The organism is Stenotrophomonas sp. YIM B13575, from assembly GCF_042787595.1.
Classification (GTDB): domain Bacteria; phylum Pseudomonadota; class Gammaproteobacteria; order Xanthomonadales; family Xanthomonadaceae; genus Stenotrophomonas; species Stenotrophomonas lactitubi_B.
Window position 1 is genome coordinate 1 of sequence record NZ_JBHZOP010000022.1, and the last position, 54240, is coordinate 54240.

Consider the following 54240-nt stretch of genomic DNA (forward strand, 5'->3'; position numbering starts at 1 on the left):
GCATGGCCCGGCGCTACCGTGGGGCCGCACTGTGACGGGTAGCGCCGGGCCATGCCCGGCGAGCCCAGCAGCGGCGTTCCGCCTCGATTGTTCAGCCACCCCGGGGGCGGCTTCACATCGGCACCATCCCCATTTAACAACCTCTATGACACCGTGCCAGCCATGTAGTCATACAGACGGGAGTGTGTGGATGAGTACCGAGAAGAAAGCCGATTTCTCCGGCGTCAGTGGCAGCGTCGACAGTACCGCCCAGCAGGTCCCCAAGGCGGACTTTTCCGGCGTCAGTGCCTCGGTGGACAGTACCGCCGAGGTGGCCAGCGGTGGCACCTACACCGTGCAGAAGGGGGATTCGCTGTCGAAGATCGCCAAGCAGCACCTGGGCGATGCCAACGCCTGGAAGAAGATCTTCGAAGCCAACCGCGACGTGCTCGACGACCCGGACAAGATCTTCCCGGGCCAGACCCTGAAACTGCCGCCGAAGTAATACCGGCGATCCAATCGCCGTCCGACAATCCCTGGGAGGAACCCCGAATGATCAAGACGACCCCGCTTCAGAATGCCCTGCTGGCCGCGCTGCTGGGCAGTGTCGCCCTGGTGGGCTGCAAGAAGAAGGAAGAAACCGCAGACAACAACGCGGCTCCGGCGGCAACCACGCCGGCCGAAGCGCCCGCTCCGATGACCGGCGCGCCGCCGCCGATGGCTGCATCGGCCGTTGCTGTGTCCGCCGTCACTGTCGGCAAGTCTGCCGCTGCTGACAAGTCGGTGGCCACTGCCGCCCTGTTCGCGCCGAAGGACGATGTCATCGTCTCGGTGAAGACCGATGGCGCGGCCAACAATGTCACCGTTGGCGCCAAGCTGACCTTCCAGGATGGCCAGGTGGCCGGTGAGCAGAACGCGACCCTGAACACCAGCGGTGCAGAGACCACCAACATCACCTTCAAGAATGCCAATGGCTGGCCGGCCGGCAAGTACCGCGCCGAAGTCATGGTCGATGGTAAGGCGGCCGGAACGCCGCAGGAGTTCGAGGTCAAGTAAGTCCCGCCGACTCTCTCCCGGTTGGACTCACGATGGACGCAGCCGCGAGGCTGCGTCCTTTTTTGTTTGTGGCTTTTGCGCGAAGGCTCCATCCACGCATGGCGTGGATCTACCGGAGACCGGCACGCGGCATCTCCATCCACGCATGGCGTGGATCTACTGACGCCCGGCACGTGGTGCATCCGTCCACGCCATGCGTGGATGGATCACAGCGTTGCCTGGGCGCAGTACCGCCGCGTATGGCGCGGCTTTGCCCCGCGCGGCTGAAAACGCGACAATGCAGGGGTTTCTCCGGCGCGCGCCCACCCTGACGGCGGCGGAGGAAAGCGACACGGTTGCACGTGGCCCGGCGCTGGCGCCGGCCTTCCCCTGAGCACTGCTACAGAGTCCAAGTCCCCCATGTCCAAGATCCTCTACACGCTGACCGACGAAGCACCGTTCCTGGCCACCCAGTCGCTGCTGCCGATCGTCGACGCCTATACCTCCACCGCCGGCATCGCCGTGGAAACCCGTGACATCTCGCTGTCCGGCCGCATCCTGTCGCTGTTCCCGGAACTGCTGAGCGATGCGCAGAAGGTCAACGATGACCTGGCCGAGCTGGGCCAGCTGGCGACCACCCCCGACGCCAACATCATCAAGCTGCCGAACATCTCCGCCTCGGTGCCGCAGCTGAAGGCAGCCATCAAGGAACTGCAGGACCAGGGTTATCCGCTGCCGGATTATCCGGAAACCCCGGCTGACGACCAGCAGCGCGACTACAAGGCGCGCTACGACAAGGTCAAGGGCAGCGCGGTGAACCCGGTACTGCGCGAAGGCAACTCCGACCGGCGCGCGCCGCTGTCGGTGAAGAACTACGCCCGCAAGCATCCGCACCGCATGGGCGCCTGGGCGTCCGATTCGAAGTCGCACGTCGCGCACATGGCCGCTGGTGATTTCTACGGCAGCGAGAAGTCGGCCACGCTGGCCAACGCCGGTTCGCTGAAGATCACCTTCCACGGCAAGGACGGCAGCACCGTCGTGCTGAAGGAAAAGACCGCGGTCAAGGCCGGCGAGATCGTCGACGCCGCGGTGATGAGCCGCAAGGCACTGGCTGCTTTCATCGGCGAGCAGATTGCCGATGCCAAGGCCCAGGGCGTGCTGTTCTCGCTGCACCTGAAGGCGACCATGATGAAGGTCTCCGACCCGATCATGTTCGGCGTGGCGGTCAACGAGTTCTACAAGGACGTGCTGGCCAAGCACGCCGACGTGCTCAAGCAGGCCGGTTTCGATGCCAACAACGGCATCGGTGACCTGGCCGCGCGCCTGCCGTCGCTGCCCGAAGCCACCCGCACCGCCATCGAAGCCGACCTGGCTGCCGAGTACGCACAGCGCCCGGGCGTGGCCATGGTCAACTCGGACAAGGGCATCACCAACCTGCACGTGCCGAGCGACGTGATCGTCGACGCCTCGATGCCGGCGATGATCCGCGACTCCGGCAAGATGTGGAACGCCGAAGGCAAGCTGCAGGACACCAAGGCGGTCATTCCGGACCGCTGCTACGCCGGCGTGTACCAGGCCGTCATCGACGACTGCAAGGCCAACGGTGCCTTCAATCCGGCCACCATGGGCTCGGTGCCCAACGTCGGCCTGATGGCGCAGAAGGCTGAAGAGTACGGTTCGCACGACAAGACCTTCCAGATCGCTGCCGACGGCGTGGTCAAGGTCACCGACGACGCCGGCACCGTGGTGTTCGAACACGCCGTGGAAGCGGGCGACATCTGGCGCATGTGCCAGACCAAGGACGCGCCGATCCAGGACTGGGTCAAGCTGGCCGTCGAACGCGCCCGCCTGAGCAGCACCCCGGCCGTGTTCTGGCTGGACGCCGCCCGTGCCCACGACGCGCAGGTCATCGCCAAGGTCGAGACGTACCTGAAGGACCACGACACCAACGGCCTGGACATCCGCATCCTGCCGCCGGTGGAAGCGACCGCGTTCTCGCTGGCCCGCATCCGCAAGGGCGAGGACACCATTTCGGTGACCGGCAACGTGCTGCGCGATTACCTCACCGACCTGTTCCCGATCATGGAGCTGGGCACCAGCGCCAAGATGCTGTCGATCGTGCCGCTGATGGCCGGTGGTGGCCTGTTCGAGACCGGCGCAGGTGGTTCGGCCCCGAAGCACGTGCAGCAGTTCGTCGAAGAGGACTACCTGCGCTGGGATTCGCTGGGTGAATTCCTGGCCCTGGCCGCGTCGCTGGAGCACCTCGGCAATCGTTACGACAACGCCGCTGCGCGCGTGCTGGCCAAGGCACTGGACGAGGCCAACGGCCAGTTCCTGGACAACGACAAGTCGCCGTCGCGCAAGCTGGGTGGCATCGACAACCGCGGCAGCCACTTCTACATCGCGCTGTACTGGGCACAGGCGCTGGCTGCGCAGAACGAAGACGCTGCACTGCAGGCACGCTTCGCTCCGCTGGCCAAGGCACTGGCCGACAACGAGCAGAAGATCGTTGACGAGCTGATCGCGGTGCAGGGCAAGGCCGTGGACATCGGTGGCTACTACCGTCCGGACGTGGCCAAGGCCGCTGCCGCGATGCGTCCGAGTGCGACCTTCAATGCTGCGCTGGAGCAGCTGCGCGGCTGATCCATCGCTGTCCGGTCGTGACCTTGAAACCCGCGCTTCGGCGCGGGTTTCTTTTTTGCGGGCCGGGGTCAGATCCCTGTGCACCGCAGAGGGATCTGACCCCGCCCGTGGCGTAGGTCCACTCGGGCCCGGAACCGTGAAATCCGTCGTCTGTCGGAATGCCGTCAACACGGCATGAAACTTGCCCGCGATGGCCGTCGCAGAACGGATGCGTGCGTGTTTGCCACTGCCACCAATATGAGCAGTCGATCACGACGATGGCGGCAAGCCATGGCCTAGCCTTTGCGATGCGAGACCGCCGGGGAGGTGGTCGCACGGGGAACACGGATGGCACGCGTGCTCGTAGTGGGAACCGATATCCAGGGCGAACAGGCCCTGCTGCAACGACTGCGGTTGGCCTCGGCGCTGCCCGACGGGCAGATCCGCCGCAGCCAGGACCTGGACGACTGCGACCTGCTGGTGATCCGCGATACGCCGGCGCTGCGCAACGCGGCACTGCGCATGCGCCAGCAGCGCCCGCGGCTGCACTGCTGGATCGAAGACCTCGGTGGGCAGTTGCGCGAGGGCGATGGCGGCCAGCACGTGCTGGATGATGGCGCGATAGGACGGGCACTGCGCGGCATGCAGGCTGGTACCGAAGCGACACCGATTCGTCTCGCTGACGGCGCGCATGCGATCACTCGTCTGCTGCGCGAGCGGCTGCCCTTGCGGCAGGGCCAGGCGCTGTTGGGCGAGGGCGCAGAGCCGTTGCTGCTGCTGGATCTGGAACAGGACCAGGCGGTGCTGCTGCACGAGCCGGCCACGGTGCTGGTGGAGCGGCTGGCACAGGGCTTCGAGCAGCTGTATCTGGATGCGCTGCAGCCGGCGCAGTTGCAGGCGCTGGCCGGGGATCGCACGCGACTGCCGCTGCGTCCGCTGCTGTGGCAATGGGCGCAGCGCAGCCGCCACTGGCAGGCGTTGGATGAGCGCCTGCGCGGCGCCTCGGTGAAGCTGCTGCGCTGGCCGGATTTCCGCGTGCTCGGCCACGATCACGATGGCTTCCGTCTGTGTTCGCTGCTGCTCAAGCGTGCCTGCACGGTGGACGAATGCGCGATGCTGCTGGATCTTCCCGCCGCCGCCGTACGCGATTTCATCCACGCCGCCTACCTGTGCGGTTATGCACAGCTGCAGGTTGCGCCTGCCGCACCGCTGGCGGGCGCACGTGCCAGCACTGCCGACACCGGCCTGCTCGCACGCCTGTGGCGCACGCTGCGCGGGAGTGACCGCGATGCGTGAGCACAAGGTGGTGGTGCTCGGTGGCATGGGCAGCGGCAAATCGACCTTGGTACGCAGCATCGCCGCTGGGGCGGTGGTCGATACCGATGTAGCCAACAGCGACCGCGCGGGGGCGGACAAGGCGTCGACCACGGTGGCGCTGGACTACGCCGATATCGACCTGCCCAACGGTGAGAGGCTGCGCCTGTATGGCACGCCCGGCCAGCAGCGCTTTGATTTCCTGTGGCCGATCCTGCTGCAGGGCGCACGCGGTGCCGTGCTGCTGCTGGATGCGCGCCGGGCCGGGGTGGCCGCTGAACTGGACGCCTACCTGCAGGTGCTGCGCCCGTTCGGTCCGGCTTTGGCCCTGGTGGTGGCGGTGACCCATCTTGACCAAGTGCCGGCAGCGGCACTGGATGACTGGGCCGAGCGCGCCCGTCTCGATGGCCAGCCGCTGCCGTTGCTGGCGGTGGACGCCCGTGATCGCGAACAAGGACTGCTGCTGATGGACGTACTGATGAGCGAAATGGAAGCGCATGCACTGGTGGCCGCACATGGCTGATGGACAAGGCGCGCCGTTGCCCGACGCCCACCAGCGTGAGCGCCTGCAGCCGTTGCTGCAGGACCTGCAGCAGCGGGTGGAAGGGGTTCGGACCGTGGTGCTGGCCAGCGTTGATGGCTTTGCCCTGGTCAGCGCCGGTGCGGAAGGGCGCGGCGAGCGACTGGCGGCGATGACCAGCGCGATGCTGGCCCTGGCCGCGGCGGTGGGGCGCGAGCTGGCACTGGGCGATCTGCAGACGCTGATGCTGGAGGCCGCCGGCGGCAAGGTGCTGATGCTGGCCATCCAGGCCGAAGGGCGGGCACCGCTGCTGCTGATGGCGGCCTGCGACCAGCGCAGCGTGATCGGCCAGGTGCTGTGGCAGAGCAGGGAATGTGGCCAGGCGATCCTGGCCGAACTCAGCGGATCGTGAGCCCGGCCGCAGGGGAACGAGGGGCTCGAACCAACATTGAGAGGGGTGCAACGTGGCTGGATTGAATGATTCGTTGACTGCACTGATGGGTATCGATGGCGCGCAGGCCGTGGCGCTGGTCGACTACGAGAGCGGCATGCTGCTGGGCGAAGCCGGTTCGGGCATGGACATGGAAGTGGCTGCGGCCGGCAATACCGAAGTGATCCGCGCGAAGATGAAAACCGCCGCCTCGCTGAACCTCAACGATGGCATCGAGGACATCCTGATCTCGCTCGGCAAGGCGTACCACATCATGCGCCCGGTGGCGAAGAAGAAGGGCCTGTTCTTCTACATCGTGCTGGACCGGGCCAAGTCCAACCTCGCCCTGGCGCGGCGCAAGGTGCAGGACGTGGAGGCCGAACTGGCGATCTGAGCCGGGCGCATGGCGGTGGGGCCGAAGGCTGCCGCAGGAGCAGCGGCCTTCGGCTCTACACAAGCCACCCCACGCCAGCGTATGGTGGCATCGGTTCTCCGTCGTGAGCCGTACATGCCGCCCGCTGTCATTTCCGCCGAACTTGCACCGCGCATCGCTGATGCCATCCGTGATGGCTTCGAGGACTACCATGCGCGATTCGCCGCGATCTCGGCGCGTGCCCGCGTGCGTTTCCAGCAGCGTGACTGGGCGGCGGCACGTCATGATGCGGTAGAGCGCATTGCCCTGTACGACCAGTGCATCGCCGAGCAGATGGATGCGCTGCGTCGGCTGGCCGGTGACGCCATCAGCGAACGCGCGCTGTGGCTGCAGGTGCACGCGCGCTACAGCACCCTGCTGCAGGGCCTGATCGATGCCGAGCTGTACAAGACCTTCTACAACACCCTGTCGCGACGCCTGTTCGCCATCCGCGGCGTGGACCCGGACGTGGAGTTCATCGCCTTCGATGTCGAGCCCTCCGATGCAATCACTCATCCGGTGGCGCGGCATACCTATGCCGTTTCGCCGACGCGGCCGGTGGAGGCGCTGCAGCGGGTGCTGGGCGACTACCGCTTCGACGTTCCGTATGCGCACCAGCTGCGCTGTGCTGCCGCCATCGCCGTGCGCCTGCAGGACGATCTGGCGCACTGGGGTGACACGCCGGTGCGCAGCATCGAACTGCTCGATACCGTGTTCTACCGCGAGCGTCGCGCCTATCTGGTCGGACGCGTGTTCGGCGAACACCGTTTCTCGCCGTGCGTGATCGCGCTGGTCAACGACGATCAGGGTCTGCGCGCCGATGCCGTGCTGACCCGGCGCCGCGATGTCGCCCATCTGTTCGGTGTGTCGCGCAGCTATTTCCAGGCCGACTTGGCCACCGTTGGCGATGCGGTGGTGTTCCTGCGCAGCCTGTTGCCGGGCAAGCCGATCGACGAAATCTACACCGTGCTCGGACGTGCCAAGCAGGGCAAGACCGAGCGCTACCGGACGTTCTTCCGCCACTTCAATGAACACCCGAACGAGCGCCTGGCGCATGCCGAAGGCACGCCGGGCATGGTGATGGCGGTATTCACCCTGCCCAGCTACCCGCTGGTGTTCAAGCTGATCCGCGACCGCTTCGCCTGGCCCAAGGCGATGTCGCGGCAGCAGGTGGAGGAAAAGTACGCCCTGGTGTTCAACCTTGATCGCGTCGGCCGCCTGCTCGACGCACAACCCTACCGTCATCTGCGTTTCCCGCGCGGACGCTTTGCCCCTGCGTTGCTGGACGAACTGTTGCAGCAGTGCGCGCAGAGCGTGCGCGTGGATGGAGACGAGGTGGAGATCGCGTTGTGCTACGTGCAGCGCCGCTTCCGGCCACTGAACCTCTACCTGCGCGAGCAGGCCGGCGAGGCCGTGCGCGCAGCCGTACTCGACTACGCGCAGGCGATCACCGACATGGCGCGCAACAACATCTTCCCCGGTGACATGCTGCCGAAGAACTTCGGCGTGTCGCGCCACGGCCGCGCCGTGTTCTATGACTACGACGAGTTGTGCCTGGTCAGCGACTGCGTATTCCGCGCCTGGCCCACGCCAGGCTCACCGGAAGAAGCGATGGCCGATGAGCCCTGGTTTCATGTCGGTCCACGCGATGTGTTCCCTGAGCGGTTCGGGCCGTTCATGGGCTTGCCGGCGCAGGAGCTGGCAGCGGTGCGCGAGCACTACCGGCACCTGTTCGATCCCGCCTGGTGGCAGGGGCTGCAGGCGCGCTTTGCGGACGGTGATTATCCGGACACGCCACCCTATTCGGCTGCGCAGCGGTTGGCGTGATCGGCTGTGCCGATGGCGCGGAACTCCGGTAATCTCGGCACTTTCATCACCAAGGATCGGGCCATGATGCGTTCTCCCCTGTTTCTCGCCTTCGCGCTTGCGATCGGCACGGCGGGCTCCCTGCTCAGCACCGATGCCGCAGCGCAGAGCACGCGCGCGGTGCGTGCCACCGCCGAAGCCAGCATGGTCTTGACCGGCAACATCGATGTCGCCGCAGATGGCGCGGTCTCCGGCCTGGTGCTCGACCAGCGGGCATCGATCACGCCTGCCATCGCTGCGTTCGTGGACGGCACGATCCGCAAGTGGCAGTTCGAACCCACCCTGGTGGACGGCAGGCCCGTGGCAAAACATGCGCCGTTGCGCGTGCGTCTGCTGGGCCGGCCCGGGGCCGACGGCAACACGGAAGTGCGCATGACCAGCGTGGACTTCAGCGAATATGACGACAAGGCCACCGACGCGGTGACTGCCGAGCAGATGCGGCCTCCGCGCTATCCGGAAGCGGCTTTCCGCGTCGGCGCACAGGGCGAGGTGATGCTGCTGGTCAAGGTCGAGCGCGGCGGTGCGGTTGCCGATGTCGTCGCCGAACAGGTGAACATGGGCGTGGTCGCACCCGAACACGTAATGAAGAAGATGCGCGACATGCTGGCCAAGGCCAGCATCAGCGAGGCCCGCAAGTGGACGTTCACGCCGCCGACCTCCGGTGAGGACAAAGGCCTGGCGTTCTGGACCGTGCGCGTGCCGGTCACCTTCGCGCTGAGCGAGACGGGCAGCAGGCAACCGCCCAGCCCCTACGGGCGCTGGCAGGCCTACATCCCCGGCCCGCGCCAGCAGGCCCCGTGGCGCACCACCGGGGATGCCGCGCAGGTCGGCAGTGACCTGTTGCCGGCCGGCGGCGTGTACATGGTCGACGGCGCCACCCGCGGGCTGCGTCTGTTGACCCCGCTTGCCGAGCAGTGATGTCGGCCAACCGACCCCAGGTTGCATAGGCCCGGGCGTCAGACTTCATCGTTTTCATGCACAAGGAGTGGCTGTGATGCGTTCTTCTCTTTTCCTGGCGTTGGCCCTTGCCGTGGGTGGCGGTGCCGCCCTGGTCGATACCGCCGCTGCGCAGACCGCGCGCGAGGTACGCAAGCAGGCCGAGGCCAGCATGACCCTCAGCGGCGTCATCGACATCGGCCGCGAAGGCCAGGTTGAAATGTTCCAGCTCGACCGTCGCGAAAAAGTCGATGCGGGTATTGCCGGCTTCGTGGACAACGCCGTGCAGGGCTGGCGTTTCGAACCGGTGCTGGTCGATGGCAAGCCCGTACAGGCACGCACTGCGGTGCGCCTGCGGCTGATCGCCGACAACCCGGACGAAGGCAGCATGCGTGTGCGCCTGGTCGATGCCAATTTCAGCAAAGCAGGTGGCGAGCGTGAGGTCAGCACCGACAAGGTGACCAGCAACGGACTGCGCGCGCCGGAGTACCCACCGATGGCGGTGACGATGCAGGGCGAGGGCACGGTCATGCTGCTGGTCAAGGTCGGCCGTGATGGCAGGGTGGCTGATGTGATCGCCGAGCAGACCAATCTGACCGTGATTGGCACCGCGCGCGCGATGAACCAGCTACGCGATATCCTGGCCAAGGCCAGCGTCAGGAATGCGAAACGTTGGACGTTCACCCCACCCACCACTGGCGAGGCGAAGGATCGCGACTTCTGGACCGTGCGCGTACCGGTGCGCTACGCCTTCGAGGATTCGCGCGAGCGCTACGGCCGCTGGGCCGCCTACATCCCCGGCCCGCGCCAGCGCGCACCGTGGAAGACCGGCGAGGACGCCCTGGTCGCCGGAACCGATCTGCTGCCCGAAGGCGGTGTGTACATGGTCGGACGCGCGCAGGAAGGCCCGCGCCTGCTCACCCCGCTGGGCTGATGCGTCATTGCGGGATGCCCCGGACCGGTCCCGGCGCATCCCGCTTCAATCGATGTGCTCAATCGGCGTGCGGGTACACCACGACCCGGTTGCGGCCCTGCTCCTTGGCCAGGTACAGGGCCTTGTCGGCCAGGCGCAGTGCCTGTTCCGGATCGGTGTGGAAACTGGGGAAGTGGGCCACGCCCAGCGACACGGTGATGGTGCCCACCGGGGCGAAGGGCTCGTCGGCGATGGCCTGGCGCAGGCGCTCGCCGGTCTGCCGGGCCGCTTCGATGCCAACGCCCGGCAGCAGTACCAGGAACTCCTCGCCACCGGCGCGGCACAGCACGTCGGTCTCGCGCGAATGGCGGCGCATCTGTTCGGCGATATGCACGATGGCCGCATCACCGATGTCGTGACCGTGGCTGTCGTTGATCGACTTGAAGCGGTCGATATCCAGCGTCAGGATCGCAAACGGCAGGCCCTGCGCCTGCAGCGCGTCGAGCGCCTGCTGCAGCCCGCGTCGGTTGAGCAGGCCGGTCAGCGGATCGGTGCGGCTGGCGCGGTTGAGCGTGCCGATCCGGTCCTGCAGCGCATTGAAGCTGTACAGCACGGCCTGTTTCAGCTGCGCCACTTCGAAGTACCACGCGCGGATGCCATTGACATGGCTGATCGCGTTGCCGGTGTCTTCGCCATCCTGCACGTTGCGCGCCAGCTGCCACAGCGGCAGCGAAATGCGGCGGGCGAACCACCAGGTGATCAGCAGCGACAGCACGCCCAGCGGAATGGCATTCCAGATCACCGCCGACATCAGGCGTGACAGCGGCTGCAGCGTCGCCTCGGTCGGGCGCTGCGCGACGATGCCCCAGCCGGTCGCCGCGACGGGCGCGTAACCGGCCAGCATCGCCACCTGGTGGTTGTTGCGCACCTGCTGCGCACCGCGCTGGCCGCGCATCACCTCTTTCACCGCCGGGTTGTTTAACGCGTAGGTACCCACTTCCTTGGGATTGATGTGGTAGATCAGGCGGCCATGGCGATCCACCACGTACAGGTAGGAACCATCGCGGTAGTAGTGCGTACCCAGCAGGGTGTTGAGGGCGCTGCGCTGGCGCAGGTACAGGGTGCCGCTGACATAACCGCGGTACTGGCCGCTGCGGTCGAACACCGGGTGCGAGATCGAGATCAGCAGCTTGCCGGTGGCCGACTGGTAGGGGTCGCTGATCATCGGCTCGCGCCGCTCGAGCGCCGCCTTGCTGCCGGCGCTGCGCAGGATCTCGCCCTGCAGCTGCAGGCTCTGCGGCGAGGTCGCGATCACCCGCCCGTCGCTGGCCACCACCAGCGAAGAATTGAAGCTGCTGGACTGCAGCTGCAGGCGACTGGCCTCATCCTGGGCCTGCGCAGGATCCATGTCGCTGTTGCCAAGCCGGGTGGCGGCATAGGCCAGCTGCTGCTGCGCCGCCAGCAGGAAATTCTGCGTGGTCTCGGCCAGCTTGGTGGCATACACACGGTTGGCTTCCAGGGTGTTTCCCACCAGCTGGTCGCGCTGCACGCGATAGCTGGCAAGCAGCGTATTGGCCAGGGCGATGACGGCGCTGAGCAGGGCCAGGGCAAGGATCAGCTTGCCCAGGTTGAGCCGGGGGGACAGTGTGCGCATGCGGTTGAAGGATCGGGCAGGGCTGGACCCGCCGGATCCTCCGGATGGGGCAACAGCGGGAATCGGCGGCCCGGCCAGCACGGTCGGGGCGGAGAGTCAGGCATTTGTGGCGCAGATTATCGCCAAAACACCGGGCTGCGAAGTGAAGCCGGCTGTCCTGCCGCCGCCCAACAAAAAAGCCCCGCATCGCGGGGCTTTTCCGTATTCCATCAATGCCGCGCGATCAGCGCTTCATCGAACCGAAGAACTCGTCGTTGGACTTGGTGTTCTTCATCTTGTCCAGCAGGAATTCCATCGCCGTCATTTCATCCATCGGATGCAGCAGCTTGCGCAGGATCCAGATCTTCTGCAGCAGCTCCGGTTCGATCAGCAGGTCTTCGCGACGGGTGCCGGAACGGTTGATGTCGATGGCCGGGAACACGCGCTTTTCAGCGATACGACGGCTCAGGTGCACTTCGCTGTTGCCGGTGCCCTTGAACTCCTCGTAGATCACCTCGTCCATCTTCGAGCCGGTATCGACCAGCGCGGTGGCGATGATGGTCAGGCTGCCGCCTTCTTCCACGTTGCGCGCGGCACCGAAGAAGCGCTTGGGGCGATGCAGGGCGTTGGCGTCCACACCACCGGTCAGCACCTTGCCCGAGCTCGGCACGACGTTGTTGTAGGCACGCGCCAGGCGGGTGATCGAGTCGAGCAGGATCACCACGTCCTTCTTGTGCTCGACCAAGCGCTTGGCGCGCTCGATGACCATTTCGGCCACCTGCACGTGGCGCGCGGCCGGCTCGTCGAAGGTCGAGCTGATGACCTCGCCGCGCACGGTGCGCTGCATTTCGGTCACTTCTTCCGGGCGCTCGTCGATCAGCAGCACGATCAGGTGCACGTCCGGATGGTTGGTGGTGATGGCCGTGGCGACCTGCTGCATCATCATCGTCTTGCCGGCCTTCGGCTGGGAAACGATGAGCGAACGCTGGCCCTTGCCCTGCGGTGCCATCAGGTCGAGGATGCGACCGGTGATGTCTTCCGAGGAACCGTTGCCGCGCTCCAGGGTGAAGCGGCGACGCGGGAACAGGGGAGTCAGGTTCTCGAACAGCACCTTGTTCTTCGACGCTTCCAGCGGCTCACCGTTGATGGTGTCCACGATCGACAGCGCGAAGTAGCGCTCGCCGTCCTTCGGGAAGCGGATGCGGCCGGACAGGTGGTCGCCGGTACGCAGGTTGAAGCGGCGGATCTGGCTGGGCGAAATGTAGGTGTCGTCCGGGCCGGCCAGGTAGCTGGCCTCGGCCGCGCGCAGGAAGCCGAAACCGTCCGGCAGGATTTCCAGCACGCCGTCGGCGGCAACGCCGTCGCCGTGGCGGGTCAGCACCTTCAGCAGCGCGAAGATCACGTCCTGCTTGCGGGCACGGGCCACACCTTCGGAAATCTGCAGCTGCTCGGCGATCTCCAGCAGCTTCTGGGCCGGCATGCGCTTGAGGTCGCTCAGCGAATAGACCGGGAAGCCTTCAGGCACGTTGGCGTGCGGACGCGGCACGAACGGCTGCTGTTCGCCGTTGTCGTTGGGCATGCCGTCGTCGCGGAAGCGACCGCCGTTGCCGCCACCGCCGCCGCCGCCATTGCGATCACGGTCGCGGCGGTTGCGGAAACGGTCACGGCGATTGCCCTGGCCCTGCTGGCCCTGCTGGCCGCCCTGGTTGTAGGGGTTCTGGTTCTGGCCGCCGCCCTGGTTGTTCTGCTGCGACTGCCGCGGCTGGCCGGATTCGCGGCCCTCGCCACCTTCGCCGCCGCCACTGCTGGCAGGGGCCTCGGCGGCGGGTGCGCTCGGCGCGGAAGGCGCTGCGGCCGGTGCCGGCGCTTCGGGCGCGGCTGCCAGCGGCAGGGCAGGCTGCGCCGGAGCGGCGCTGGTTTCGGCGGCGGCCGGAGCGGCAGCCTTGGTTACGCGGGCTTTGCGCACGCGCTTTTCGGCGGGCGCATCTGCGCTACCGGTTTCGGGAGTGTTATCGGACAAGAGCGTTATTCCTCGCTTGAAGGTGCGAGCGCCCGGCTGGGGCGGCGAACATTGGGAATGGGTCTGGAAGAAACTGCGTCCAGAAGATGCGGCACGCGAACGCGGCCGGATGTGCCGACACTATCATCGGCCCGCGGCGCCACGCAAGGGTCGCCGGATACGGTATTCAGTCAGGCGCCGGGGCGCCCGCCCGGCAGCCGTGGAAAACGGCTGCCGGTAACGCGCAGGATCAGGCCAGGGCCTTGTCCAGCAGGCCGGCCAGCTGGGCCTTGCCAACGGCACCAATCTGCTCGCCGACCTTCTCGCCGTCCTTGAAGACGACCAGGTAGGGAATCGAACGCACGTGGTACTTGGCGGCCAGCGCGCGGTTGTTGTCCACGTTGACCTTGGCGATCTTGGCGCGGCCCTGGTAGGCATCGGCCAGTTCGTCCAGCGCCGGCGCGATCATCTTGCAGGGGCCACACCATTCGGCCCAGAAATCGACCAGCACCGGTTCCTTGGAATTCAGTACGGCGCTATCAAAGTCGGCATCGCCGACGTGTACAACCTTGTCGCTCATCTTGGTTTCTCGTCTTGGATTGCACCCGGCCAGGCCGGAGGTGGGTGAACTGGGCCATGCCCGGTGGCGTGACCCTCGTCGTTGCCTCGCGGCGGACTGCCACGGTGCGTTCGGCGGGATGCCTGGACGCTCACGGCCGGCAGTGTACCCCTATCGCAGGGCGGGGACAGGTGCTGGCTGGAACCCAGCGTATCGTGACCGGGATGCAACCCGGTATGTGTCCGATTTCACTATCCATGGCTGAAATGGGGGTGCTGGCGCGATAGGCCATGGGGGCCGGCGCCGCTGTTCAAGCGCGGTACTGCGGGGTGAAGAGGCCCGTCTCCGTAAGCTCTGAGACGCCTGGTTCCGGTTTGCCGGCCCGAGTGCGGTAAACTGGGGCATTGTGCGGCGCGCGGACCCGAGGGGTCCCGGCCAGCCCGACCCGCCGCAGGGGCCGCAGTTTGCGACGGAGCCCCAGACAGATTTCAGTGCCGCCGCCCGCAGGCGCGTGGCCATACCAAGACGGACACATGAGCGACAAACCGCTGACCGATTTGACTTTTTCCTCCTTCGATCTGCATCCGGCCCTGCAGGCCGGTCTTGAAGGAGCCGGATTCACCCGCTGCACGCCCATCCAGGCGCTGACCCTGCCGGTCGCGCTGCCCGGTGGCGACGTCGCCGGCCAGGCCCAGACCGGCACCGGCAAGACGCTGGCCTTCCTGGTCGCTGTCGTGAACCGCCTGCTGACGCGTCCGGCGCTGGCCGATCGCAAGCCCGAAGATCCGCGCGCGCTGATCCTGGCCCCGACCCGCGAACTGGCCATCCAGATCCACAAGGATGCGGTCAAGTTCGGCTCCGACCTCGGCCTGCGCTTCGCGCTGGTCTACGGTGGCGTGGATTACGACAAGCAGCGCGAGATCCTGCAGCAGGGCGTGGACGTGATCATCGCCACCCCCGGCCGCCTGATCGACTACGTCAAGCAGCACAAGGTGGTCTCGCTGCATGCCTGCGAGATCTGCGTGCTGGACGAAGCCGACCGCATGTTCGACCTGGGCTTCATCAAGGACATCCGCTTCCTGCTGCGCCGCATGCCGGAGCGTTCCACCCGCCAGACCCTGCTGTTCAGCGCCACCTTGAGCCACCGCGTGCTCGAGCTGGCCTATGAGCACATGAACGAGCCGCAGAAGCTGGTGGTCGAAGCCGAGACCATCACCGCCGCGCGCGTGCGCCAGCGCATCTACTTCCCCGCCGACGAAGAGAAGATCCCGCTGCTGCTGGGCCTGCTGTCGCGCAGCGAAGGCGCGCGCACCATGGTCTTCGTCAACACCAAGGTGTTCGTCGAGCGCGTGGCCCGTTCGCTGGAGCGTTCCGGCTACCGCGTCGGCGTACTGTCCGGCGACGTGCCGCAGAAGAAGCGTGAGAGCCTGCTCAACCGCTTCCAGAAGGGCCAGCTGGAAATCCTGGTGGCGACCGACGTGGCCGCCCGCGGCCTGCACATCGACGGCATCAAGTACGTCTACAACTACGACCTGCCGTTCGATGCGGAAGACTACGTGCACCGCATCGGCCGTACCGCCCGCCTGGGCGAGGAAGGCGATGCGATCAGCTTCGCCTGCGAGCGCTACGCGATGGGCCTGCCGGACATCGAGGCCTACATCGAACAGAAGATCCCGGTTGAAGCGGTCACCAGCGAGATCCTGACCTCGCTGCCGCGCCCGGAGCGTGCCGCCCCGGCACCGGGTGAGGAAGGCGACGAGAACGAAAGCGTCGGCCAGATCTTCCGCGAAGCACGCGAAGCGCGTGCCGCCGAGGAAGAGCGTCGTGGCGGCGGCCGCAGTGGCGGTCGTTCCGGCAGCGGTGCTGGCGCCGGGCGTGGTGGCCGTGATGGCGAGCGCAGCGGCGAACGCCGTCCGCGTGGCCCGCGCAAGCCGCGTGTGGAAGGCGAGCAGGTTGCCGCCGCAGCCGTCGAGGGTGCGGTGACGGCTGAAGCCGCTGCCGTGCAGGCCCCGCGTCCGCCGCGCGCTGACGCGGCGCCGGAAGCGGCGGTGGACGGCGAGCGCAAGCCGCGCAAGCGTCGTCGTCGTCGCCACGGCCGTCCGGTCGAGGGTGCCGAGGGCGTGGCAAGCAACGCCGGCAACGGCAGCAGCCCGGTCACCCCGGTGCAGGTCGTGGCCAAGCCGGTGCGCACCAGCGCCGATGCCGGCGACTCGTTCCTGACCCGTATCGGTCGCAAGATCCGCCGGATGCTGTCGGGCAACTGATCCGGTAGCACCCGACCGTCGGTCGGGCGACCAAGCCGGTAGCACCCGACCGTTGGTCGGGTGGCCAAGCCGGTAGCACCCGACCGTTGGTCGGGTGGCCAAGCCGGTAGCACCCGACCGTTGGTCGGGTGGCCTTGAAAGGTGTGCCGACCAACGGTCGGCACCCACCACCAACGGCCGGCACCCACGATGCGGCCCGGCGCTACCGATCTGTCGCGCCGGTCCTGCATAATCGGGGCATGAGTGTCCTGCGCTTCGACAATGTCAGCAAACAGTACGCCGGTGGCCACGAAGCCCTGACCGATGTCAGCTTCGAGGTCGCGCCGGGCGAAATGCTGTTCGTCACCGGTCACTCCGGGGCGGGCAAGAGCACCCTGCTCAAGTTGATCCACCTCGACGAGCGGCCCAGCCGCGGGGCGGTGATGTTCGACGAGCGCAACCTGCTGAAGGTGCGCGGCGGCGATGTGCCGCGGCATCGACGCGCGGTCGGCGCGGTCTACCAGGACCACCGCCTGCTGATGGACCGCTCCATCGCCGAGAACGTGGCCCTGCCTCTGATCCTGCGCGGCACCCGCCGTGGCGACATCAACAAGCGCGTGCGTTCGGTGCTCGAGCGCATGGGCCTGGGCCACCGCGAGAAGGCGCTGCCCTCGCAGCTGTCGGCCGGTGAGCAGCAGCGCGTCGGCATCGCCCGTGCGATCGTCGGCGAGCCCAAGCTGCTGGTGGCCGACGAACCGACCGGCAACCTCGACCCGACCCTGGCGGCGGAAATCATGTCCCTGTTCGCCGAGCTGCCCGCGCGCGGCACCAGCGTGCTGGTGGTCAGTCACGACCTGCCGCTGCTGCGCCACATGCGCAAGCGCGTGCTGATCCTCGACCACGGCCGGCTGGTGGACGACATCTCGCCGCAGGATCTGGCGGAGTAACCATGGCCAAGAACGAAAACACCGAAGCCGCTGCGCCGTCGCGCCTGGGCGTGTGGTTCCAGCATCACGTGCACAGCGTGGTGTTCAGCCTCGGTCGTGCCTGCCGCAAACCGTGGGCGACGCTGCTGACTGTGATGGTCATGGCGCTGGCCCTCGCGTTGCCGCTGGGCCTGTCGATCGCGCTGGACAACCTCAAGCAGTTCGCCGGCAGCGTGCAGCAGTCGCGCGACATCAACGTGTTCCTGAAGGCCGACGTCGACGGCCCCGGTGCGCTGCGCCTGGCCGGTGAGCTGCGCGATCGCCCGGACGTGGCCAGCGTCACCGTGCGCACGCCGGAACAGGGCCTGGAGGAACTGCGCCAGGCCGGTCTCGGCGAAGCCATCGACGCACTCAATGACAACCCGTTGCCCTCGCTGCTGGTGATCACTCCCGGCCAGGGCCAGGACGATGCGCGGCTGGCGCGCGCGCTGGAAAGCCTGCCCGGGGCGGACCTGGTCCAGCATGACGCGTTGTGGCGCCAGCGCCTGGACGCGTGGCTCGCGTTCGGCGCGCGGCTGGTGCAGGTGTTGTCGGTGCTGCTCGGCGCCGGTGCGGCGCTGGTGGTCGGCAACACCGTGCGCCTGGACATCCAGGCCCGCCGCGAGGAAATCGGCGTGCTGCAGCTGCTCGGCGCCAGCGATGGCTTCATCCGCCGCCCGTTCCTGTACCTGGGCGCCTGGTATGGCCTGGGCGCCGGCGCGGTCGCGCTGGGCCTGATCGGTATTGCCGGTGCCGCCCTGCGCGCGCCGCTGGCCGAACTGTCGCGCAGCTATGGCAGCCCGTTCGTGCTGCATGGGCTGGACCTGCTGCATGGCAGCCTGGTACTGCTCGGCACCTTGTTGCTGGGCTGGCTGGGTGCATGGCTGGTGACCGGCCACTTCCTCCGCCAGACCCGCCCGACCGACACCTGAGACCGGCATGCAACCGCAAGCGCTGAAGCACCTTGAAGGGCCCGCGACGCGGGTGATGGTGGTTGACGGTTCCAAGCTGGTGCGCAAGCTGATCGCCGACGTCCTGCAGCGTGATCTGCCGGGCGTGGAGGTGATCGGCTGCGACAGCATCGAAGACGCACAGCATGCGCTGGCGCAGGGCCCGGTCGATCTGGTCACCACTTCGTTGACCCTGCGCGATGGCGACGGCCTGGCGCTGGCACGGATGGTGCGCGAAGCCGCCGGGCAGGCCTATGTGCCGGTGATCGTGGTCTCCGGCGACGCCCAGCAGCACCTGGAGCAGCGCCGCTTCACCGAGTACGTCACCGATTACTTCGACAAATCGCTGGGCCACGAGGCCCTGGCGACGTTCGTGCGCGGCTACGTGCAGCCGCAGACCATTCCCGGCGCGACCATCCTCTACATCGAGGACAGCCGGGTGGTGGCCGAGGCGACCAAGCGCATGCTCGAGCGCCAGCAGCTCAACGTGATGCATGTGGTCAGCGCCGAGGAGGCGTTCACCCTGCTCACCGCCGAATCGCTGGGGCGCAGCCGCCATCGCATCGATCTGGTGCTGACCGATGTGACCCTGAAGGGGGAGCTGAGCGGCCGCGACGTGGTGCAGCGCGTGCGCGTGGACTTCGGCTACGGCAAGCGCCGCCTGCCGGTGCTGGTGATGACCGGCGATGGCAATCCGCACAACCAGACCGGTCTGCTGCAGGCTGGCGCCAACGACCTGGTGCTGAAGCCGATCGAAGAGCGCCTGCTGATCACCAAGGTGCTGTTCCAGCTGCGGCTGGCCCGGTTGAATGATGGACCCCTGTTGCGATGACGTGTTGCGATGATCGATGAAGTAGTGGACACCCCGGCGATCCAGCTGGAACCGAGCTGGAAACAGCGTGTGGGCGATTACCTGCTGCAGCCGCAGATGCGCGAGCTGTCCAGCTTCCTGCGGCAGCGCAAGGCCAGCGGTGCGGCGGTGTTCCCGCCCGGCCCGCAGATCTTCGCCGCGTTCGATGCCACCCCGTTCGACCAGGTGAAAGTGGTCATCCTCGGCCAGGACCCGTACCACGGCCGCGGTCAGGCCCATGGCTTGAGTTTCTCGGTGCAGCCGGGCGTGCCGGTGCCGCCGTCGCTGTTGAACATCTACAAGGAGATCGAGGGTGACCTCGCCATCCCGCGCCCCGATCATGGCTGCCTGATTCCCTGGGCACAGCGCGGCGTGCTGCTGCTCAACGCCGTGCTTACGGTGGAAGAGGGCAAGGCCGGTGCCCACCAGGGGCGCGGCTGGGAAGGCTTCACCGACCACGTGGTGGACGTGCTCAACCGCGAGCGCGAGGGCCTGGTGTTCATGCTCTGGGGCGCCTATGCGCAGCAGAAGGGCAAGGTGATCGATACGGGTCGCCATCGCGTGCTGAAATCGCCGCATCCGTCGCCGCTGTCGGCGCACCGTGGCTTCCTTGGCTGCCGTCATTTTTCGATGGCCAACGAGTACCTGCAGCGCCGTGGGCAGGACTCGATCGACTGGTCGCTGCCGCCGCGGGCGTCGCTGGCGCCATCGGGCTGAACGCTGGGCAACGCTGCCCGGTGATTGAGGGCGAAACCGCCGCCTGTTCAGCTCCCTTTGACCCGGATTGGCCGTGCTTTCCGGGCCAGGGGATTGAATTGCAAGGGATTATGTATCCCGAAAAGCGCGCTCGCCACTGTCATCAAATCGCGTTACGGTAGGGCTCTGTTTGGGACCAGTGTTTCATCAGTGGAATGCTGGAACTTTTTCCTCCTTTAGCAGTCCAAATCCCAGACTGCTAAGATGGGTGCCTATGAGCCAGAACACCTCTACTGCCCTTGTGGCAAACAATCTGCCGATTCCCAGTGCGCTCGGTTCGCTGGACGCCTACATCGGTGCCGTGCACCAGATCCCGGTGCTGTCGGTCGATAACGAACAGGACCTGGCCCGTCGCTTCCGCGACGGCAATGATCTGGACGCTGCCCGCGAGCTGGTGCATTCGCACCTGCGCTTCGTGGTGCACGTGGCCCGCGGTTACAACGGCTACGGCCTTGCGCTGGGCGACCTGATCCAGGAAGGCAACATCGGCCTGATGAAGGCGGTCAAGCGCTTCGACCCCGACATGGGCGTGCGCCTGGTGTCCTTCGCCGTGCATTGGATCCGTGCCGAGATGCACGAGTTCATCCTGAAGAACTGGCGCATCGTCAAGGTCGCCACGACCAAGGCGCAGCGCAAGCTGTTCTTCAACCTGCGCAAGTCGAAGAAGCGCCTGGGCTGGATGAACGCTGCCGAAGTCAGCGCGGTGGCCAAGGACCTGAACGTGTCCGAGCGCGAAGTGCTGGAAATGGAATCGCGCCTGTCCGGCCGCGATATCGGTTTCGATGCGCCGACCGATGAAGACAACGACCACGCGCCGCCGTCGCCGGCTGCGTATCTGGTGGCCAATGACGAGGACCCGTCGATGGCCTACGAGCGCGAGGACAGCGAAGACAACCAGATGCAGCTGCTGCGCGAAGGCCTGGCGGAACTGGATGCGCGTTCGCGCGACATCATCCGCCGCCGCTGGCTGGATGCGGACAGCAAGGTGACGCTGCAGGAACTGGCGGACGAGTACGGCGTGTCGGCCGAGCGTATCCGCCAGGTCGAAGCGAACGCGCTGAAGAAGATGAAGGCGCTGTTCACCGCGTAAGGCGCGGGTGGCGTTGAAGAAAAGAGAAGGCCCGGCATTGCCGGGCCTTTTCTTTTCCCGCCCGTGGCGATTCACGCACGGCGCGCACTGTGGCTACATTTCGACACTGACCATTCCTACGTCGGCACACACCAGGTCCTGATTTTCACGCCGTACCACTAAGTGGCACGGTATGATCATGCCACGTGTATTCCGCACCCGTAGTTTCGAACGCAGCATGCGCCGCTCTACACTGACTGATGAGGCGTTGTGTCGGGCAGTGGATGAAATGCGCCGGGGACTGATCGACGCGAGCCTCGGCGGCGGTGTCTTCAAGAAGCGGGTCGCCTTGCCGGGTCGTGGCAAGCGCGGCAGTGTTCGAACCCTGATTGCAACGCAGCGAGGGAGTCACTGGTTCTTTCTCTTTGGCTATGAGAAGAACCAGCGTGCGACGATCAGCAGTACCGAACGTGACCTGCTCCTAGGACTTGCAACTGACCTGTTCGGTATGAGTGGTGCACAGATTGCGTCTGCCCTGATGTCCGGAGAACTGTATGAAATCTGTCGTGACCAAGACCTCTGAACGCACGCGCGCCAAGAGCGCCCTTCTGGAGGCGATCTACGACACGGCGACCGGACTCCATGCGCATGGCGTCATCGACAAACGTCGGATGAATACCTACGCGGCGCTTTGCCTTGAAACGGTGCCCGAGTACAGCAGTGCCCAGATTCGGGCGCTCCGCACCTCGCTTCAACTCAGTCAGCCGGTTTTCGCGGGGGTGCTCAATACCAGTGTGTCCACGGTCCGTAGCTGGGAGCAGGGTGACAAGAAGCCGAGTGGACCATCGCTGAAGCTACTCAATCTTATTGACCGCAAAGGCTTGGAAGCGGTTCTGTGAGTGAATGTGAAAGGCCCGGCAATGCCGGGCCTTTTCTGTTTCGGAAGGCGAAAGGCAGCATCACAGCATACGGAGTTGGACCGCCTCGATCATCGGGTTGATCGACAGGGACGTGCGTTTCGGGAAGTCTACGGACGTAAACACCGCAAGGTCCGCCGCTACCTGTAGCGTTTCAGTGAGTACGGAGTGCTGGATGGCTACTGTAGGTGTGGCAAAGCGTGTGTACTGGTTACGGCTCCAGTCGTAGACGTACAGACCGCGCGAGGCCATGGCCAGATAGTCATCCGCTCGGGGGAGGTCCATGTGCATCACGGCTTCCCCCACGACAGGGAGGTCCAGCAGCATCGCTTCAATCTGGAGGATGTCCACGACGGCGCCTGTCAGAAGCGCCGTCGGAATTTCGCCCTCACCTGCAGTGACGAAGGCCGCAACCGCGCCAGCCTGGTCCACGCCCAGCCAGACGCAATCAATGCCTTCGGGATAGTTCTGCTGATTGGGCATTCCGTGCTCCTGATACTGGGAACTGGGCAAGGCCGGGCCTTCATCCAGGCACGGCGTGGATCTACCCGGCCGGTGCAGCACCAGTAGATCCACGCCATGCGTGGATGTCCCGATGCCGCGTGGACCTCAACCCTCGCGCGCGATCGCGCGCCAGCCGATGTCGGTGCGGTGGAACTCGTTGGCCCAGCCCACCTTGGCCACGCCGGCATACGCGTTCGCCTGCGCGTCGCGCACGCTGTCACCCAGTGCAGCCACGCACAGCACGCGGCCGCCGGCGCTGAGCACCTGGCCCTGCGCATCCAGCGTCGTGCCGGCATGGAACACCTTGGCCGTTGCCGGCACCTCGTCCAGACCGGAGATCACCTCACCGGTGATCGGCGCTTCCGGATAGGGCTTCGCGGCCAGGACCACGCCCAGTGACGGCCGCGGATCCCACTGCGCGTCCACCTGGTCCAGGCGACCATCGATCGCCGCTTCCACCAGCTCCACCAGGTCCGACTGCAGGCGCAGCATCACCGGCTGCGTTTCCGGGTCGCCGAAACGCACATTGAACTCGATCACCTTCGGCGCGCCGCTGGCATCGATCATCAGGCCCGCGTAGAGGAAGCCGGTGAACGGAATGCCATCGGCGATCATGCCCTGCACGGTCGGGTTGACCACCTCGCGCATCACCCGTGCATGCACCTCGGGCGTGACCACCGGCGCCGGCGAATACGCACCCATGCCGCCGGTGTTCGGGCCGGTGTCGTCGTCGCCGACGCGCTTGTGATCCTGCGAGGTGGCCATCGGCAATGCATGCACGCCGTCGACCATCGAAATGAAGCTGGCCTCCTCGCCGTCAAGGAATTCCTCGATCACCACGCGCGCGCCGGCATCGCCGAAGGCGTTGCCTGAGAGCATGTCACGCACGGCGTCTTCGGCTTCGGCCAGCGTCATCGCCACGATCACGCCCTTGCCGGCGGCCAGGCCGTCGGCCTTGACCACGATCGGCGCGCCCTTCTCGCGCAGGTAGGCCAGTGCCGCGTCCACTTCGGTGTGCACCGAATAGAACGCGGTGGGGATGTTGTGGCGGGCCAGGAAGTCCTTGGCGTAGGCCTTGCTGCCTTCCAGCTGCGCGGCGGCAGCCGTCGGTCCGAAGATGCGCAGGCCGGCGGCGCGGAAGCGGTCGACCACGCCGGCCACCAGCGGCACTTCCGGGCCGACCACGGTCAGCGCCACGCCTTCGGCCTGGGCCAGGGCGAGCAGGCCATCGATGTCGGTGACCTTCACCGCCACGTTGCGGCACTTGTCTTCGTTGGCGGTGCCGGCATTGCCGGGCGCCACGAGCACTTCAGTGACACGGGAGGACTGGGCCAGCTTCCATGCCAGGGCGTGTTCGCGGCCGCCAGAGCCGATGACAAGTACGTTCATCACGAGATTCCAGATTGCGTGGGAAGGAAAGTTCCAGGTCCCCGGCGGCGCGTGTGCGTCATTCGCAGCCTTCGCGTTGCAGCGATTCGGGGAAGGAGTAGGTCCAGGACTTTGGGTCGAGGGTGAAGCGATGTTCCTGCCGTACCGTTTTGCCACCGCAGCTGCTGCCGACCTCTTCCACCGTCAGCGGCCAGATGCGCGCGCTGGGGTCGCTGCTGTCGAAGCGCAGCGCGAAGTCGAGGTTGAACACCCCGGTCCGGCACTCTTCGGCAAATTCGGCATCGTCGCAGTCATAGGCCGCGGCATTGTCGATATGGCTGCGCAGGCTGCCAGCGTCGACCAAGCCGTTCGGGCCCGGCAGCACCAGGTTCTGCGAGATCAGCGAATAGCCTTGGCCGAACCAGCCGTGCTCGATGCGGAAGCCATAGAAGTCGCTGCCGGCGCGGATGATGCTGACCGTGCCGGGCTGGCCCTGGCTGCCGAAATTCTGTCCGGTGAGCTCGGCGGCGATGCTGAAACGATCGCCGCTGGGCCGCAGTACGAAGAAGTCGATCGCGCCCGGATCCGGGTGGGCACCGTCGAGCGGCGAGCCACACACGGCCAGCAGCTGCTGCCAGCTGTCGCCGGTTACCACCGGCTGCTCGGCGCAGACCTGCCAGTCGGTCGCGCGCACATCGCCGTCCTGGGTCCAGGTACCGCGCCACTCACCTGACAGCTTGGCCTCCTTGCCGTAGCGCTCGGTCAGGAACGCCTGCAGCCGCGCGGTGCGGCTGACATGGGCGGTGGGCTCGGCGGCGGCTGCCTTTGCAGGCTCCGCCTGCGGGCCAGAGGCGGGTTCAGCGGCCGGCTTGCAAGCGGCCAGCAGGGCCGTGCCGGCGAAGGCGAGCACGGCGATGGGTTTCAAAGAGACTGCAGACATCCGTGTCGCTCCAGTAATCAGTGGCGGAAGTGGCGAACGCCGGTGAACACCATGGCCAGGCCATGTTCGTCGGCGGCGGCGATGACTTCCGCGTCGCGCATCGAACCGCCCGGCTGGATCACCGCCTTGATGCCGGCCGCGGCGGCAGCGTCGATGCCATCGCGGAACGGGAAGAACGCATCGGAGGCCATCACCGAACCCTCGACCACCAGGTTCGCATCGGCCGCCTTGATGCCGGCGATGCGCGCCGAGTACACGCGGCTCATCTGGCCGGCGCCGACACCGATGGTGCGGTTGTCCTTGGCGTAGACGATCGCGTTGGACTTCACGAACTTGGCGACCTTCCAGGCGAACAGCAGGTCGGTGAACTGCTTGTCGGTCGGCGCCAGCTTGCTGACCACCTTCAGTTCGTCGCGGGTCATGCCGCGGTTGTCCGACGACTGCAGCAGCAGGCCGGAGCCCACGCGCTTGTTGTCGAAGTTGTTCAGGCCATCGCCGTGCGGGATGCGCAGCACGCGCACGTTGGCCTTCTTCTGCGCGTATTCCAGCGCGGCCGGCTCGTAGTCCGGGGCGATCAGCACTTCCACGAACTGGCGGTCGAGAATCACCTGCGCGGTGGCAGCGTCGAGCGGCTTGTTGAAGGCGATGATGCCGCCGAACGCGCTGGTCGGGTCGGTGGCGTAGGCCAGCTCGTAGGCGTCGCCGTTGCCGGCACCAACGGCCACGCCACACGGGTTGGCATGCTTGACGATGACACAGGCCGGTGCATCGAACTGACGCACGCATTCCCATGCCGCATCGGCATCAGCCAGGTTGTTGTAGCTCAGTTCCTTGCCCTGCAGCTGCTGGAACGTCGCCAGCGTGCCCGGCACCGGATGCAGGTCGCGGTAGAACGCGCCGCTCTGGTGCGGGTTTTCGCCGTAGCGCAGGTCCATCACCTTCACGAAGGTGGAATTCATCTGCGCCGGGTACTCGGCCCGTGCCGGCACGGCAGCGTCGGTGCCGGTGACGGCAGACAGGTAGTTGCTGATCGCCGCGTCGTACTGGGCGACACGATTGAACGCGGCTACCGAGAACGCGAAACGGGTGCCGGCCGACAGCTGGCCGTTGTTGGCGTCGAGCGAGGCCAGCAGTTCGGCGTACTGCGACGGATCGGTGGCCACCGCCACGCGGGCGAAGTTCTTGGCCGCCGAGCGCAGCATGGCCGGGCCGCCGATGTCGATGTTCTCGACCGCGTCGGCCAGGGTGCAGTCGGCCTTGGCGGTGACCGCTTCGAACGGATACAGGTTCAGCACCAGCAGGTCGATGGCGCCGATGCCGTGCTCGGCCATCACGGCGTCGTCCAGGCCGGAGCGGCCCAGCAGGCCGCCATGCACCATCGGATGCAGGGTCTTGACCCGGCCATCCATCATTTCCGGGAAGCCGGTGACCTCGGCCACGTCCTTCACGGCCAGGCCCGCGTCGCGGATCGCCTTGGCGGTACCGCCGGTGGACAGCAGTTCCACGCCGCGTGCAGCCAGCGCGGTGGCCAGCTCGACCAGGCCGGTCTTGTCGGAAACGGAAAGGAGGGCCCGGCGGACGGGCAACAGATCAGCGGTCATGGGGACAGGGCAATCGGCAGCGGAGCGGGGCCGATATTGTAGGCGGTGGGGGCCGGTGGCGGGCGCTGGTGGGGGAAATTGGCCGCTGCAGACCCCCGTCGCGGCCCGCTCGGCAGCGCCTGCATGGACTGGGATTGGGAGCGATTCGATATGTGGCGCTGTCGCAATCAGGTAGGCTGTGCCCGCACTGCCAAGGATTAGCGGGTTCAGATCGTGTCGATCTATGCATTGAAAGGACGTTTCCAGGACCTGCTGCGTCCGGCCGTACGCGGCCTGTACCGCATGGGTGTCACCGCCAACACGGTGACCGTGGCCGCCGCCGTGGTCTCGCTGCTGGTGGCTGCCGCAGTGTGGTGCTGTGCACCCGCGCAGCCGCTGCTGTATCTGGCCCTGCCGCTGTGGATGCTGCTGCGCATGGCCCTCAACGCGGTCGACGGCATGCTGGCCCGCGAGTTCGGCCAGCAATCGCGGCTGGGCGCCTATCTGAACGAGTTGTGCGACGTGATCGCCGACGCGGCGCTGTACCTGAGCCTGCTCAGCGTGCCGGGCGTGCGTGCGGAGGCACTGTGGCTGCTGGCCTGGGCCGCCGCGCTGAGCGAGTACGCCGGCGTACTGGGCCTGATGGTCGGCGCCAGCCGCCGCTATGACGGCCCGATGGGCAAGAGCGACCGCGCGTTCGTGATCGGCGTGCTGGGCCTGTTGCTGGCGTTCGGCTGGGGCGGTGCGATGACGGTCAGCGGCGTGGCCGCTGCGATGGCGGTGCTGTGCGGGGTGACGATGGTCAACCGCGTACGCCGGGGATTGAAGGAATCGGCGGTTTCGCCGCAGTAAACACAACACGACCACACGCCATTCCAATACGGAGATTGCATGCGTCAGGCGCAGGAACGGGAATTCCACAGCTTCGACCAGGTACCGCTGTTCTACCGGTACTGGCCGAGCACTACGGCAAGCACGTCGGCCAAGGCCATCGTGCTGCTGCATCGCGGCCATGAACACTCTGGCCGGGTCACCCATCTGGTCGACGAACTGGACCTGCCCGACACGGCCTTCTTTGCGTGGGACGCGCGCGGCAATGGCCGCTCGCCCGGCACGCGCGGCGACGCACCGGGCTTCCCGGCGCTGGTACGCGACCTGGACAGTTTCATCGCCCATATCGGCGCCGAGCACGGCATCGCGATCGAGGACATCGTGGTCATCGCGCAGAGCGTGGGTGCCGTGGTTGCCGCCACCTGGGTGCACGATTACGCGCCGCGCCTGCGCGCACTGGTGATGGCCTCGCCTGCGTTCAAGGTGAAGCTGTACGTGCCGTTCGCACGCGCAGGGCTGGCGCTGATGCAGAAACTACGCGGCAACTTCTTCGTCAACAGCTACGTCAAGCCGCAGTGGCTGACCCACGACCCGGCGCGGGTGGAAAGCTACCGCACCGATCCGCTGATCACCCGGCCGATCTCGGTGCGCGTGCTGCTGGGCCTGTACGAAGCGGCCGACCGCATCGTGGCCGACGCACAGGCGATCAGCGTGCCGGTGCAGTTGCTGGTGTCCGGTTCGGACTTCGTGGTGCATCGCGGCCCGCAGGACCGTTTCTACGAACGCCTGTCCAGCCCGATCAAGGAGCGCGTGCACCTGCCGGGCTTCTTCCACGACACCCTGGGCGAGCGCGACCGTGCACCGGCGCTGGCTCGCGTCCGCAGCTTCATCCAGGCACGCTTTGCCGAGCCGCTGCAGGAACTGTCGCGGCGCGATGCGCATCGGCATGGCCCGACCTTCGAAGAATCGGAGATCCTGTCGTGGCCGCCGGAGCGCAACAGCCTGGCCGACCTGCGCTGGCGCGTGGTGCGCGGTGGCCTGCGTTTCGGCGGCACGCTGTCCGAAGGCATCGCGCTGGGCCTGCAGACCGGTTTCGACTCGGGCAGCACGCTGGACTACATCTACCGGGATGAAGCACGGGGCAAGGGCCCGCTGGGCCGGATGGTCGACCGCAACTATCTGGATGCGATCGGTTGGCGCGGCATCCGCGTGCGCGGCAAGCACCTGCAGGAGCTGTTGCGCGATGCCGCCCAGCGACTGCGCGGGCAGGGCGCGCCGGTGCGCGTGCTGGACGTGGCTGCCGGCCATGGCCGCTACGTGCTGGAAGCACTCGGCCAGGGCGCACAGCGGGCCGACCGCATCGTGCTGCGCGATTTCAGCGATCTGAACGTGACCCAGGGCAAAGCCCTGATCGAGCGCCTCGGCGCGGCCGACATCGCCCGCTTCGAACAGGGCGATGCGTTTGATCCGGCGCAGCTGGCGGCGGTGGACCCGGCGCCGACGCTGGCGGTGGTGTCCGGCCTGTATGAACTGTTCCCGGACAACGATGCGGTGCTGCGTTCGCTGCAGGGCATCGCCGCGACGGTGCCGGTGGGCGGTTACCTGGCCTATACCGGGCAGCCGTGGCATCCGCAGCTGGAGTTCATCGCGCGTGCGTTGACCAGCCACCGTGGTGGCGCGGCATGGGTGATGCGTCGCCGTACCCAGCACGAGATGGACGAACTGGTGCGCCTGGCCGGCTTCCAGAAGGTGGCCCAGCGTATCGATGACTTCGGCATCTTCACCGTATCGCTGGCACGCCGGATCGCGTGATGGCGACGCTGGTGGCAACCGCATTACCCAGCGAGGCGCGCCCGTGGCGGCGCGCCCTGCTGTGGCTGGCCCTGCTGGGGCCGTTCTTCTTCGCCAGCTATGGCTTCGCCAACTGGATGGCCGGCCGCCATGCCGAACTGCCGGTGCTGGCCTTCGCCTGGGAAACGCGGATTCCGTTCGTGCCGTGGACGATCGTGCCGTACTGGTCGATCGACCTGTTCTATGCGATCTCGTTCTTCCTGTGCCGGCGCCGGCTGGAGCTGGACCGGCACGCGCTGCGCCTGCTCAGTGCGCAGGTGATCGCGGTGGCCTGCTTCCTGCTGTGGCCACTGCGCTTCAGCTTCGAGCGGCCGGAAATCGGCGGTGTGTTCGGCTGGTTGTTCGACGTGCTGCTGGGCTTCGACAAGCCCTTCAACCAGGCGCCGTCGCTGCACATCGTGCTGCTGATCGTGCTGTGGGTGAAGTTCGCGCAGTACCTGCACGGTGCCTGGCGGCTGCTGCTGCATGTATGGGCGCTGCTGATCGGTATTTCGGTGCTGACCACCTTCCAGCATCACTTCATCGACATTCCCACCGGGCTGCTGGCCGGCTGGTTGTGCGTGTGGCTGTGGCCGGAGCAGGGCACGCCGCCGTTGCGCGCCTGGCAGGCCACGGGTGACCCGAAACGTTGGCGGCTGGCGGCGTTGTATGCGCTGGGTGCCGGCCTGCTGCTGGTGCCGGTGGTGATGCTGCGCGGCGTCGCATTGTGGCTGCTGTGGCCGATGGTGTCGTTGCTGCTGGTGTCGTTGGCCTATGCGGGTCTGGGCACGGCGGTGTTCCAGAAGCGCGCCGATGGCAGGTTGACGATGGCCGCGCGCTGGCTGCTGGCACCGTACCTGGCTGCGGCGTGGATCAACTCGCGGTTGTGGACGCGGCGCGCGCCGCAGCCGGTGCCGGTCGTCGACGCGGTCTGGCTGGGGCGCCTGCCCAGTGCTGCACTGCCCGTGCCCTTGGTGGGGGTGGTCGACACCTGTGCCGAGCTTTCCTGTCGTGCGCCGGGGGCAGCGTATGCCAGCGTACCGATGCTGGACCTGGTGCTGCCATCGGCGGCGCAGTTGCGTGCGGCGGCGGACGCCATCGAACGCCTGCGCGACCATGGCCCCGTGCTGGTGTGCTGTGCACTGGGCTATTCGCGCAGCGCGGCCAGTGTGGCGACCTGGTTGCTGCGCACCGGCCGTGCGCACGATGTGGCAGAAGCGGTGGCGATCGTACGCACCGCGCGGCCAGGCATCGTGCTGCATGACGTCCATCTACAGGCGATCGCGGCCGCTGCCGCGCAGGAGACCGTTGCATGAGCGCTGTGCCCGATCTGCCGATGATGCATCTGCTGCTGCGGCAGGGACGCCTGCCTGCCGCGTTGTCGCTCGGCCTGCTGCTGGTGGCCCTGTTGCTGCTGGGCATCGAACCGGGGTTGGCGATGTTCGCCGCAGGCCTGCTGCTGTTGAGCCTGGTTGCAGGCGTCGTGCAGGCGTACTACGCGGTGCGGGTGCAGTTGGATGCCAGCCTGCTGCGCCTGCTGCAACAGGAAGGCCTGCAGGGCGAAGACGCGGCACAACGGGTGGACCAGGCACTGCACACGGCCGGCCTGCGCAGGCGGGACGCACAGGCGCCGACGCGTGGCTGGGATACGCGCTGGATCGGCATGCGTCGCCTGCTGATGCGCCAGTACGCCGCCACCCTCCTGCAGTTCGCTGCCCTGCTGCTGGCCGTGTTGTGGCCGCAGACCTGACCGGAGGTGCCGATGTTCGCTGAACTGATCGCCCGCGCCTGCAGTGCGGCCATCCACGTCGTGACCGGCGCACGCGCGCTGTGGGTCGGCTGCGCGCCGTCCAGCGAGCACCGCGTCTACTACGGCAACCACGCCAGTCATGGTGACTTCGTGCTGATCTGGTCGTCGATGCCACCGGCACTGCGGCGCCAGGTGCGGCCCGTCGCCGCCGCCGAGTACTGGCAGCGCGACGGCCTGCGGCGCTATCTGATCGACGCGGTGTTCAATGGCGTGCTGGTGGAACGCGAGGCGGGCAACCGCCACCAGGATCCGCTGCAGGTGCTGCGTGACGCGGTGGATGAGGGCTGCTCGTTGATCCTGTTTCCGGAAGGCACGCGCAACATCGGTGACGAGCCGCTGCTGCCGTTCAAGAGCGGCATCTACCATCTGGCCCGGCAACGCCCGGAGTTGGAGTTCGTGCCGGTATGGATCGACAACCTGAAGCGGGTGATGCCGAAGGGGCGTTTCCTGCCGCTGCCGCTGCTGTGCACGGCGACCTTCGGTACGCCGCTGCGCCTGCAGGCCGATGAGGACAAGGCGGCGTTCCTGTCGCGCAGCCGCCAGGCGCTGCTGGCCCTGGCCCCGAACGGAGGCCGCGCATGAGCTTCATGATCGATATGTCCGGTGATCTGGCCGCGCGCAGCGTGGGCCAGCAGACCGGCCTGCTGTTTGCCGGCGTAGGCGCGGTGCTGGTGCTGGCCACGCTGGTGTCCGAAACCCTGCGCTGGCGCCAGCGCGGCACGCCCAGCGCAGTGATCGCCAATCTGGTTTCGCGCATCCGCGCGTGGTGGGTGATGGCCATCGTGGTGGGGCTGGCGCTGTTCTTCGGTCGCGCTGGAGTGATCGTGCTGTTCGCGATCATCTCGCTGTTCGCACTGCGCGAATTCATCACCCTGGCACCGACACGATCGGGTGACTACTACGCGTTGCTGGCCGCCTTCTACATCGTGCTGCCGTGGCAGTACTACCTGGTGTGGATCGACTGGTATGGCATGTACACGCTGCTGATCCCGGTGTACGCGTTCCTGTTCCTGCCGATCCTGGCCACCATCGGCGGCGATACCACCCACTACCTGGAGCGCACGTCGAAGGTGCAGTGGGGCCTGATGATCTGCGTGTTCTGCATCTCGCACGTGCCGCTGCTGCTGAACCTGCGTGTGCCGGGCTACGATCCGGCGCGCAACGTGCTGCTGTTCGCCTTCCTGGTGATCGTGGTGCAGTCGTCGGACGTGCTGCAGTACATCTGGGGCAAGCTGCTGGGCAAGCACCTGATCGCGCCGAAGCTGTCGCCGTCGAAGACGGTGGAAGGCTTCGTCGGCGGCGTGCTCTGTGCCAGCGCGTTGGGTGCCGCGCTCTGGTGGATCACCCCGTTCACGCCGCTGCAGGCATTCGGCCTGTCGCTGCTGATCAACCTGATGGGGTTCTGGGGCGGCCTGGTGATGTCGGCGATCAAGCGCGACCGCGGCATCAAGGACTGGGGCAACATGATCGAGGGCCATGGCGGCATGCTCGATCGGCTGGATTCAGTGTGCTTCGCCGCGCCGGTGTTCTTCCACGTGGTGCGTTACTACTGGAAGGCGGGCGGCGGCGGGTGATTCCGCTGGAGGGCCATCCACGCATGGCGTGGATCTACTGGAACCAGGTGGACCCGGATTCGATAGCGCCGGGCCATGCCCGGCGGGCGGCGCTTACGCGCTGATGCCGTATTCCTTCAGCTTCTTGCGCAGGGTGGCACGATGGATGCCCAGCATCGCCGCCGCGCGGCTCTGGTTGCCTTCGCAATGGTTGAGCACTTCCACGAACAGTGGAATCTCCATCTCGCGCAGCACGATCTCGTAGACATCGTCCGCATCGCAGCCATCGAGGTCGCGCAGGTAACGGCGCACGGACTGGGCCACATGTTCGCGCAGCGGTGGCCGGGCAGCGCCACGACTGTTGTCAGGACGAGAAAGGACAGCGTTCAAGGGGGTTCCCGATCTGGTTGGTCCATGCACGCGGGGCGCCGGACCGGATGAGGTGATGGCGGTCAGTCTAGCGCGAGCGTGCCCGACCTGCCACGGCCGGGCGGCCCGGCCCAGGTCAAAGGAACTCGAAGGTGAATGCGACCGTGGATGCGGCAGGCTCCTGCACGCGGAAGGCGATGCGTGCGCTTTGTCCCGGTTCCAGCGCGGCCGCACCCGGGTTTTCACCGAGGTACTGCGCCGGTGCGAACACGCCGGTGCCGATGACCCGACCATCGGCATCGGACAGCGACAGGCGCAGATCCGGCCATGCCTGCGGCCAGCGCGCGTCGTTGCGGATGCTGGCCTGGATCTGCAGTACGCCGGCCTGGGCCGGCAACGGGCGGATTTCACGGCTGGTCATGGTGAATGCAGTGGGCTCGCGCCAGGCCGGCAGCGTGCAGCGCAGCACGTTGCACAGCGCGCTGATCCACGGCCGTGTGCCGGCATCGGCGGCCAGCCGTGCACGATCGGCCAGCACGCTCTGCAGCAACAGCAGCAGCGCCAGTGCGGCCACCAGCAGCCAATGCCAGCGAGGGGTTGGCAGTGCGCGCGGACGCACGCCGAGGAAGCTGGGCGCATCGGTGGCGGTGACGGCGATGCCGGGCGTGGCAGTGGGCGCCGGCTCGATGATTGGATCATCGGCGGGCGGCGGTTCTGTTGCTGTTGCCGCCGCGATGTCCGTTGCCGGGTCGAGATCGTCGATCACCGGCGCTGCATCGGGCGGCCCCGGCTCGCGCGGTGCCGTGGTCTCAGGCGCGACATCGCGCCCCGGCGCGGTGCGCAGGAACGTGGCCAGGGGACGGCGCGGTGGGTTCGGCTCGGACATGCTCAGGGCGCGGGCTCGGATCCAGCGGTCATTCAACCACGATCAGGCGCGGCGTACGCCGGTGATGCGCATCCAGTCGCCATCCTGGGTGGCCTGCAGGTCGTCGAACCATGCCGCATAGCGCTGCAGCAGTTCGTCTTCCTGGCCATGCAGGATGCCCGACAGGGCGATGCGGCCACCGGTGGCGACGCGGGCAGCCAGCAGTTCGGCCAGTGCATCCAACGCGGAGGCCAGGATGTTGGCGACCACGATCGGGTAGGTGGCGACCGGTTCGTCCTGCGGCAGGTACACTTGCATGCGTGCCTGTTCGCCATTGCGTTCGGCGTTGTCGGCGGTGGCGATCAGCGCCTGCGGGTCGTTGTCCACGCCGATGGCCTGGGCGGCACCGAGCTTCAGCGCGGCCAGAGCGAGAATGCCCGAGCCACAGCCGAAATCGAGTACGCGCTGGCCCTGTAGCTGGCCATCAACGGCCAACTGGTCCAGCCAGCGCAGGCACAGCGCGGTGGTCGGGTGGGTGCCCGAGCCGAAGGCCAGGCCCGGATCCAGGCGCACGATGGCGGCGTCGGCAGCCTGCGCGGCCTCCGGCAGCTCATGGTTCCACGGCACGATCCAGGTACGGCTGCCGAAGTCCATCGGCTGGAACTGGTCCAGCCACGCGCGCTCCCAGTCTTCGTCTGCCACGGCGCGGAAGCTGCCGTTGCTCCAGTCCAGTTCCGGGTCGAAGGCTTCCAGCGCGGCCAGCAGCAGCAAGGCGTTGCTGTCGGCCGGGAACAGCGCGCTGAGCACCAGGGTATCCCACAGCGGGGTCTCGCCCACGCCGGGCTCCAGGATGGCCTGCTCGTTGCTGGTGTCGGCTTCGGCATCAAGCAGGGTCACCGCCAGCGCGCCGATGTCCTCCAGCGCATTCTCATAGCGGGGCTGGGTGGCTTCGGTGCAACGCAGGGTCAGTTCCAGGAACGGCATGGCGGTGAGGGCAATCGCGGGAAAGGGGGCCATGCTAGACCATTGGGGCGTCTCCGTATTGCCTGAGATGCCACCCCGGGATGAACGAAGCCGATTCAGACAGGCCTCACGGGCCTTGCTAAACTCGGCGCTTTCCTGTGCGCCGTACCACCGACCGTTGCCGATGGCTTTCGCCCCGACCCTGAAAACCTGGTTGCTCGTCCTGCCGGCCGTGGCCGTGCTGGGCGTGGCCGGTTATCGGGCCAATGGCCACGGCCGGGACATGGACGCGCGCGTCGACGTGCCGCTGGCTACCCAGGCCAGCGATGCGCAGGGGGCGCTGGCACCGGTGATGCCGGAAGCGCTGGCACGCCGCCTGGCTGCTTTCGAACGTGGCACCGCGCTGCCTTCAGGCCTGCCGCTGGATATCCGCGCCGACATCGAAGATGCCACCGATCTGTACGCCTACGCGCAGCGCCTGCGCGTGCAGGCCGACCAGGGCAATCATGAGGCGCGCTGGATGCTCAGCCGGGTCTATGACTACTGCGCGCAGTACGCCGTTGATCCGGGCGGCTATCGCCTGGACAACAACGTACTGGCCGGCCTCGGCCTGAGTGCCGCACCGGTGATGGTGGAGGCGCGCGAACGAGTGGCGCAGCGCTGCGGTGGCTTCGTGCCCGGCGACAAGCTGGGGCCGGCGCTGGTGCTCGGTGAGCGTCGTCGTGCGGCCCAGCAGGGCAACCTCGCTGCCGAAGCGGCGCTGTTTGCCGAAGGTGAGCCGTTGCACGACAACGAGCAGTACCGCCGAGATCTGGTCGAGCGCGTGCGTACCTCGCGCGATCCGGAGGCCTATATGGCGATCGCGCCGGGCATGGGATTGCGCGCGGCCGGCGACAAGGCGCTCACCGGCACGGTCGCCGGTGAACAGCTGAGTGAACTGGCATGGCGGGTTGCGGCCTGCGAACTCGGTCTTCCCTGTGGAGCCGACAGCGTGCTGGTCAACAGTTTTTGTGCGAATGGAGGGATCTGTTCGCCGGATGGAACGCAGGACTTCCGTGAATTTGTGTATGACGCCGCGGTTTCGCGGCAAGGTGCGGGGAAAATGAAGGAATGGATCAAGCGATTGATTGGAACGAGGGACGGGCGATGAACTACCGTCGATTCCTGCATGGGGCCAAGTTCTGGTTCTGGGTGGTGTTGTTCGTGGCGTACTCGGCCGGTGCCGTGGGCCTGCTGATGATCGACACCTACGAGGACCGCTACCGGCGCCTGTCGAAGGTGGAACTGACCTCGGTGAAGACACAGGAAGACGTGCGCCGCGCCGGTGCCAGCCAGGTGGCCGCCGTCTACCGCGCGCAGAGTGGCGTGCCGTTCTCGTCGTTGCCGGCCGGCAGCACCTTCCAGGTGGTGTGGCCCGATGGCTCCAGCGAGACCATGGTGATCGTCGATCCGACCTCGCCGAACGGTGTGCGTCCGTTGGCGAACTCGCAGATTCCCGCGGAAGTCGCCGGCAAGCGTTGAAGCGGATCCAGCAGGGCCGGGCTATGCCTGGCTTGCCGGAAAGCAGCCGAGCATGGCTCGGCTCTACAGAAAGCAGAAAGCAGAAAAGGGCGGGGAAATCCCCGCCCTTTTCATGTGTGGCAACAACCGCAGCCGATCAGGTCAAGGCGATCGGCTTGCTCTTGCGCTCGGCAAGGCGCTTTTCCAGATAGTGGATGTTCTGGCCACCGGCCTGGAAGCCCTTGTCGCGCATGATGCGCTGCTGCAGGGCGATGTTGGTCTTGATGCCATCGACCACCATCTCGCTCAGCGCCACCCGCATGCGGGCGATGGCGGTCTCGCGGTCCGGACCGTGCACGATCAGCTTGCCGATCATCGAGTCGTAGTTCGACGGCACGCGGTAGCCACTGTAGATGTGGGTATCGACGCGCACGCCGGGGCCGCCCGGTGCGTGGAAGCCGGTGATGGTGCCCGGGCTCGGCACGAAGGTCTCGGCATCTTCGGCGTTGATGCGGCACTCGATCGCATGACCGCTCAGCACCACGTCGCTCTGCTTGATCGACAGCTTCTGGCCGGCAGCGATTTTCAGCTGTTCGGCGACCAGGTCGATGCCGGTGACCATCTCGGTGACCGGATGCTCCACCTGGATGCGGGTGTTCATTTCGATGAAGTAGAAACGGCCATCTTCGTACAGGAATTCGAAGGTGCCGGCGCCGCGGTAGCCGATGCGGATGCAGGCTTCCACGCACACCTTGCCGATCTGCTCGCGCTGCTCGGTGGTGATGCCCGGTGCCGGTGCTTCCTCGACCACCTTCTGGTGACGGCGCTGCATCGAGCAGTCGCGCTCGCCGAGATGGATGGCATTGCCCTGGCCGTCGGCCAGCACCTGGATCTCCACGTGGCGCGGATTCTCCAGGAACTTCTCCATGTAGACCTCGCCATTGCCGAACGCGGCCTTGGCCTCGCTCTTGGTGGTCTCGATGGAGGTCTTCAGCGAGGCTTCGGCATGCACCACGCGCATGCCGCGGCCACCGCCGCCACCGGCGGCCTTGATGATGACCGGGTAGCCGATCTCACGGGCGATCTTGGTGTTGGCGACGATGTCATCGCCGAGCGGGCCGCCCGAGCCGGGCACGCACGGCACGCCGGCCGACTTCATGGCGCGGATCGCTTCGACCTTGTCGCCCATCAGGCGGATGGTGTCTGCCTTCGGGCCGATGAAGATGAAGCCGGATTCTTCCACGCGCTCGGCGAAGTTGGCGTTCTCGGACAGGAAGCCATAACCCGGGTGGATGGCCTGGGCGTCGGTGACCTCGGCCGCGGCGATCAACGCCGGGATGTTGAGGTAGCTTTCCGCCGACGGCGCCGGACCGATGCAGACCGATTCATCGGCCATGGCCACGTGCTTGAGGTTGCGGTCGACCGTGGAGTGCACGGCCACCGTGCGGATGCCCAGGGTATTGCACGCGCGCAGGATGCGCAGCGCGATTTCCCCTCGGTTGGCGATGACGACTTTGTCGAGCATGGCAGCCGCCCCTTAGCCGATCACGAACAGCGGCTGGTCGAATTCCACCGGCTGGCCGTTCTCGCCGAGGATGGCGACGATGGTGCCCGACGCATCGGCTTCGATCGGGTTGAACATCTTCATCGCTTCGATGATGGCCAGGGTCTCGCCGGCCTTGACCTGCTGGCCGATGCTGACGAACGCCGGCTTGTCCGGAGCGGACGAGGCGTAGAAGGTGCCGACCATCGGCGAGCGCAGCACGTGGCCTTCCGGCAGGGCGTTGCCCGGCTTGGCGGTGCCGCCGGTGGAGGCTTCGGTCGGCGACTGCATCGGCATTGCCGGGGTAGCCGGCTGGGCGGCGACCGGGGCGGCCATCATCATCTGCGGCTGGGCCTGCATCATGCCGTAGCCGGACACCGGAGCGCGCGACAGGCGCACCGACTCTTCGCCTTCCTTGATTTCGATTTCAGCCAGGTTCGACTCTTCCAGCAGGTCGATCAGCTTCTTGATTTTGCGGAGATCCATGGTGGCCCCTTTTCTCTTTGATGTCAGTGTGGTGGGAAGCGCGTTGCGCTCGGGTCAAAGCAGTTCGTAGAAGTCGCGCAACTGCCGGGTGCGGTCGCGCGCGAGGGTGATCAGGCAGCGCATCTGCGCGCCGTTGCGCGCGGTGCCGTCGGAATTGAGGGCATACACCGCCTGGCAGTCGTGGTCGCGCAGCTGCATCCATGCGCGCTGGGCCAGCACCAGTTCCTGTTCGGCGTTGCCGCAGTAGCTGCAGCTGCCGCCGTTGGCCGGCGTGCGCAGTTGCCTGCGGGCCTGGGCGTAGACGGCGTTGAGTTCGACGTCGGCGGCCGCTGCCACGTCCGAGGCGCACAGGTCGCTCTCCATCGTGGTGGTCGGGTGCGCGCAGTCGATGCCTTCGGCCTCACGGTCGGACGCGGCGGCGATGCCGCACAGGCCGGCCCACAGCACAACGCTGGCGAGGACGCGCGACAGGCTCATGACGCGGCGGCAGCCTGCACGCGTGCCAACGCCGCGTCCATCGCATAGCGGTAGCTGTCGGCACCGAAGCCACACACCACGCCAACGGCCTTGTCGCTGAAATAGCTGTGCTGGCGGAAGGGCTCGCGGGTATGCGGGTTGGACAGGTGGATCTCGATGAACGGCACGGCCACTGCCGCCAGCGCATCGCGCAGGGCAACCGAGGTATGGGTGAAGGCGGCCGGGTTGATCAGGATGAAGGCGGTTCCGTCGTTGCGTGCGGCCTGAACACGATCCACCAGCACGTGCTCGGCGTTGGACTGCAGGCTCTCCAGCGCATGACCCGCAGCAGCAGCCTGGGCGGCCAGTGCCTGGTCGATGTCGGCCAGCGTGGTGTGGCCGTAGACCTCCGGCTCGCGGGTGCCGAGCAGGTTGAGGTTGGGGCCATGCAGGACCAGCAGCTTCGCCATGGGATCCGATTGACGGGAAAGGGCGGCAGTCTGGCGGAAGCTGAGGATGCTGTCCAGTTCGGCGAAATTAGTGGTGTTTAAAGTGGTCGTTTGAAAAATGCCATCGTCCGCGTGGTTGCATGGCGGCCGCGTGCTGGAAGGCTGACTATAGATAGTGGAAATTGCGCGTGCCGACCATCCCCCTTGCCGGCGCGATGCCGCCGGGCCGCATTACGTTCGACACTGCGGAGGTTGCCAAGGTGTTCCTACACTGCGTCAACCCGCCATGTCGGCGCTCCTGGATGCCTGCGCCGTGCCTATTCCCCCCCGCTTGCCCGCACTGCTGCTGGCACTGCTGCCCTTGAATGCGCTGGCTGCCGAACAATGGATCGTTGCCACCGACCTGTGGGGCAACAGGAACTACCAGACCCTGCATCTGGACGTGCAGAACGGGCGTATCGTCGGCCGGCTGGACGCCGACCCGGTCACCGGCACCCTCGGCGCCGGGCAGATGGTGTTCACCGCCACCGACAGCCAGGGCCAGCGCTATCAGTTCGATGGGCGCATTGACGGTACACGGATGCAGGGACAGAGCGATCAGCCGGACACCAACAACCGCGACGCGCGTGCCGTCCACGCCTTCAGTGCCTGGAAGGTACCGGCGCGGGGCTCGACCGCTCCGCAGCGCCATGTGTTCACGCCGACCGACTATTCCAATACGTTCAGCGCCGACCGCGCGCCGGTGCTGGTGATCTGGCCGGGGGACTCGGTGCAGACCCGCACGCTGGATTCCGGCGGCGTCGACGAGAAGGGCATTACCCGTGCGCTGTTCGGCAACCCGCAGGTCGGGCCGTTCTTCGTGGTCGGTGCCGAACCGGGCGATACGTTGGCGATCACGCTCACTTCGCTGAAGCTCAACCGCGACCATGCCGACAGCCTGGATGGCCTGGTGGGACGCTTGAAGACGCCGCGGGTGGCCGCTGAATCCAGCGAGCTGGGCAAGCCCGTGCGCTGGCAGCTGGACCGCAGCAGGGGCGTCGCCCGTCCGCAGGGAGCCAGTGGTGGCCTGCGGCATTTCGAAGTGCCGGTGAAGCCGATGCTCGGTGGCCTGGCGCTGGCGCCCGGCTTCGGTTACCCGCCGTTTTCCACCGGCGATACCGCCGACTTCGGCGGCAACATGGATTTCAACGCCGTGGTTGAAGGCAATACGGTCTACCTGCCCGTGCAGCAGCCTGGCGCCCTGATGTACCTGGGCGATGGCCACGCGCTGCAGGGCGATGGCGAAACCACGCAGTGGGCGCTGGAGACGTCGCTGGATGTGGAGGTGAAGGTCGAGCTGCTGAAGCAGCATGCGATCACGACGCCGCGGGTGGAATCGGCAACGCAGATCATGACCCTGGGCCAGGGCGGCTCCAGCGATGATGCGCTGCGCATCGCCACCTCGGGCATGCTGCAGTGGCTGCGCCAGGCCTATGGATTGACGTTGTCCGAGGCGACCCAGGTGCTGGGCGTGGCGGTGCAGTACCAGGTGGCCAACCTGGCCGGGCGCAGTGTTGGCGTGGCGGCGAAGGTGGACAAGGCGGTGCTGCAGGGGCTGCCGTTGCAGACGACGGCAGAACCGGGTGGCAGCGCCGTGAAGCACACTGCCAAGTGACCGCTGTGTCGGTAGCCGCCGGCAAAAGCGCATCAACCAGGAGTCCGTGATGAGTGCCGACGCAATCCAGAACCGCCGGGCTGCCTTCAGGGCACTTCATGCATCCGGGTGCTTCCTGCTGCCCAATCCCTGGGACGTCGGCAGCGCCGTAGCGCTGGCGCGGTTGGGTGCGCAGGCACTGGCCACCACCAGCTCCGGCCATGCCTGGGCCCACGGGCAGCCTGACGGGGCGATGGGGCGCAGCGAGATCCTGGCCCATCTGCGCACGATGGTGGCGGCAACCGATCTGCCGGTGAACGCCGACTTCGAAGATGGTTTCGGCAGCAGCCCGGAGGCGGTGCACGAGAGTGTGTCGATGGCGATCGCCACCGGCGTGGCCGGCCTGTCGATCGAGGATTCCACCGGCGATGCGGAGCATCCACTGCGCAGCATCGAAGACAGCGTGGCCCGGCTCAGGGCCGCGCGCCGTGCCATCGACGAAAGCGGGCATGACGTGATGCTGGTGGGGCGCGCGGAGAACTTCTTCGTCGGGCGGCCTGACCTGGACGATACGTTGGCCCGCATCCGCGCCTATGCGCAGGCGGGTGCCGATTGCCTGTATGCGCCTGGCATCCGTAGCGCAGCGCAGATCCGCGCCGTGGTGGATGCCGCCGGTGGCAAGCCGGTCAACCTGCTGATCGGTTCGCCCGGCCAGATGACGCTGCAGCAGGCGGCCGGCCTCGGCGTGCGCCGGGTCAGCGTCGGCGGGGCGCTGGCCCGCAGTGCGTGGGCGGGCTTCCTCAGGGCATCGGAGCAGATGCTCGGCAGCGGATCATTCGACGCGCTGCCGGGTACCCCGTCAGGTGCCGAGCTCAACGGGTTGTTCAAGCCGTAGGTACGGGCCGGTCAGTGCGACGGTGCAGGTGAGGGGGGCGTCCTGCCGAGCGCTTCACGTACCGCACGCTGCAGGCCCTGCACATGGAACGGCTTGGCCAGGAACGGCGCACGCCGATGCCTGACCGGCACCAGCTGGTCGTATACCGCCGAAGCGAAAAGATACGGGATGCCGAGCTCGAGCAGCCGATCGGCAACCGGAAACACCACCCCGTCACGAAGTTCCACGTCCAGCACGGCGCCATCGAAGTGGCCACTGTCGAGCATGCCCAATGCCTCGAAGACACTGTTGGCGTGGGCGATCTCATTGCCTTCGTCGGTCAGGGCCTGTTCCATCAGATCGGCCAGATCGAGCTGGTCTTCCACAAGGAGCAGGCGCGGAAGCGTCGTGGGTCGTTCATTGTTGCTTTGCATGGTGTGATGTCGTGCGAATGCTGCGGTGGTGTGGCAAGCATCCCCTGACAGGCATCAAGACGATGGCAGCCCGGCGTGGCTGTGATGTGCACAAGCGTGGCCGCGATGCGCGACAGCATTCCACCGATGGTGCTGGTGCTGGCGGCAATCATAGTTACCATTGGTAACTAATGAACTGCCAGAGCCCGTCATGCATACCCATATCGTCGTAGCCCACCCTGAACCCTCCTCGCTCACCCATGCCGTGGCCGCGCGGATCGGCGAGGCGATCGACAACGCCGATGCCGGCAACACGGTCACCACGGTGGATCTGATGGCGGAAGGCTTCGATCCACGCTTCAATGCGCAGGACCACGCGTTCTTCCGCAGGACCACCACGCTGCCCGCCGATGTGGCCGCCGAGCACGCGCGGCTGGATGCGGCCGACACGCTCGTGCTGGTCTACCCGCTCTACTGGTGGTCGTTCCCGGCGCTGCTGAAGGGCTGGATCGATCGCGTGTTCACCCAGGGCTGGGCCTATGACGAAGGCGCCGATGGCAAGGTGGAAAAGAAGCTGCAGCGGCTGCAGGTGCATCTGGTGGGGCTGGGCGGCGCCGGCCAGCAGATGATCGACCGGCGTGGCTATGGCGAGGCGATGAAGACCCAGATCGACCAGGGCATCTTCGATTACTGCGGAGCGCCGGTGCTGTCATCCACGCTGCTGCTGGATGCCGACAGCGGCATGGCCGAAACACATCTGCAGACGGCGGTGGACATCGGACGTAAGATCGGAACCCCCGCGCCCTGACGATCTCCCTTGCCTTCCAGACCTGCCGCGCCCGAGCCCCGTCGCCGCCTGACCCGCGAACAGCGTGCCCGCCAGCTGCTGGACGTGGCGTGGACGCTGGTCGGCGAAGAGGGCACCGATGCGCTGACCCTGGGCCGCTTGGCCGAGGCGGCCGGCGTCGCCAAGCCGCTGGCCTACGACCATTTCGAAACCCGCAACGGTTTGCTGGCTGCGCTGTATGCCGACTATGACCAGAGGCAGACCGTGGTCTTCGATGAGCGCATCGGCAGCGCGAAGGCGCGGCTGAAGGATCGCGCGCACGCCATCGCCTCCGGCTATATCGATTGCGTGCTGTCGCAGGGCAGCGAGATCCAGGACATTCTCGCCGCGCTGGCGGGATCACCGGAACTGCGTGCGGTGCGCCGTTGCTATCAGCAGGATTTCATCGACAAGTGCGCGCAGTGGCTGGGCCCGTTCGCAGCGGGAGAGGTCGTGCCAGCCGCCGGCCTCTGGGCCATCCTCGGTGCCGCCGAAACCCTGTCTGAAGCGGTTGAGGCCGGTGCGGTGGAACATGCGGCCGCCGAGGCCGAGCTGGAACGCGTGATCGTCGCCATCGTCAAGCGCAGCGCCTGAATCGTGTGGGCGACGCCGCCTAGAGTCGCTCGACGCTGACCGGTGGCAGGGGCACGTCGGGCTGCAGGTCCGGCAACAGCTGTCGCAGCAGCTCCGGCATCGCCTGCATCGCGGCACCATCGATGTAGCGCCACTGCGTACCGCCCACCGGCCGGATGGCGATCATGAAGGCGAGGCTTCTCACGGTCTGCGCGTCGACGGTGAATACCGTGGTCCGCGGCACGAAGCAGACTTCTTCGTCGCCGGCAGCATAGGTGCGGGTCGGTTCGCCCACATCATCGCTGATGACCTTCAGGCCCAAGTCGTCGAGCGCCTTCATCGTTTCGCGCGTGGCCTTCACATACGCCGCATCGCCGCCGGCAAACCGCTTCACGCTGGGATGCGTGCGCGCGATCATGGCATCGGTATCGCCGCGGGCGAACGTGGACAGCAGCGATCGCACATCCTGCTGCAACGCGTCGGTCTCGGCAGGGCTGAGTTCGCCGGCATGGGTGAGTGCGGCGGCGAACGTGCAGAACAGCGCAAGCATCCAGCACAGGAAACGTCGATCCATCGATGGGATACTCCTTCGGGCGCTGGACTATAGAGCGCATTGCCCGTGGTGTCTGCCCGCTCTGCCCGTCACACGCGTTGGGGGTCGGCCATCGCGACGGTGGCAAAGCCCGCATCAAGCTGCGCACGCACCTGCTCATCGCGCGACGCACGGGAATCAGCACCCAGTACCACGTTGATCAGGCGCAGCGGCAGCGCGTGCCCAGCGCACCTGCGACGGGCGGTGGCCGCCAGGCAGAAACCCGCAGCCTGGGTGTAACCGGTCTTCAAGCCATCCACGCCGTTTTCGCCGAGCAGGGCGTTCTGGTTCGCCTTCTGCAGGGTGCGGTGCGTGAAGCTGCGCTGTGCGGTGATCGCCAGCAGGTCGGGGTAGCGGGCGAGCAGGTGCGCGGCCAGCATCGCCATGTCGCGTGCGGTCGAGAGATGGCCCGGGGTGGTGATGCCGGACGCAGAGATGAAGTGCGTATCGTGCAGGCCCAGCGCCCGCGCGTGGTGGTTCATGTGCTGCGCGAACGCTGCCTGCGATCCGGCCAGGTGACGGGCCAGGGCGAGCGCTGCGTCGTTGCCGGAGACCACCATCAGGCCCTCCAGCAGTTTGTCGAGGGCGATGCGTTCGCCGGGCACCAGGCCCATCCGCGTTTCATCGTCGGCTACTTCGTGCACATCGCGCGGATCGATGGTGATGGTGTCCGACCACGAACCGCCCGACTGCGCGAGCAGGTCGTACGCGGTGTAGGCAGTCATCAGCTTGGTCAGCGAGGCCGGCGGTCGTCGCAGCTCCGCGTGCTGCTGCTGGAGGATGTCGAGGGAGGCGGCATCGATCGTGATCGATGACACCGGCAGACGAGGGGCGTGTGATGAAGGCATGGCGTGCAAGCGTAGCCGGAAGCCTGCCTGTCGTGGGCATTGGCTGCACATCCTGCGAATGCCCGTCAGGTGATCCTGTGGCCATGGACTCCGATATCCGCATCGATGGCCGCGTGTTCGCCTACGTCTTTCCCTGTGCCTGGGAGGACTACGCGAAGATTGGTTTCTCGCGCGATCCGCTGGGCCGGATCAGTGCGCTGCATCGGCGCTGGTTCGAGTTCTTCGATCTGGAAGCGGGGGCGCTGGTCGAAGCGGAATCCGAGCGCGATGCGCGTGACCTGGAACTGCAGTTGCGCCGGCCGTTCAAGCTGCATCGTGCGCCGGCGCCGATGACGGTGCAGGACAAGGCCGGTGGGCGCACCGAATGGGTGCGCGGGGCCAACGCCGCGCTGGCCGAGGCGGTACGCGCGCTGGCACAGCAGGGCTATCACACGTATCCGCTGCGGCCGTGGCTGCGGGCGGCAATGGTCCAGCGTCTGGACCGGCTGCATGACTGGGCCGCAGCGCAGGTGCCGGAAGAGGAAAGCCTGCGCACGCCGGTCGGCGTGGCCGCACTGCGCGACGCCATCGATGCGTATCGCGCGCTCGCTATCGATCCCGAGCCGTGGTTGCCGGAGCACCTGCAGCGCGGGTGGTGACACTTCCCGAGGTGGCCGGGACGTTGGCCGGTCGCGGTGCCCGGCGCGCATCGGGCGCTGCGGGAACTGGTTCGGCGAGGCGCTGGGCGAGGGTGACGTTGGTCACGTGACCCTGCAGGAACAACAGGCCGCTGAAGATGTTCATGATCGTGCCTCCACTTGAGTGGAATGCACGATACGGGCAGCATGGGGGTGCAAAAAGCGACATTTCCGCAAGGTCGACTTGAGAGGAATTCAAGGCTTATGTCCCGCCCCCCGCTGCATGCCCTGCAGGGCTTCGTCGCTGCCGCACGCCTGGGCAACCTGTCCCGCGCCGCCGCGTCGATGAACCTGACGGTCAGTGCGCTCAGCCATCAGATGCGCCAGCTCGAAGAGCGCCTGGGCCAGCCGCTGCTGATACGGCAGGCACGCGGTGTGGCCTTGACCCTGGAAGGGCAGCGCCTGCTGGATCAGGTCGGCCCCCACCTGGATGCGATCAACGACGCCTTCCAACCCTACGCCGCGCGACCGGAACATGTGCTCACCCTCAGTGCCGTGCCGTCGATGGCCAGCGCATGGCTGGTGCCACGGCTGGGCAACTTCGTGGCCGCGCATCCACAGATCGAAATCAATCTGCAGTCGAGCGAGCGGCTGATCGACTTCGACCGACAACTGCAGTTCGATGCAGCGCTGCGGCTGGGCAGCGGACAATGGCCGGGACTGGTGGTGGAACCGTTGTTCGACGAATGGCTGCTGCCCATGGCCAGCCCGGCACTGATCGAGCGCATGGGCGGCATCGGCCACGTCCCGTTGGCGCAGTGGCCGCTGCTGGGAGACCCCGACGGCGCGTGGGGCGCATGGTTCGCGCTGATCGGCGAACGCCCGCCTGCGCGGTTCGTGGCGGTGCTGGATGATTCCGAAGCCCACCATCGCGCGGCACTGGACGGCGTTGGTGTTGCACTGGGGCGGGTCACGCGGGCGCGGCTGCTGCTGGATTCCGGCCAGTTGGTTGCGTTGTCGGACCTGCGCCTGAAAACCGCATGGCCGCATTGGCTGGTGTACCCGCAGCGCTCGGTGCGGCACCGTGGTTTCCTGGCTTTCCGCGAATGGTTGCACGCGCAGGCCGCCGAGCACGTGCGGCACATGCCGGCCGCAGACGTGGGGTAGCGCCCGTCGCGCAGGCGCGATGCTGTGGCGTGTGCGTCAGCGCAGCAGCGTGACCGCCTGCCCGGCACGTGCGAAGGCCTCGCCCAGCAGCGGCCCGGCCTTGATCGTTTCCACTTCGGCGAACAGTGCCTGCAACGCCGCCGCGGATCGTGCAACGGGCGCTGCGACCGCCTGCTGGATGACGGTGAAGCGATCTGCCAGCACGCGATGGCCGGGGTGTGCCTGTGCCCAGGCCTGCAGGGGCTGGCGTACGCCGGCCGCTGCATCCAGCCGCTGCTGGTCGAACAGGGTGATGGCGGCGGCCGAGGTGTCGGCACGTTCAATCGTTGCCTGGCGCAGCTCGCGGCTGAGGAACAGATCGTAGGCGGCGCCGCGTCCCACCGCGATGCGCAGCCCGCTGTGATCGAGGTCTGCCACTTGTCGTGCTGGACTGTCATCGCGCACCAGATAGGTGCCTTCGATCTCCACATACGGTGCACTGAAGGCAATGCGGTCGGCGCGCGCCGGGTCCACCGCCAGGAAGGCCAGGTCCCACGCATCGTCGCTCGCTGCTGCCACCACCGATGCGGCCGCGTCGTGGCAACTGAAGCGGGCCTGCACACCCAGCCGCTGCGCCAGCGCGGTGGCCAGTTCCACCGATGGCCCGCGTGGTGCATCGGCGCCGCCCTGGGCCAGCACCGGGTTGCCGAGGTTGATGGCAACGCGCAGGTAGCCCAGTGGGGCCAACGCATGACGGTGATCGGCCAGGGACATGGTGGACTCCGTTACGGCGGGCGGTCCAGCATGCCAGCTGTGGCCATAGCCTGTGGTGTGCAGAGCTGCGATCCTGTGTTTCATCCGCCGGCACGCCCAGCCTGATCACCATGAATCCCATCCTGCACGTTGAAGTTCCCGTTGCCGACCTGGACCGTGCCATGGCGTTCTACCGGCAATGGTTGCAGTTGGACCTCGATACGCCGATCACCGTGCATGACTGTCGTATGGCGTACCTGCCCTTCAACGATAGGGACGCGGGTGCCAGCATGGCGCTGGTGCACGGCGCGGACTACCTGCCGTCGCAGCAGGGCCCGCGCATCTACCTGCGCGTGGACGATCTGGATGACAGCCTGCAGCGTGCCCTTCAGGCTGGCGCGGTGCTGTGCTTCGGCCCGGACGTGGCCGGTGACTGGCGGGTGGCCGAGATCCGCGACAGCGAGGGCAACCGGATCGCCCTGCAGGCGCCCGTCACCTCATAGCCCAGAGGTCAGCAGCCGAACATCGCGTGGCGCTACACGGACGCGGCCCGCGACCGCTGCAGCCAGTCGGCGATGGCCGGATCCAATCGCGGATCGTCAGGAAGGCGCATGCCGAAGCCCTGCTGCAGCACCTCGCGCACGTCCTGTACATCACGCAGCGGGCGCTTGGCCGGCACCTGGCCCGGGCGATATTCGGTGTAGTTGCCGCTGCCGATGGTGCGCCGCCAATCCGGTCCGGTCAGTGATGCACGCAGTTGGCCGGGGAAGCTCGACTGCGGATGCGTACACACGTACCAGTTGCCCACTTCGTTATCGATCGGCGCCGGTGGCTGCAGGTCGAAGCGGTACAGCGGCCGCCAGTCGTCACCGGCCTCAGAGGCGAGCATGTAGTCGCCATCCTCCAGCCGCTGCACGCGGTAGCGCTCATGCGGTGTGTCCTGGACTGCGGTCTCATGCAGGCGCAGTGGCACGGTCGGGGTCAGGCTGCCGAAGCCCGTATCGACCAGCCAGTCCTCGTCCAGCAGATGCACCCGCAGCAGCAGGTGCGTACGCGCGGTCAGCTCGCCCTCTGCAGCCGACAGCAGCACCCGCGCGCTCAGCGGCCGCGCATCGAAACCCAGGGCCTGCAGCAGGGCCAGGAACGCGCCATTGAGCTCGAAGCAGTACCCACCGCGCTGCGCGTGCAGCAGCTTGTGCTGGACGCTGTCCAGGTCGATGGCGACCGCGTCGCGCAGCAGGCTGGTCAGGGTCTCGAACGGCAGCAGGGCGTTGTGGCGCTGCTGCAGCAGGGTCAGCCCGGCCAGGGTAAGCGGTGGTGGGGCATCCAGCTGCAGTCGCTGCAGGTAACGGGAGACGTCGACGGACATGGCAGGCACCACGGGCAGGGGCCTCCACTGTGCTACCGCAACCGGGGTTGAGGTCAAGCGCGGCGCGCCGGTGTCATCCCCCGGTCGCCTGCGGCCGGTACAACAGCGACGACTGGCCACTGCCCGCGGCAGGATTCAATCCACCGCTAAAGTTCTGTTGAAACCGGCCGATACAGGTGCGTCCTTCCGCCTGGAGCCTGTCATGTCGGCCGTCGTTCCCCACCTTCGGTCCCTGCGTAGCCGCGTTGTCGGGTTGCGTTCCCGTTTCCCTGGCCTGCTGCGCTGGCTGCAGCCACATCGACTCGGCGTTGCCGACAAGCTCAAGGCGACGTTGCTGGTCTGCAGCCTGGGCCTGGTGGCCATTGCCGCCGTCCATGCCTGGACCAGCCATGCGAGTACGCAGGCGGCACGTGACCAGGCCAGCTACCAGCACGGCAGTGACCGCGTTGCTTCGCTGGCGGCGCGGGTGGCCGAGGCCAGGCGCCTGCAGACCCAGTATGCGCGCAGTTTCGATGCTGCGGACCGCAGCCAGTTGCTGGCCACGCAGCAGATGTTGAAGCAGGACATGCAGGCGTTGCGCGGCATGCCGATGGATGCGGGCCGGCGCAAGACGCTGCAGGCGATGGCCGAGGCGGTCGATGCCTTCTCACAGGGCATCGCCGCATTGTTCGAGCGGGTGGATGAGATGGGGCGCGGCGATGCCGGCCTGGCCGCGAAGCTGCAGCAGGCTGCCGACGCGCTGCAGGCGCAGGTGGATGCGCTGGAGCGGCCAGCGCTGTCGCTGCATGTGCAGCGGATGCGGCGCCAGGAAGCGTTGCTGCTGCTCGATGGCGATTCCACCCACGCCGATCGTGCCAGCGAAGAAAAGCTGCCCTTCGACCTGGCATTGGCCGGCCTGCCCGCCGCGGTGCAGGAACGCATACGCAATGGCATGGAGGCCTACCAGGCCGCGCTGCTGGGCTATACCGCTGCGCGCGTGGGCCTGGACGTGGAGGCGCAGTCGCTGCTCGAGACCGCGGCGGCCGTCGGCCCGGCACTGGCCGCGTTCCAGCAGGCCCAGGTTGCGGCACTGGAACAGGCACAACTGCGCCAGCGATCGGGCGCAAGGATGGCCAGCGTGCTGTTCGTGGCTACCCTGCTGCTGGTGGCCGGTGTGCTGATCACCAGCCTGGTGCTGGTGGTACGTGCGGTGCGTCGGCCGATCCAGGACACCCTGCGCTTTGCAGGCGATATCGCGGATGATCGGCTCGACACCACGCTGCGCGTGCACAACGCCAACGATGAGATCGGTCAGCTCGCGCAGCGCCTCGTCGACATGCAGCAGCGCCTGCGTGCGCGGACCGAGACCGAACGCGCGGTGGCACGCGGCAACACGCGCGTGCGGCAGGCGCTGGACAGTGCCCAGACCGGCTTGATGGTGGTTGATGCGGAAGGGCAGGTGGCCTACGCCAACCCGGCGCTGCTGCAGCTGCTGGCGCTTCCCGCAGAGACATTGCTCGGCAGCGACGCGGTCCGCCTGCATCCGGCGCTGGCGGGACTGATCGGCGTCCGTCAGCGCGAAGAGCGTGAGATCGGCCACGCCGGCACCCGCTACCAGTTGATCGCCAATGCCATTGTCGAGGACGAGCACTTCCTTGGTGTCGCGGTGGAATGGCGCAGCCGCGCGCTGGAAACGCTGCTGGAAACCGAAGTGGCGGCGCTGGTTGATGCGGCGGCGCATGGCGAGCTGCAGGGTCGCATCGCGCTGGAGGGCAAGCAGGGGTTCGTGCGCACGCTGTCGACCAGCATCAACCGCCTGCTGTCCACCTTCGAGACCAACCTGGGCGACCTGCAGTCGCTGCTGGCCGCGCTGGCACGCGGCGACCTGAGCGTGCGCATGGAGGGCGACCTGCAGGGCGTGTTCGCGCGCATGCGGGATGATGCCAACGCCACTGTCGGGCAGCTGGGCCACATCGTCACCCGTATCCAGCAGGCCACTGTGCGCCTGGATGTGGGCGTGGGCGAGATCGTTGCCGGCCATCACGATCTTTCCCAGCGCACGGAGCAGCAGGCAGCCAACCTGGAAGAAACCGCAGCATCCATGCATGAGCTGACCGACACCGTCGGTCGCAATGCCGACGCCGCGGGGCGTGCTGACGGACTGGTACGCGACGCCGCCAGGGTTGCCGAGCGTGGCGGCACTGCGGTCGGCCAGGTGGTGGCGACCATGCAGGGCATCAGCGCGTCGTCGCGTCGCATCGGTGACATCATCCAGCTGATCGATGGCATCGCCTTCCAGACCAATATCCTGGCCCTCAACGCGGCAGTGGAGGCCGCGCGTGCAGGCGAGCAGGGCCGCAGCTTCGCGGTGGTGGCGGCCGAAGTGCGCCTGCTGGCGCAGCGCAGTGCGGATGCGGCCAAGCAGATCAAGGGGCTGATCGAGGATTCGGTGGCGCGGGTCGGTCAAGGCAGTACGCAGGCCGAGCAGGCGGGCACGACGATGGACGAGATCGTCAGCAGCGTGCAGCAGTTGGCCGGGCTGCTGGCCGGTATCCGCAGTGCCTCGCACGAACAGCATGCGGGCATCGCCCAGGTGAACCAGACCATCGTGCAGATGGAGGCCAGCACGCAGCGCAATGCGAGCCTGGTGGAAGAAGCCGGCGCATCGACCGCGCAGATGCAGGCCCAGGTGCAGGCGCTGGCCGAAGCGGTGGGCGTGTTCCGCCTGCTGCCCGAGCGACGCCCGCGCGCGGCGGCGTGATGGCCTGATCGCCTTCGCCGGGGCACGGCCCGGCGCTACCGTTGAAAGCCATGACGGGTAGCGCCGGGCCATGCCCGGCGAACGGAATCAATACACGTCGCGCCGGTAACGTCCGTTCTCAAGCAGCGTCTCCACCGCGTCATCGCCCAGTGCCTCGCGCAGCACCTGGTCCACGCCTTCGGCCATGCCGTGCAGCGATCCACAGACATGGATCACCGCACCGCGTGCCAGCCACGCGTGCAGCTCATCCACTGCGGCGCGCAGTCGATGCTGCACGTAGCTGCCATCGTCGATATCACGCGAGTACGCCTGATCCAACCGCCGCAGGTGCGCGTCAGCCTGCCATCGGATGATGTCCTCGGCGAACAGGAAGTCGTGCGCGCGCTGGCGCTCGCCGAACAGCAGCCAATGACCGTGCTCACCGTGATGCGCCGATTCGCGCAGCAGGCTGCGCAGGCCGGCGATGCCTGTGCCATTGCCGATCAGCACCATTGGTGCACCTGGCTGCCGATGGAAGCCCGGGTTGCGATGCACGCGGGCCGCAACCGCACCGTCCAACGGCGCATGCAGCGCCAGCCAGCCCGAGCCCAGGCCGGCGCGGCCGGCTGCGTCGTGGACCAGCCGCACCACCAGCTCCACTTCGCCATCGGCGGCGCATGAGGCGATGGAGTACTCACGCCCGGGCAGTGACGGCAGGCCTGACAGCCACAGCCCTGCATCCTGCACCTGCAATGCACTGCCGGGTTCGGGCAGCACCCGTTCGCTGGCCAGTTCCCGCAGCGTTCTGGTACCACCGTCGATCAGCACCGGTTGCAGGGGATCCAGGCCATGCGCCCGCAGCACCGCGTGCACATGCAGCGCGTCGTGGCGTGGTGCGATGTGCAGGATGTCGCCGGCCTGCCAATCGACGTCGGCCGGAGGTGCCAGGCGGATCTTCCAGATCTGGCCACCGACGCTGCCGGCGTTGAGCAGGGTGCGACCGAGCAGGCGCCAGTCGTGCATCACCGTGGCGGTTGGCAGTACGCTGTCATCGGTGTCGATGCCGGTCAGCGCGGCCAGTTGCAGCTGCCACTGGCGCAGTGCCGTCACCGAAGCCGCATCGACATCGATTCGCGCGAACAACGGCTGCGCACCCGAGCGGGTCAGCCAGTCATCCATCTGCATGCCGAACCCGCAGAACCGTTCGTACTGGTGGTCACCCAGCGCGAGCATGCCGTAACGCAGCCCGGCAAGGTCCGGCAGCTGTGCCAGCAACTGGCGTGCGCTACGCCGTGCGTTGTCCGGGGGTTCGCCATCACCGAAGGTGCTGAGCACGAACAGCGCCTGTGTGGTGGCCTGCAGCTGCGTGGCAGTCACGCGCGCAAGCGGCAGTACCTGCACCCCGTGGCCGCCCGCCTGCAGCTGTGCCGCCGCACGCCAGGCCAACTGTTCGGCCAGGCCGCTCTGGCTGGCATGCACCACCAGCCACGGCGTGCCGCCGGCGTGGCGTGCTGCTGCCGGAACGGTCTGCCGGAGCGCGCGCGCGGCGCGCTGGCCGCGGCGGCGGTCCAGGTACAACAGCCAGCCGGTGATGAAGAACAGGCACATGCCCAGGCTGCTGAGCATCACCACGATACGTCCGGGCATGCCGAAGAAGCTGCCCGAATGCAGGGCGAACATGCTGGTGGTGAGCTGGCCGCCGGCCCCCTGGCGCGCGTAGGGGCGCGCGTCGAGAACGGCGCCGGTGGCCGGGTCGAGCTGCAGCAGGTCATGTGCGCGGTCATGGTGGCCGCCGCGCTGCGCGGGATCCGCCGACATCACCCGCACGTTGAGTGCTTGGCCGGGCTTCTCCGGCAGCCGCAGGTCGATGAAGCCCTGGCGCACGCCGGGCAGCGCATACAGCGTGGCCTCGACGTTGTGCAGATCGAGGGACAGATCGGTGGCGAGTGTGTGCTTGGCGGGGGGCGCGACACCCAGCAGCTGGGTCAGCCCGTTGCGGTACCAGTCGAACGACCACCACAACCCGGTCAGCGCGCTCATCAGGTAGATCAGCAGCACCCAGGTGCCGATCACCGAATGCAGGCTCCACAGGAAGCCGCGGCCCGTGCGCGCCCACTCCACCGCCAACCAGCTGCGCCAGTGCCACCAGCGACGTGGCCAGCGCAGGTACAACCCGGACAGGGTGAAGAACAGCAGCGCGATCGCGCAGCTGCCGGTGATCCACGAGCCGCGCTCGCCGGCAACCAGATGACGGTGCAGGTCCTCGACGAAATCGAAGAAGGCCTGCCCGCGCAACGCGCTGAAGCGCTCGCCGCTGTAGGGGTCGAAATACACCCAGTGGTCCTTGCCACCGGCAAAGCGCGCAACAGACGGCCGCTGGCCGCTGGCATCCACCCGCAGCCGCTGCAGCGGCCGCTCGCTGCCCGCCTGCAGCAACGGCACCAGTTCACTCAACGCGAGCGGTTGCTGGTTGTCGGCATGGTGTTCGGCGATGGCGGCGAAGCCGGGATTGGCTGCGCGCAGCAGCTCATCCTCGAACGACAGGACGGCACCACTCAGGCCCATCACGGCCAGGATGGCGCCAGCGCTGATGCCCAGCAGCCAGTGCAGTTGGAACAGGACGTTCTTGAACATCGGGATCGAGGGCCGTCGAGGCTGCCGCCCGCATCCTGCGCAACAGCAAATGAGAATTAATCTCGTAATTCTCCGGGGCCCGGGCCGCTGCGGTCAAGAAGGGGTTGCCGGCAGGGCTGCGCCCTGCACCTGCAGAGGCAGGGGCCACTGCAACAGCAACAGCAACAGCCGAAGCTGGTTTCCTGAGGGTAGGCGGGGTGGGGGGGGGGGGGGGGGGGGGGGGGCGGG

General features: G+C 67.0%; 54 protein-coding genes. 34 read left to right on the forward strand and 20 right to left on the reverse strand.

The genetic code is table 11. The annotated features are described in order from the left end of the window. The first annotated feature begins 190 nt into the window (after positions 1–190). The 10 genes from ACFX4F_RS05180 (at position 191) to ACFX4F_RS05225 (ending at position 10048) form a co-directional block, all read left to right on the forward strand. Positions 191–484, forward strand: coding sequence for a LysM peptidoglycan-binding domain-containing protein (locus ACFX4F_RS05180; protein WP_093818171.1), 294 nt, complete (start codon positions 191–193; stop codon positions 482–484). Positions 485–531: 47 nt separating this feature from the next. Further along, positions 532–1035 (forward strand): hypothetical protein, encoded by a 504-nt coding sequence (locus ACFX4F_RS05185; RefSeq protein WP_099820448.1) that lies wholly within the window; start codon positions 532–534, stop codon positions 1033–1035. Positions 1036–1434: 399 nt separating this feature from the next. After that, positions 1435–3657 carry an NADP-dependent isocitrate dehydrogenase gene (locus ACFX4F_RS05190; RefSeq protein ID WP_099820449.1) on the forward strand — a complete coding sequence of 741 codons (2223 nt, stop codon included), beginning with the start codon at positions 1435–1437 and terminating at the stop codon, positions 3655–3657. 327 nt (positions 3658–3984) lie between these two features. After that, complete coding sequence (locus tag ACFX4F_RS05195) at positions 3985–4932, forward strand: hypothetical protein (protein ID WP_099820450.1); 948 nt, start codon at positions 3985–3987, stop codon at positions 4930–4932. Next, entirely contained in the window at positions 4925–5473 is a 549-nt protein-coding gene (locus ACFX4F_RS05200; protein WP_025878599.1) for an ATP/GTP-binding protein, read from the forward strand. Before ACFX4F_RS05195 ends, ACFX4F_RS05200 begins: the two co-directional genes overlap by 8 nt. Next, positions 5466–5882: a roadblock/LC7 domain-containing protein gene (locus ACFX4F_RS05205; protein ID WP_099820451.1), complete on the forward strand. Its 417-nt coding sequence runs from the start codon at positions 5466–5468 to the stop codon at positions 5880–5882. Before ACFX4F_RS05200 ends, ACFX4F_RS05205 begins: the two co-directional genes overlap by 8 nt. Positions 5883–5934: 52 nt before the next feature. Next, positions 5935–6294 (forward strand): hypothetical protein, encoded by a 360-nt coding sequence (locus ACFX4F_RS05210; protein WP_089237314.1) that lies wholly within the window; start codon positions 5935–5937, stop codon positions 6292–6294. Between the two features lie 114 nt (positions 6295–6408). Further along, positions 6409–8139, forward strand: coding sequence for a bifunctional isocitrate dehydrogenase kinase/phosphatase (gene aceK / locus ACFX4F_RS05215; RefSeq protein WP_380652922.1), 1731 nt, complete (start codon positions 6409–6411; stop codon positions 8137–8139). A gap of 63 nt (positions 8140–8202) precedes the next feature. Beyond that, positions 8203–9096, forward strand: coding sequence for an energy transducer TonB (locus tag ACFX4F_RS05220; protein WP_380652925.1), 894 nt, complete (start codon positions 8203–8205; stop codon positions 9094–9096). Between the two features lie 76 nt (positions 9097–9172). Further along, positions 9173–10048: an energy transducer TonB gene (locus tag ACFX4F_RS05225; RefSeq protein WP_380652928.1), complete on the forward strand. Its 876-nt coding sequence runs from the start codon at positions 9173–9175 to the stop codon at positions 10046–10048. A 58-nt stretch (positions 10049–10106) separates the two neighbouring features. Here ACFX4F_RS05225 and ACFX4F_RS05230 read toward each other — a convergent pair whose 3' ends face one another. The 3 genes from ACFX4F_RS05230 to trxA form a co-directional block, all read right to left on the reverse strand. Continuing rightward, complete coding sequence (locus tag ACFX4F_RS05230) at positions 10107–11681, reverse strand: sensor domain-containing diguanylate cyclase (RefSeq protein ID WP_099820455.1); 1575 nt, start codon at positions 11679–11681, stop codon at positions 10107–10109. A 223-nt stretch (positions 11682–11904) separates the two neighbouring features. Next, a complete protein-coding gene (gene rho / locus ACFX4F_RS05235) occupies positions 11905–13680 on the reverse strand; it encodes a transcription termination factor Rho (protein ID WP_099785606.1) in 1776 nt (591 codons plus the stop codon). 229 nt (positions 13681–13909) lie between these two features. Beyond that, a complete protein-coding gene (gene trxA / locus ACFX4F_RS05240; protein WP_025878607.1) occupies positions 13910–14239 on the reverse strand; it encodes a thioredoxin in 330 nt (109 codons plus the stop codon). A gap of 512 nt (positions 14240–14751) precedes the next feature. Here trxA and rhlB point away from each other — a divergent pair. From rhlB to ACFX4F_RS05280, 8 genes are all read left to right on the forward strand, one after another. Next, a complete protein-coding gene (rhlB, locus tag ACFX4F_RS05245) occupies positions 14752–16482 on the forward strand; it encodes an ATP-dependent RNA helicase RhlB (RefSeq protein ID WP_099820456.1) in 1731 nt (576 codons plus the stop codon). Between the two features lie 239 nt (positions 16483–16721). Beyond that, complete coding sequence (gene ftsE, locus ACFX4F_RS05250; RefSeq protein ID WP_025878609.1) at positions 16722–17408, forward strand: cell division ATP-binding protein FtsE; 687 nt, start codon at positions 16722–16724, stop codon at positions 17406–17408. A 2-nt stretch (positions 17409–17410) separates the two neighbouring features. Then, positions 17411–18358 carry a permease-like cell division protein FtsX gene (gene ftsX, locus ACFX4F_RS05255; protein WP_099820457.1) on the forward strand — a complete coding sequence of 316 codons (948 nt, stop codon included), beginning with the start codon at positions 17411–17413 and terminating at the stop codon, positions 18356–18358. A gap of 7 nt (positions 18359–18365) precedes the next feature. Further along, positions 18366–19208: a response regulator gene (locus ACFX4F_RS05260; RefSeq protein WP_025878611.1), complete on the forward strand. Its 843-nt coding sequence runs from the start codon at positions 18366–18368 to the stop codon at positions 19206–19208. Positions 19209–19217: 9 nt separating this feature from the next. Next, entirely contained in the window at positions 19218–19943 is a 726-nt protein-coding gene (gene ung / locus ACFX4F_RS05265; protein ID WP_099820458.1) for a uracil-DNA glycosylase, read from the forward strand. 253 nt (positions 19944–20196) lie between these two features. Then, positions 20197–21072: an RNA polymerase sigma factor RpoH gene (gene rpoH, locus ACFX4F_RS05270; RefSeq protein WP_025878613.1), complete on the forward strand. Its 876-nt coding sequence runs from the start codon at positions 20197–20199 to the stop codon at positions 21070–21072. A 172-nt stretch (positions 21073–21244) separates the two neighbouring features. Then, positions 21245–21634 carry a type II toxin-antitoxin system RelE/ParE family toxin gene (locus ACFX4F_RS05275; RefSeq protein WP_207761039.1) on the forward strand — a complete coding sequence of 130 codons (390 nt, stop codon included), beginning with the start codon at positions 21245–21247 and terminating at the stop codon, positions 21632–21634. Next, positions 21618–21950, forward strand: coding sequence for a DNA-binding transcriptional regulator (locus ACFX4F_RS05280; protein WP_099820459.1), 333 nt, complete (start codon positions 21618–21620; stop codon positions 21948–21950). Before ACFX4F_RS05275 ends, ACFX4F_RS05280 begins: the two co-directional genes overlap by 17 nt. Before the next feature lie 60 nt (positions 21951–22010). Here ACFX4F_RS05280 and ACFX4F_RS05285 read toward each other — a convergent pair whose 3' ends face one another. The 4 genes from ACFX4F_RS05285 to purH all read right to left on the reverse strand — a co-directional run bounded on the left by ACFX4F_RS05285 (position 22011) and on the right by purH (position 26381). After that, positions 22011–22451 (reverse strand): hypothetical protein, encoded by a 441-nt coding sequence (locus ACFX4F_RS05285; RefSeq protein WP_099820460.1) that lies wholly within the window; start codon positions 22449–22451, stop codon positions 22011–22013. Between the two features lie 126 nt (positions 22452–22577). Further along, on the reverse strand, positions 22578–23861 hold the full coding sequence (gene purD / locus ACFX4F_RS05290) for a phosphoribosylamine--glycine ligase (protein ID WP_099820461.1): 1284 nt from the start codon (positions 23859–23861) through the stop codon (positions 22578–22580). Positions 23862–23919: 58 nt separating this feature from the next. Beyond that, positions 23920–24780 (reverse strand): hypothetical protein, encoded by an 861-nt coding sequence (locus tag ACFX4F_RS05295; protein WP_380652941.1) that lies wholly within the window; start codon positions 24778–24780, stop codon positions 23920–23922. A 17-nt stretch (positions 24781–24797) separates the two neighbouring features. Then, on the reverse strand, positions 24798–26381 hold the full coding sequence (gene purH, locus ACFX4F_RS05300) for a bifunctional phosphoribosylaminoimidazolecarboxamide formyltransferase/IMP cyclohydrolase (RefSeq protein ID WP_380652944.1): 1584 nt from the start codon (positions 26379–26381) through the stop codon (positions 24798–24800). Positions 26382–26594: 213 nt separating this feature from the next. On the opposite strand from purH, the gene ACFX4F_RS05305 reads away from it, so the two are divergent. From ACFX4F_RS05305 to ACFX4F_RS05330, 6 genes are read left to right on the forward strand one after another with little or no spacing between them, the layout of a single operon-like run. Next, positions 26595–27212 carry a CDP-alcohol phosphatidyltransferase family protein gene (locus ACFX4F_RS05305; protein WP_380652947.1) on the forward strand — a complete coding sequence of 206 codons (618 nt, stop codon included), beginning with the start codon at positions 26595–26597 and terminating at the stop codon, positions 27210–27212. 39 nt (positions 27213–27251) lie between these two features. Next, positions 27252–29003, forward strand: a complete 1752-nt coding sequence (locus ACFX4F_RS05310; protein ID WP_380652950.1) for a bifunctional alpha/beta hydrolase/class I SAM-dependent methyltransferase — start codon at positions 27252–27254, stop codon at positions 29001–29003. Further along, positions 29003–30337, forward strand: a complete 1335-nt coding sequence (locus tag ACFX4F_RS05315; protein ID WP_380652953.1) for a phosphatase PAP2/dual specificity phosphatase family protein — start codon at positions 29003–29005, stop codon at positions 30335–30337. Before ACFX4F_RS05310 ends, ACFX4F_RS05315 begins: the two co-directional genes overlap by 1 nt. Next, positions 30334–30771, forward strand: coding sequence for a hypothetical protein (locus tag ACFX4F_RS05320; protein WP_380652956.1), 438 nt, complete (start codon positions 30334–30336; stop codon positions 30769–30771). Before ACFX4F_RS05315 ends, ACFX4F_RS05320 begins: the two co-directional genes overlap by 4 nt. A 12-nt stretch (positions 30772–30783) precedes the next feature. Beyond that, on the forward strand, positions 30784–31413 hold the full coding sequence (locus ACFX4F_RS05325) for a 1-acyl-sn-glycerol-3-phosphate acyltransferase (protein WP_099820468.1): 630 nt from the start codon (positions 30784–30786) through the stop codon (positions 31411–31413). After that, positions 31410–32405: a phosphatidate cytidylyltransferase gene (locus tag ACFX4F_RS05330; protein WP_099820469.1), complete on the forward strand. Its 996-nt coding sequence runs from the start codon at positions 31410–31412 to the stop codon at positions 32403–32405. The genes ACFX4F_RS05325 and ACFX4F_RS05330 overlap by 4 nt, the downstream gene beginning before the upstream one ends. Before the next feature lie 93 nt (positions 32406–32498). Here ACFX4F_RS05330 and fis read toward each other — a convergent pair whose 3' ends face one another. The 3 genes from fis to prmA form a co-directional block, all read right to left on the reverse strand. Further along, on the reverse strand, positions 32499–32774 hold the full coding sequence (gene fis / locus ACFX4F_RS05335) for a DNA-binding transcriptional regulator Fis (RefSeq protein ID WP_006397198.1): 276 nt from the start codon (positions 32772–32774) through the stop codon (positions 32499–32501). A gap of 115 nt (positions 32775–32889) precedes the next feature. Beyond that, the gene (locus ACFX4F_RS05340; protein WP_099820470.1) at positions 32890–33639 is read right to left on the reverse strand and encodes a DUF3426 domain-containing protein; all 750 of its coding nucleotides are present in this window, start codon (positions 33637–33639) and stop codon (positions 32890–32892) included. A gap of 42 nt (positions 33640–33681) precedes the next feature. Continuing rightward, positions 33682–34602: a 50S ribosomal protein L11 methyltransferase gene (gene prmA, locus ACFX4F_RS05345; RefSeq protein WP_380653013.1), complete on the reverse strand. Its 921-nt coding sequence runs from the start codon at positions 34600–34602 to the stop codon at positions 33682–33684. 163 nt (positions 34603–34765) lie between these two features. Here prmA and ACFX4F_RS05350 point away from each other — a divergent pair, with 163 nt between their 5' ends. Together ACFX4F_RS05350 and ACFX4F_RS05355 are read left to right on the forward strand one after the other, a co-directional pair. Further along, positions 34766–35731 (forward strand): hypothetical protein, encoded by a 966-nt coding sequence (locus ACFX4F_RS05350; RefSeq protein WP_380652961.1) that lies wholly within the window; start codon positions 34766–34768, stop codon positions 35729–35731. After that, positions 35728–36102 carry a hypothetical protein gene (locus ACFX4F_RS05355; protein WP_099820473.1) on the forward strand — a complete coding sequence of 125 codons (375 nt, stop codon included), beginning with the start codon at positions 35728–35730 and terminating at the stop codon, positions 36100–36102. Before ACFX4F_RS05350 ends, ACFX4F_RS05355 begins: the two co-directional genes overlap by 4 nt. Positions 36103–36238: 136 nt before the next feature. Here ACFX4F_RS05355 and accC read toward each other — a convergent pair whose 3' ends face one another. The 4 genes from accC to aroQ are packed head-to-tail and all read right to left on the reverse strand — an operon-like array spanning position 36239 to position 39036. After that, a complete protein-coding gene (gene accC, locus ACFX4F_RS05360; protein WP_099820474.1) occupies positions 36239–37606 on the reverse strand; it encodes an acetyl-CoA carboxylase biotin carboxylase subunit in 1368 nt (455 codons plus the stop codon). A gap of 12 nt (positions 37607–37618) precedes the next feature. Next, entirely contained in the window at positions 37619–38110 is a 492-nt protein-coding gene (gene accB, locus ACFX4F_RS05365) for an acetyl-CoA carboxylase biotin carboxyl carrier protein (RefSeq protein ID WP_089237272.1), read from the reverse strand. A 54-nt stretch (positions 38111–38164) separates the two neighbouring features. After that, the gene (locus ACFX4F_RS05370; protein WP_346579800.1) at positions 38165–38587 is read right to left on the reverse strand and encodes a lysozyme inhibitor LprI family protein; all 423 of its coding nucleotides are present in this window, start codon (positions 38585–38587) and stop codon (positions 38165–38167) included. Continuing rightward, positions 38584–39036: a type II 3-dehydroquinate dehydratase gene (gene aroQ, locus ACFX4F_RS05375; protein ID WP_380652972.1), complete on the reverse strand. Its 453-nt coding sequence runs from the start codon at positions 39034–39036 to the stop codon at positions 38584–38586. Before aroQ ends, ACFX4F_RS05370 begins: the two co-directional genes overlap by 4 nt. A gap of 292 nt (positions 39037–39328) precedes the next feature. On the opposite strand from aroQ, the gene ACFX4F_RS05380 reads away from it, so the two are divergent. Beyond that, complete coding sequence (locus tag ACFX4F_RS05380; protein ID WP_380652975.1) at positions 39329–40669, forward strand: acetamidase/formamidase family protein; 1341 nt, start codon at positions 39329–39331, stop codon at positions 40667–40669. A 46-nt stretch (positions 40670–40715) separates the two neighbouring features. Further along, positions 40716–41543 (forward strand): oxaloacetate decarboxylase, encoded by an 828-nt coding sequence (locus tag ACFX4F_RS05385; RefSeq protein WP_380652978.1) that lies wholly within the window; start codon positions 40716–40718, stop codon positions 41541–41543. 11 nt (positions 41544–41554) lie between these two features. Here ACFX4F_RS05385 and ACFX4F_RS05390 read toward each other — a convergent pair whose 3' ends face one another. After that, positions 41555–41956: a response regulator gene (locus ACFX4F_RS05390; protein WP_380652981.1), complete on the reverse strand. Its 402-nt coding sequence runs from the start codon at positions 41954–41956 to the stop codon at positions 41555–41557. A 190-nt stretch (positions 41957–42146) separates the two neighbouring features. On the opposite strand from ACFX4F_RS05390, the gene ACFX4F_RS05395 reads away from it, so the two are divergent. Next, positions 42147–42743, forward strand: a complete 597-nt coding sequence (locus ACFX4F_RS05395) for an NAD(P)H-dependent oxidoreductase (RefSeq protein WP_380652984.1) — start codon at positions 42147–42149, stop codon at positions 42741–42743. A gap of 48 nt (positions 42744–42791) precedes the next feature. After that, complete coding sequence (locus ACFX4F_RS05400) at positions 42792–43355, forward strand: TetR/AcrR family transcriptional regulator (RefSeq protein ID WP_380653016.1); 564 nt, start codon at positions 42792–42794, stop codon at positions 43353–43355. 19 nt (positions 43356–43374) lie between these two features. Here the strand turns inward: ACFX4F_RS05400 and ACFX4F_RS05405 are convergent, their stop codons facing one another. Together ACFX4F_RS05405 and ACFX4F_RS05410 are read right to left on the reverse strand one after the other, a co-directional pair. Then, complete coding sequence (locus ACFX4F_RS05405; RefSeq protein ID WP_380652987.1) at positions 43375–43908, reverse strand: hypothetical protein; 534 nt, start codon at positions 43906–43908, stop codon at positions 43375–43377. Between the two features lie 68 nt (positions 43909–43976). Continuing rightward, the gene (locus tag ACFX4F_RS05410; RefSeq protein ID WP_380652990.1) at positions 43977–44774 is read right to left on the reverse strand and encodes a D-alanyl-D-alanine carboxypeptidase family protein; all 798 of its coding nucleotides are present in this window, start codon (positions 44772–44774) and stop codon (positions 43977–43979) included. An 83-nt stretch (positions 44775–44857) separates the two neighbouring features. Here ACFX4F_RS05410 and ACFX4F_RS05415 point away from each other — a divergent pair, with 83 nt between their 5' ends. Continuing rightward, positions 44858–45412, forward strand: coding sequence for a GIY-YIG nuclease family protein (locus ACFX4F_RS05415; RefSeq protein ID WP_380652993.1), 555 nt, complete (start codon positions 44858–44860; stop codon positions 45410–45412). A 243-nt stretch (positions 45413–45655) separates the two neighbouring features. Continuing rightward, positions 45656–46558, forward strand: coding sequence for a LysR substrate-binding domain-containing protein (locus tag ACFX4F_RS05420; protein WP_380652996.1), 903 nt, complete (start codon positions 45656–45658; stop codon positions 46556–46558). A 36-nt stretch (positions 46559–46594) separates the two neighbouring features. Here ACFX4F_RS05420 and ACFX4F_RS05425 read toward each other — a convergent pair whose 3' ends face one another. After that, positions 46595–47311, reverse strand: coding sequence for a transporter substrate-binding domain-containing protein (locus ACFX4F_RS05425; RefSeq protein WP_380652999.1), 717 nt, complete (start codon positions 47309–47311; stop codon positions 46595–46597). A 110-nt stretch (positions 47312–47421) separates the two neighbouring features. Here ACFX4F_RS05425 and ACFX4F_RS05430 point away from each other — a divergent pair, with 110 nt between their 5' ends. After that, positions 47422–47793 (forward strand): VOC family protein, encoded by a 372-nt coding sequence (locus ACFX4F_RS05430; protein WP_380653002.1) that lies wholly within the window; start codon positions 47422–47424, stop codon positions 47791–47793. 32 nt (positions 47794–47825) lie between these two features. Here ACFX4F_RS05430 and ACFX4F_RS05435 read toward each other — a convergent pair whose 3' ends face one another. Continuing rightward, entirely contained in the window at positions 47826–48659 is an 834-nt protein-coding gene (locus ACFX4F_RS05435; protein ID WP_380653005.1) for an arylamine N-acetyltransferase, read from the reverse strand. Positions 48660–48861: 202 nt separating this feature from the next. Between ACFX4F_RS05435 and ACFX4F_RS05440 the strand changes: the two genes are divergently transcribed. Next, a complete protein-coding gene (locus ACFX4F_RS05440; RefSeq protein ID WP_380653008.1) occupies positions 48862–51399 on the forward strand; it encodes a methyl-accepting chemotaxis protein in 2538 nt (845 codons plus the stop codon). A gap of 87 nt (positions 51400–51486) precedes the next feature. On the opposite strand, the gene ACFX4F_RS05445 is transcribed toward ACFX4F_RS05440, so the two are convergent. Beyond that, a complete protein-coding gene (locus tag ACFX4F_RS05445; RefSeq protein ID WP_380653010.1) occupies positions 51487–54012 on the reverse strand; it encodes a PepSY domain-containing protein in 2526 nt (841 codons plus the stop codon). Positions 54013–54240 lie beyond the last annotated feature (228 nt).

Bases quoted from the DNA above. Each gene is read 5' to 3' on its own strand.
- ACFX4F_RS05180 (WP_093818171.1), top strand. From the start codon at position 191: ATGAGTACCGAGAAGAAAGCCGATTTCTCCGGCGTCAGTGGCAGCGTC.
- ACFX4F_RS05185 (WP_099820448.1), top strand. From the start codon at position 532: ATGATCAAGACGACCCCGCTTCAGAATGCCCTGCTGGCCGCGCTGCTG.
- ACFX4F_RS05190 (WP_099820449.1), top strand. From the start codon at position 1,435: ATGTCCAAGATCCTCTACACGCTGACCGACGAAGCACCGTTCCTGGCC.
- ACFX4F_RS05195 (WP_099820450.1), top strand. From the start codon at position 3,985: ATGGCACGCGTGCTCGTAGTGGGAACCGATATCCAGGGCGAACAGGCC.
- ACFX4F_RS05200 (WP_025878599.1), top strand. From the start codon at position 4,925: ATGCGTGAGCACAAGGTGGTGGTGCTCGGTGGCATGGGCAGCGGCAAA.
- ACFX4F_RS05205 (WP_099820451.1), top strand. From the start codon at position 5,466: ATGGCTGATGGACAAGGCGCGCCGTTGCCCGACGCCCACCAGCGTGAG.
- aceK (WP_380652922.1), top strand. From the start codon at position 6,409: ATGCCGCCCGCTGTCATTTCCGCCGAACTTGCACCGCGCATCGCTGAT.
- ACFX4F_RS05220 (WP_380652925.1), top strand. From the start codon at position 8,203: ATGATGCGTTCTCCCCTGTTTCTCGCCTTCGCGCTTGCGATCGGCACG.
- ACFX4F_RS05225 (WP_380652928.1), top strand. From the start codon at position 9,173: ATGCGTTCTTCTCTTTTCCTGGCGTTGGCCCTTGCCGTGGGTGGCGGT.
- ACFX4F_RS05230 (WP_099820455.1), bottom strand. From the start codon at position 11,681: ATGCGCACACTGTCCCCCCGGCTCAACCTGGGCAAGCTGATCCTTGCC.
- trxA (WP_025878607.1), bottom strand. From the start codon at position 14,239: ATGAGCGACAAGGTTGTACACGTCGGCGATGCCGACTTTGATAGCGCC.
- rhlB (WP_099820456.1), top strand. From the start codon at position 14,752: ATGAGCGACAAACCGCTGACCGATTTGACTTTTTCCTCCTTCGATCTG.
- ftsE (WP_025878609.1), top strand. From the start codon at position 16,722: ATGAGTGTCCTGCGCTTCGACAATGTCAGCAAACAGTACGCCGGTGGC.
- ftsX (WP_099820457.1), top strand. From the start codon at position 17,411: ATGGCCAAGAACGAAAACACCGAAGCCGCTGCGCCGTCGCGCCTGGGC.
- ACFX4F_RS05260 (WP_025878611.1), top strand. From the start codon at position 18,366: ATGCAACCGCAAGCGCTGAAGCACCTTGAAGGGCCCGCGACGCGGGTG.
- ung (WP_099820458.1), top strand. From the start codon at position 19,218: ATGATCGATGAAGTAGTGGACACCCCGGCGATCCAGCTGGAACCGAGC.
- rpoH (WP_025878613.1), top strand. From the start codon at position 20,197: ATGAGCCAGAACACCTCTACTGCCCTTGTGGCAAACAATCTGCCGATT.
- ACFX4F_RS05275 (WP_207761039.1), top strand. From the start codon at position 21,245: ATGATCATGCCACGTGTATTCCGCACCCGTAGTTTCGAACGCAGCATG.
- ACFX4F_RS05285 (WP_099820460.1), bottom strand. From the start codon at position 22,451: ATGCCCAATCAGCAGAACTATCCCGAAGGCATTGATTGCGTCTGGCTG.
- purD (WP_099820461.1), bottom strand. From the start codon at position 23,861: ATGAACGTACTTGTCATCGGCTCTGGCGGCCGCGAACACGCCCTGGCA.
- ACFX4F_RS05295 (WP_380652941.1), bottom strand. From the start codon at position 24,780: ATGTCTGCAGTCTCTTTGAAACCCATCGCCGTGCTCGCCTTCGCCGGC.
- purH (WP_380652944.1), bottom strand. From the start codon at position 26,381: ATGACCGCTGATCTGTTGCCCGTCCGCCGGGCCCTCCTTTCCGTTTCC.
- ACFX4F_RS05310 (WP_380652950.1), top strand. From the start codon at position 27,252: ATGCGTCAGGCGCAGGAACGGGAATTCCACAGCTTCGACCAGGTACCG.
- ACFX4F_RS05315 (WP_380652953.1), top strand. From the start codon at position 29,003: ATGGCGACGCTGGTGGCAACCGCATTACCCAGCGAGGCGCGCCCGTGG.
- ACFX4F_RS05320 (WP_380652956.1), top strand. From the start codon at position 30,334: ATGAGCGCTGTGCCCGATCTGCCGATGATGCATCTGCTGCTGCGGCAG.
- ACFX4F_RS05325 (WP_099820468.1), top strand. From the start codon at position 30,784: ATGTTCGCTGAACTGATCGCCCGCGCCTGCAGTGCGGCCATCCACGTC.
- ACFX4F_RS05330 (WP_099820469.1), top strand. From the start codon at position 31,410: ATGAGCTTCATGATCGATATGTCCGGTGATCTGGCCGCGCGCAGCGTG.
- ACFX4F_RS05340 (WP_099820470.1), bottom strand. From the start codon at position 33,639: ATGTCCGAGCCGAACCCACCGCGCCGTCCCCTGGCCACGTTCCTGCGC.
- prmA (WP_380653013.1), bottom strand. From the start codon at position 34,602: ATGCCGTTCCTGGAACTGACCCTGCGTTGCACCGAAGCCACCCAGCCC.
- ACFX4F_RS05350 (WP_380652961.1), top strand. From the start codon at position 34,766: ATGGCTTTCGCCCCGACCCTGAAAACCTGGTTGCTCGTCCTGCCGGCC.
- ACFX4F_RS05355 (WP_099820473.1), top strand. From the start codon at position 35,728: ATGAACTACCGTCGATTCCTGCATGGGGCCAAGTTCTGGTTCTGGGTG.
- accC (WP_099820474.1), bottom strand. From the start codon at position 37,606: ATGCTCGACAAAGTCGTCATCGCCAACCGAGGGGAAATCGCGCTGCGC.
- accB (WP_089237272.1), bottom strand. From the start codon at position 38,110: ATGGATCTCCGCAAAATCAAGAAGCTGATCGACCTGCTGGAAGAGTCG.
- ACFX4F_RS05370 (WP_346579800.1), bottom strand. From the start codon at position 38,587: ATGAGCCTGTCGCGCGTCCTCGCCAGCGTTGTGCTGTGGGCCGGCCTG.
- aroQ (WP_380652972.1), bottom strand. From the start codon at position 39,036: ATGGCGAAGCTGCTGGTCCTGCATGGCCCCAACCTCAACCTGCTCGGC.
- ACFX4F_RS05390 (WP_380652981.1), bottom strand. From the start codon at position 41,956: ATGCAAAGCAACAATGAACGACCCACGACGCTTCCGCGCCTGCTCCTT.
- ACFX4F_RS05395 (WP_380652984.1), top strand. From the start codon at position 42,147: ATGCATACCCATATCGTCGTAGCCCACCCTGAACCCTCCTCGCTCACC.
- ACFX4F_RS05405 (WP_380652987.1), bottom strand. From the start codon at position 43,908: ATGGATCGACGTTTCCTGTGCTGGATGCTTGCGCTGTTCTGCACGTTC.
- ACFX4F_RS05410 (WP_380652990.1), bottom strand. From the start codon at position 44,774: ATGCCTTCATCACACGCCCCTCGTCTGCCGGTGTCATCGATCACGATC.
- ACFX4F_RS05415 (WP_380652993.1), top strand. From the start codon at position 44,858: ATGGACTCCGATATCCGCATCGATGGCCGCGTGTTCGCCTACGTCTTT.
- ACFX4F_RS05420 (WP_380652996.1), top strand. From the start codon at position 45,656: ATGTCCCGCCCCCCGCTGCATGCCCTGCAGGGCTTCGTCGCTGCCGCA.
- ACFX4F_RS05425 (WP_380652999.1), bottom strand. From the start codon at position 47,311: ATGTCCCTGGCCGATCACCGTCATGCGTTGGCCCCACTGGGCTACCTG.
- ACFX4F_RS05430 (WP_380653002.1), top strand. From the start codon at position 47,422: ATGAATCCCATCCTGCACGTTGAAGTTCCCGTTGCCGACCTGGACCGT.
- ACFX4F_RS05435 (WP_380653005.1), bottom strand. From the start codon at position 48,659: ATGTCCGTCGACGTCTCCCGTTACCTGCAGCGACTGCAGCTGGATGCC.
- ACFX4F_RS05440 (WP_380653008.1), top strand. From the start codon at position 48,862: ATGTCGGCCGTCGTTCCCCACCTTCGGTCCCTGCGTAGCCGCGTTGTC.
- ACFX4F_RS05445 (WP_380653010.1), bottom strand. From the start codon at position 54,012: ATGTTCAAGAACGTCCTGTTCCAACTGCACTGGCTGCTGGGCATCAGC.